At 65.9% G+C, this 57,671-nt stretch carries 56 protein-coding genes and 1 tRNA gene (2 of these 57 running past the window's edge); 45 read left to right on the top strand and 12 right to left on the bottom strand.

Translation table 11 applies throughout. From position 1 onward, the window contains the following. On the top strand, positions 1-806 hold the final stretch of the coding sequence (locus QF050_RS18280; RefSeq protein ID WP_308931689.1) for an FAD-dependent oxidoreductase. 928 nt of this gene lie to the left of the window's left edge; 806 of the gene's 1,734 nt are visible here — the last part of the coding sequence; its start codon lies off the left edge, out of view; the stop codon is at positions 804-806. 15 nt (positions 807-821) lie between these two features. Here the strand turns inward: QF050_RS18280 and QF050_RS18275 are convergent, their stop codons facing one another. Both QF050_RS18275 and purU read right to left on the bottom strand, forming a co-directional pair. Continuing rightward, positions 822-1,340, bottom strand: a complete 519-nt coding sequence (locus QF050_RS18275; RefSeq protein WP_308931688.1) for a gamma carbonic anhydrase family protein — start codon at positions 1,338-1,340, stop codon at positions 822-824. A gap of 82 nt (positions 1,341-1,422) precedes the next feature. Beyond that, positions 1,423-2,283 (bottom strand): formyltetrahydrofolate deformylase, encoded by an 861-nt coding sequence (purU, locus tag QF050_RS18270; protein WP_308931687.1) that lies wholly within the window; start codon positions 2,281-2,283, stop codon positions 1,423-1,425. Positions 2,284-2,560: 277 nt separating this feature from the next. Here purU and glyA point away from each other — a divergent pair, with 277 nt between their 5' ends. The 10 genes from glyA (at position 2,561) to QF050_RS18220 (ending at position 11,492) form a co-directional block, all read left to right on the top strand. Next, positions 2,561-3,859: a serine hydroxymethyltransferase gene (gene glyA, locus QF050_RS18265; protein WP_308931686.1), complete on the top strand. Its 1,299-nt coding sequence runs from the start codon at positions 2,561-2,563 to the stop codon at positions 3,857-3,859. Between the two features lie 3 nt (positions 3,860-3,862). Then, positions 3,863-4,765 (top strand): bifunctional methylenetetrahydrofolate dehydrogenase/methenyltetrahydrofolate cyclohydrolase, encoded by a 903-nt coding sequence (locus tag QF050_RS18260; RefSeq protein WP_308931685.1) that lies wholly within the window; start codon positions 3,863-3,865, stop codon positions 4,763-4,765. Positions 4,766-4,943: 178 nt separating this feature from the next. Further along, complete coding sequence (locus QF050_RS18255; protein ID WP_308931684.1) at positions 4,944-6,080, top strand: histidine kinase; 1,137 nt, start codon at positions 4,944-4,946, stop codon at positions 6,078-6,080. Then, the gene (locus QF050_RS18250) at positions 6,077-6,742 is read left to right on the top strand and encodes a response regulator transcription factor (protein WP_308931683.1); all 666 of its coding nucleotides are present in this window, start codon (positions 6,077-6,079) and stop codon (positions 6,740-6,742) included. The genes QF050_RS18255 and QF050_RS18250 overlap by 4 nt, the downstream gene beginning before the upstream one ends. Before the next feature lie 150 nt (positions 6,743-6,892). Then, a complete protein-coding gene (locus tag QF050_RS18245) occupies positions 6,893-7,210 on the top strand; it encodes a hypothetical protein (RefSeq protein ID WP_308931682.1) in 318 nt (105 codons plus the stop codon). A gap of 75 nt (positions 7,211-7,285) precedes the next feature. Then, positions 7,286-7,849, top strand: a complete 564-nt coding sequence (locus tag QF050_RS18240) for a hypothetical protein (protein WP_308931681.1) — start codon at positions 7,286-7,288, stop codon at positions 7,847-7,849. Between the two features lie 10 nt (positions 7,850-7,859). After that, entirely contained in the window at positions 7,860-8,693 is an 834-nt protein-coding gene (locus QF050_RS18235; RefSeq protein ID WP_308931680.1) for an exodeoxyribonuclease III, read from the top strand. Positions 8,694-8,709: 16 nt separating this feature from the next. After that, positions 8,710-9,753: a tryptophan--tRNA ligase gene (gene trpS / locus QF050_RS18230; protein ID WP_308931679.1), complete on the top strand. Its 1,044-nt coding sequence runs from the start codon at positions 8,710-8,712 to the stop codon at positions 9,751-9,753. Between the two features lie 4 nt (positions 9,754-9,757). Further along, positions 9,758-10,462, top strand: coding sequence for a 2'-5' RNA ligase family protein (locus tag QF050_RS18225; RefSeq protein ID WP_308931678.1), 705 nt, complete (start codon positions 9,758-9,760; stop codon positions 10,460-10,462). Between the two features lie 121 nt (positions 10,463-10,583). Next, on the top strand, positions 10,584-11,492 hold the full coding sequence (locus QF050_RS18220; protein ID WP_374121581.1) for a YihY/virulence factor BrkB family protein: 909 nt from the start codon (positions 10,584-10,586) through the stop codon (positions 11,490-11,492). A gap of 18 nt (positions 11,493-11,510) precedes the next feature. On the opposite strand, the gene QF050_RS18215 is transcribed toward QF050_RS18220, so the two are convergent. Beyond that, positions 11,511-13,772, bottom strand: a complete 2,262-nt coding sequence (locus QF050_RS18215; RefSeq protein ID WP_374121547.1) for a hypothetical protein — start codon at positions 13,770-13,772, stop codon at positions 11,511-11,513. Positions 13,773-14,069: 297 nt separating this feature from the next. On the opposite strand from QF050_RS18215, the gene QF050_RS18210 reads away from it, so the two are divergent. Beyond that, positions 14,070-15,371: an extracellular solute-binding protein gene (locus QF050_RS18210; RefSeq protein WP_308931677.1), complete on the top strand. Its 1,302-nt coding sequence runs from the start codon at positions 14,070-14,072 to the stop codon at positions 15,369-15,371. Positions 15,372-15,412: 41 nt separating this feature from the next. Here QF050_RS18210 and QF050_RS18205 read toward each other — a convergent pair whose 3' ends face one another. The 5 genes from QF050_RS18205 to sdhC all read right to left on the bottom strand — a co-directional run bounded on the left by QF050_RS18205 (position 15,413) and on the right by sdhC (position 19,831). Next, positions 15,413-16,177, bottom strand: a complete 765-nt coding sequence (locus tag QF050_RS18205) for an alpha/beta hydrolase (RefSeq protein ID WP_308931676.1) — start codon at positions 16,175-16,177, stop codon at positions 15,413-15,415. A 116-nt stretch (positions 16,178-16,293) separates the two neighbouring features. After that, entirely contained in the window at positions 16,294-17,076 is a 783-nt protein-coding gene (locus tag QF050_RS18200) for a succinate dehydrogenase iron-sulfur subunit (RefSeq protein ID WP_308931675.1), read from the bottom strand. A 1-nt stretch (position 17,077) separates the two neighbouring features. Continuing rightward, on the bottom strand, positions 17,078-18,877 hold the full coding sequence (gene sdhA / locus QF050_RS18195) for a succinate dehydrogenase flavoprotein subunit (RefSeq protein WP_308931674.1): 1,800 nt from the start codon (positions 18,875-18,877) through the stop codon (positions 17,078-17,080). A gap of 108 nt (positions 18,878-18,985) precedes the next feature. Continuing rightward, positions 18,986-19,447, bottom strand: coding sequence for a succinate dehydrogenase hydrophobic membrane anchor subunit (locus QF050_RS18190; protein ID WP_018761927.1), 462 nt, complete (start codon positions 19,445-19,447; stop codon positions 18,986-18,988). Between the two features lie 3 nt (positions 19,448-19,450). Next, positions 19,451-19,831 carry a succinate dehydrogenase, cytochrome b556 subunit gene (gene sdhC, locus QF050_RS18185; RefSeq protein ID WP_081624141.1) on the bottom strand — a complete coding sequence of 127 codons (381 nt, stop codon included), beginning with the start codon at positions 19,829-19,831 and terminating at the stop codon, positions 19,451-19,453. Between the two features lie 281 nt (positions 19,832-20,112). Between sdhC and QF050_RS18180 the strand changes: the two genes are divergently transcribed. The 28 genes from QF050_RS18180 (at position 20,113) to QF050_RS18045 (ending at position 49,361) form a co-directional block, all read left to right on the top strand. Beyond that, a complete protein-coding gene (locus tag QF050_RS18180; protein ID WP_308931673.1) occupies positions 20,113-21,246 on the top strand; it encodes a mannose-1-phosphate guanylyltransferase in 1,134 nt (377 codons plus the stop codon). Between the two features lie 99 nt (positions 21,247-21,345). Then, on the top strand, positions 21,346-22,563 hold the full coding sequence (locus QF050_RS18175) for an amidohydrolase (RefSeq protein WP_308931672.1): 1,218 nt from the start codon (positions 21,346-21,348) through the stop codon (positions 22,561-22,563). Between the two features lie 154 nt (positions 22,564-22,717). Next, positions 22,718-23,152: a MarR family transcriptional regulator gene (locus QF050_RS18170; RefSeq protein WP_308931671.1), complete on the top strand. Its 435-nt coding sequence runs from the start codon at positions 22,718-22,720 to the stop codon at positions 23,150-23,152. A gap of 46 nt (positions 23,153-23,198) precedes the next feature. Next, complete coding sequence (locus tag QF050_RS18165; RefSeq protein WP_308931670.1) at positions 23,199-23,630, top strand: organic hydroperoxide resistance protein; 432 nt, start codon at positions 23,199-23,201, stop codon at positions 23,628-23,630. Further along, positions 23,627-24,640 (top strand): NADP-dependent oxidoreductase, encoded by a 1,014-nt coding sequence (locus tag QF050_RS18160; RefSeq protein ID WP_308931669.1) that lies wholly within the window; start codon positions 23,627-23,629, stop codon positions 24,638-24,640. The genes QF050_RS18165 and QF050_RS18160 overlap by 4 nt, the downstream gene beginning before the upstream one ends. 266 nt (positions 24,641-24,906) lie before the next feature. Beyond that, positions 24,907-26,019: a BMP family ABC transporter substrate-binding protein gene (locus QF050_RS18155; protein ID WP_308931668.1), complete on the top strand. Its 1,113-nt coding sequence runs from the start codon at positions 24,907-24,909 to the stop codon at positions 26,017-26,019. Between the two features lie 228 nt (positions 26,020-26,247). Then, positions 26,248-27,843 (top strand): ABC transporter ATP-binding protein, encoded by a 1,596-nt coding sequence (locus QF050_RS18150; protein ID WP_308931667.1) that lies wholly within the window; start codon positions 26,248-26,250, stop codon positions 27,841-27,843. Continuing rightward, complete coding sequence (locus QF050_RS18145) at positions 27,836-29,233, top strand: ABC transporter permease (protein ID WP_308931666.1); 1,398 nt, start codon at positions 27,836-27,838, stop codon at positions 29,231-29,233. The genes QF050_RS18150 and QF050_RS18145 overlap by 8 nt, the downstream gene beginning before the upstream one ends. Continuing rightward, on the top strand, positions 29,230-30,750 hold the full coding sequence (locus QF050_RS18140; protein ID WP_308931665.1) for an ABC transporter permease: 1,521 nt from the start codon (positions 29,230-29,232) through the stop codon (positions 30,748-30,750). Before QF050_RS18145 ends, QF050_RS18140 begins: the two co-directional genes overlap by 4 nt. Positions 30,751-30,755: 5 nt before the next feature. Beyond that, positions 30,756-31,163, top strand: a complete 408-nt coding sequence (locus QF050_RS18135; protein ID WP_308931664.1) for a cytidine deaminase — start codon at positions 30,756-30,758, stop codon at positions 31,161-31,163. Next, positions 31,160-32,482 carry a thymidine phosphorylase gene (locus tag QF050_RS18130; protein WP_308931663.1) on the top strand — a complete coding sequence of 441 codons (1,323 nt, stop codon included), beginning with the start codon at positions 31,160-31,162 and terminating at the stop codon, positions 32,480-32,482. The genes QF050_RS18135 and QF050_RS18130 overlap by 4 nt, the downstream gene beginning before the upstream one ends. A 6-nt stretch (positions 32,483-32,488) precedes the next feature. After that, positions 32,489-33,118, top strand: coding sequence for a VTT domain-containing protein (locus QF050_RS18125; protein WP_308931662.1), 630 nt, complete (start codon positions 32,489-32,491; stop codon positions 33,116-33,118). Positions 33,119-33,251: 133 nt separating this feature from the next. Beyond that, positions 33,252-33,983, top strand: a complete 732-nt coding sequence (locus QF050_RS18120; RefSeq protein WP_308931661.1) for a DedA family protein — start codon at positions 33,252-33,254, stop codon at positions 33,981-33,983. Between the two features lie 39 nt (positions 33,984-34,022). Then, positions 34,023-35,159 (top strand): adenosine deaminase, encoded by a 1,137-nt coding sequence (locus QF050_RS18115; RefSeq protein WP_285244809.1) that lies wholly within the window; start codon positions 34,023-34,025, stop codon positions 35,157-35,159. Positions 35,160-35,238: 79 nt separating this feature from the next. Further along, a complete protein-coding gene (locus QF050_RS18110) occupies positions 35,239-35,811 on the top strand; it encodes a MazG nucleotide pyrophosphohydrolase domain-containing protein (RefSeq protein ID WP_374121580.1) in 573 nt (190 codons plus the stop codon). Positions 35,812-35,929: 118 nt separating this feature from the next. After that, positions 35,930-37,210, top strand: a complete 1,281-nt coding sequence (gene eno / locus QF050_RS18105; protein ID WP_308931659.1) for a phosphopyruvate hydratase — start codon at positions 35,930-35,932, stop codon at positions 37,208-37,210. Between the two features lie 137 nt (positions 37,211-37,347). Then, entirely contained in the window at positions 37,348-38,028 is a 681-nt protein-coding gene (locus QF050_RS18100; RefSeq protein ID WP_308931658.1) for a septum formation initiator family protein, read from the top strand. 27 nt (positions 38,029-38,055) lie between these two features. Beyond that, positions 38,056-38,727 (top strand): DUF501 domain-containing protein, encoded by a 672-nt coding sequence (locus QF050_RS18095; RefSeq protein WP_308931657.1) that lies wholly within the window; start codon positions 38,056-38,058, stop codon positions 38,725-38,727. Beyond that, positions 38,724-39,671: a Ppx/GppA phosphatase family protein gene (locus QF050_RS18090; RefSeq protein WP_308931656.1), complete on the top strand. Its 948-nt coding sequence runs from the start codon at positions 38,724-38,726 to the stop codon at positions 39,669-39,671. The genes QF050_RS18095 and QF050_RS18090 overlap by 4 nt, the downstream gene beginning before the upstream one ends. 4 nt (positions 39,672-39,675) lie before the next feature. Continuing rightward, positions 39,676-41,085, top strand: a complete 1,410-nt coding sequence (locus tag QF050_RS18085; RefSeq protein ID WP_308931655.1) for a S8 family serine peptidase — start codon at positions 39,676-39,678, stop codon at positions 41,083-41,085. A gap of 34 nt (positions 41,086-41,119) precedes the next feature. Beyond that, positions 41,120-42,586, top strand: coding sequence for an FAD-dependent oxidoreductase (locus QF050_RS18080; protein WP_308931654.1), 1,467 nt, complete (start codon positions 41,120-41,122; stop codon positions 42,584-42,586). A gap of 107 nt (positions 42,587-42,693) precedes the next feature. Further along, positions 42,694-42,767: transfer RNA gene (locus tag QF050_RS18075), tRNA-Leu, on the top strand. A 246-nt stretch (positions 42,768-43,013) separates the two neighbouring features. Next, positions 43,014-44,246, top strand: coding sequence for a branched-chain amino acid ABC transporter substrate-binding protein (locus QF050_RS18070; protein ID WP_308931653.1), 1,233 nt, complete (start codon positions 43,014-43,016; stop codon positions 44,244-44,246). A 153-nt stretch (positions 44,247-44,399) separates the two neighbouring features. Then, complete coding sequence (locus tag QF050_RS18065) at positions 44,400-45,407, top strand: branched-chain amino acid ABC transporter permease (RefSeq protein WP_018761904.1); 1,008 nt, start codon at positions 44,400-44,402, stop codon at positions 45,405-45,407. After that, positions 45,404-46,651 carry a branched-chain amino acid ABC transporter permease gene (locus tag QF050_RS18060; protein WP_308931652.1) on the top strand — a complete coding sequence of 416 codons (1,248 nt, stop codon included), beginning with the start codon at positions 45,404-45,406 and terminating at the stop codon, positions 46,649-46,651. Before QF050_RS18065 ends, QF050_RS18060 begins: the two co-directional genes overlap by 4 nt. After that, positions 46,648-47,595: an ATP-binding cassette domain-containing protein gene (locus tag QF050_RS18055; protein WP_308931651.1), complete on the top strand. Its 948-nt coding sequence runs from the start codon at positions 46,648-46,650 to the stop codon at positions 47,593-47,595. The genes QF050_RS18060 and QF050_RS18055 overlap by 4 nt, the downstream gene beginning before the upstream one ends. Next, positions 47,588-48,295, top strand: a complete 708-nt coding sequence (locus QF050_RS18050) for an ABC transporter ATP-binding protein (RefSeq protein WP_374121579.1) — start codon at positions 47,588-47,590, stop codon at positions 48,293-48,295. The genes QF050_RS18055 and QF050_RS18050 overlap by 8 nt, the downstream gene beginning before the upstream one ends. 148 nt (positions 48,296-48,443) lie before the next feature. Continuing rightward, positions 48,444-49,361 (top strand): Bax inhibitor-1/YccA family protein, encoded by a 918-nt coding sequence (locus QF050_RS18045; RefSeq protein WP_308931649.1) that lies wholly within the window; start codon positions 48,444-48,446, stop codon positions 49,359-49,361. Between the two features lie 112 nt (positions 49,362-49,473). Here the strand turns inward: QF050_RS18045 and galK are convergent, their stop codons facing one another. Both galK and galT read right to left on the bottom strand, forming a co-directional pair. After that, complete coding sequence (gene galK / locus QF050_RS18040) at positions 49,474-50,655, bottom strand: galactokinase (RefSeq protein ID WP_308931648.1); 1,182 nt, start codon at positions 50,653-50,655, stop codon at positions 49,474-49,476. After that, the gene (gene galT / locus QF050_RS18035) at positions 50,652-51,806 is read right to left on the bottom strand and encodes a galactose-1-phosphate uridylyltransferase (protein WP_308931647.1); all 1,155 of its coding nucleotides are present in this window, start codon (positions 51,804-51,806) and stop codon (positions 50,652-50,654) included. Before galT ends, galK begins: the two co-directional genes overlap by 4 nt. Before the next feature lie 100 nt (positions 51,807-51,906). Here galT and QF050_RS18030 point away from each other — a divergent pair, with 100 nt between their 5' ends. From QF050_RS18030 to QF050_RS18015, 4 genes are read left to right on the top strand one after another with little or no spacing between them, the layout of a single operon-like run. Further along, positions 51,907-52,881 (top strand): aldose 1-epimerase family protein, encoded by a 975-nt coding sequence (locus QF050_RS18030; RefSeq protein WP_308931646.1) that lies wholly within the window; start codon positions 51,907-51,909, stop codon positions 52,879-52,881. 25 nt (positions 52,882-52,906) lie between these two features. Next, the gene (locus QF050_RS18025; RefSeq protein WP_308931645.1) at positions 52,907-54,223 is read left to right on the top strand and encodes an AI-2E family transporter; all 1,317 of its coding nucleotides are present in this window, start codon (positions 52,907-52,909) and stop codon (positions 54,221-54,223) included. A gap of 3 nt (positions 54,224-54,226) precedes the next feature. Next, positions 54,227-55,465, top strand: coding sequence for a threonine ammonia-lyase (gene ilvA / locus QF050_RS18020; RefSeq protein ID WP_308931644.1), 1,239 nt, complete (start codon positions 54,227-54,229; stop codon positions 55,463-55,465). A gap of 8 nt (positions 55,466-55,473) precedes the next feature. Then, on the top strand, positions 55,474-56,088 hold the full coding sequence (locus QF050_RS18015; protein WP_308931643.1) for a rhomboid family intramembrane serine protease: 615 nt from the start codon (positions 55,474-55,476) through the stop codon (positions 56,086-56,088). A 108-nt stretch (positions 56,089-56,196) separates the two neighbouring features. Here QF050_RS18015 and greA read toward each other — a convergent pair whose 3' ends face one another. Continuing rightward, positions 56,197-56,691, bottom strand: a complete 495-nt coding sequence (gene greA / locus QF050_RS18010) for a transcription elongation factor GreA (protein ID WP_308931642.1) — start codon at positions 56,689-56,691, stop codon at positions 56,197-56,199. A gap of 151 nt (positions 56,692-56,842) precedes the next feature. Continuing rightward, positions 56,843-57,301, bottom strand: a complete 459-nt coding sequence (locus tag QF050_RS18005; RefSeq protein WP_308931641.1) for a DUF4307 domain-containing protein — start codon at positions 57,299-57,301, stop codon at positions 56,843-56,845. Between the two features lie 130 nt (positions 57,302-57,431). On the opposite strand from QF050_RS18005, the gene mca reads away from it, so the two are divergent. Further along, a protein-coding gene (gene mca / locus QF050_RS18000) for a mycothiol conjugate amidase Mca (protein ID WP_308931640.1) crosses the window boundary here: on the top strand, positions 57,432-57,671 show its 5' portion. The gene runs 666 nt beyond the window's last position; 240 of the gene's 906 nt are visible here — the first part of the coding sequence; it begins with the start codon at positions 57,432-57,434; the stop codon falls past the right edge of the window.

The following is a 57,671-nucleotide window of genomic DNA, read 5'->3' as shown; positions in this document are numbered from 1 at the left end:
TCCACTCCGGCTCGCCCCGCGGCGCCGTGGGGAAGATCAGCCGGGACCCGGACGGGAACCTGCGGATCCGTGAACGCTGGGGCCGCGAGGCCAGCTACCCGGCAGTGGTGAGCACGTGCCAGTCGTGGCTGCTGTCCACCCGCATCCACACCGAGGAAGCGTTGTTCCCCGCCGAACTGTGGACCGCGATGGAGCGCTCGCACTATATGCAGTCGTCCAAGACGTTCGTCATGGTGGACCGGCCGTTCTGGAAGGACACCGACCCGGAAACCGGCCACGAGGTCCTGTCCATGACCCTGACGGACCGGCTGAACCGCGCCACCTACCTGCTGGACAACGGCCCGGACCAGCCCGCCGTCATCCTGTTGTCCTATACGTGGAACGACGACGCCCTGAAGTGGCTTGCGCTGGACGCGGACGAACGCGTGGAACTGATGCTGCACTCGCTGGAGCAGATCTACCCGGGCGTGGACATTGCCGGCCACATCGTGGGGCAGCCCATCACCGTGTCCTGGGAGGCGGACCCCAACTTCATGGGTGCCTTCAAAGCCAACCTGCCCGGGCACTACCGCTACCAGCAGCGGCTGTTCACGCACTTCAAGCAGGACGCGCTGCCGGAATCCCAGCGCGGGATCTTCCTGGCCGGCGATGACGTCTCCTTCACTGCCGGCTGGGCCGAAGGCGCCGTCACCACAGGCTTGAACGCGGTATGGGGCGTGGTGAACCACCTGGGCGGCTCGTCAGCTCCGGGCAACCCCGGCCCGGGCGACCTGCTCGACGAAATGGGGCCAATCAGCCTGGACTGACCCAGGCAGACTGGGTCAGGGGTGGAGCTCGCGGTGTTTCGCCGCGAGCTCCACGTACCGGGCAGCGTTGGCGCGCACGCCGTCGAACTCCTCCTCTGTCAGTTCCCGGCGCACCTTGGCGGGGACCCCCGCAACCAAGGAGCGTGGCGGAACCACTGTCCCCTCCAGGACGACGGCGCCGGCCGCCACCAGCGAGCCGGTACCGATCACGGCACCGTTGAGGACCGTTGCGCCCATCCCGATGAGGCAGTCGTCCTCCACGGTGCAGCCATGCACGACGGCGGCGTGCCCCACGCTGACCCGGTCGCCCACGGTGCAGGGGAAGCCGGGGTCGGCGTGCAGCACCACGTTGTCCTGCAGGTTGCTGCCGGCACCCACGGTGATGGCGGCGGTGTCGGCGCGGACGGATACCCCGTAGAACGCGCTGGAGTCTGCGGCCAGGGTTGCATTGCCGATGATCGACGCCGACGGGGCGATGAACGCTGATTCATGGACGGCGGGGGAGTTGCCGCCGAAAGGGTAGAGAGGAGCCATGGCTTCACCCTAAGCCACCCCTGCACCCAACTGAGCGGCAGTCGATGCCGTTTTGAGGCCCCAAAACGGCATCTGCTGCGAGTTAGTTGAAGACCACCGTCCGGTTGCCGTCCAGCAGCACCCGGTGCTCGGCATGCCACTGCACGGCCTGGACCAGGGTGCGCCCCTCCACGTCGCGGCCCATCTGGACGAATTGCTCCGCCGTGCGGGCGTGGTCCACCCGGATGACTTCCTGCTCGATGATCGGTCCCTCGTCCAGGGCGGCCGTGACGTAGTGGGCCGTGGCGCCGATCAGCTTCACACCGCGCGCATGGGCCTGGTGGTACGGCTTGGCGCCCTTGAAGGACGGCAGGAACGAGTGGTGGATGTTGATGGCCTTGCCCGTCAGCTCGGTGCAGAGCTCGTCGGAGAGGATCTGCATGTAACGGGCCAGGACCGTCAGTTCGATGTCGTGTTCGGCGATGATGCCGCGCAGCTTGTCTTCCGCCTGGGCCTTGGTGTCCTTGGTCACCGGAATGTAGTGGAACGGGATGCCGTAGAACTCGGCGAGCCCGGCGAGGTCCTGGTGGTTGGACACAATGGCGGGGATCTCGACAGGCAGGGTCCCGGAACGCTGCTGGAAAAGAAGGTCGTTGAGGCAGTGCGCGGAGGTACTGGCAAGCACCAGGGTGCGCACCTTGTCGCCGACAGTATTGAGGCTCCACTGCATGGCGAACGCTTCCGCCACCGGCTCCAGCGCGGCGCGCAGCTCCGACTTGGAAGCTGCGGTGGTGACCTCCACGCGCATGAAGAAGTTGCCCGTTGTGGGGCTGCCGTACTGCTGCGAATCGGTAATGTTGCACCCTGCCACCAGCAGTGCTCCGGCCACGGCGTGGACAATTCCGGGACGGTCCGGGCAGGACAGGGTTACTACGTACGCTTGGTTCAGCAGCTGTTCATTCACGCGTAATAGCCTACCCGCGCCGCGGGCGCCGGTTTTGATAGGCTGGAACGGTCGCAACTGGCGTTGGGTGGCTTAACCACCAGGGAGCGGCAATCACGAAGACCACGGATCGTACGCCTGGGCCGAGGGTCATGTTTTGCCGGAATTGGGGCTGCACCCCGCGTCAGCGCAGCAGTACCATGCCGTGCTTCCACGCCCTGTCATCAACGCGGTGGGATAGCGCGCCAGCCGGTAGCCTGACCTAAGCAGTGCCCGTATCCCTAGCCAGGAGTTCTTCGTGACTACTACAGCCACCTCAACCACAGCCGTCAGCAACCAGCCGCTGGCTGAACTCGACCCCGAAATCGCCAAAGTCCTCGAGCAGGAGCTTGGCCGCCAGCGCGGCACCCTGGAAATGATTGCTTCCGAGAACTTCGCGCCGCGCGCCGTGATGGAAGCCCAGGGCTCCGTCCTCACCAACAAGTACGCCGAGGGCTACCCCGGCCGCCGCTACTACGGCGGCTGCGAGTACGTTGACGTCGCAGAACAACTGGCCATCGACAGGGTCAAGGCCCTGTTCGGCGCCGAGTACGCAAACGTCCAGCCGCACTCCGGCGCGCAGGCCAACGCTGCCGCGCTCTCCGCCATGATCACCCCGGGCGACAAGATCCTGGGCCTGTCCCTGGCACACGGCGGCCACCTGACCCACGGCATGAAGCTGAACTTCTCCGGCAAGCTGTACCAGGTTGCCGCATACCAGGTCGAGGAAGACAACTTCCGCATCGACATGGACAAACTGCGCGAGCAGGCCATCGCCGAAAAGCCGCAGGTCATCATCGCCGGCTGGTCCGCCTACCCGCGCCACCTTGACTTCGCCGCCTTCCGCTCCATCGCCGATGAAGTGGGTGCGCTGCTCTGGACCGACATGGCACACTTCGCCGGCCTGGTTGCCGCCGGACTGCACCCCAGCCCCGTGCCGTACTCCGACGTCGTCACCTCCACCGTGCACAAGACCCTAGCCGGTCCCCGCTCGGGTGTGATCCTGGCGAAGGAACAGTGGGCCAAGAAGCTGAACTCCAACGTCTTCCCCGGCCAGCAGGGCGGCCCGCTCATGCACGTCATCGCTGCCAAGGCCGTGGCCTTCAAGATCGCCGGCACCCAGGAATTCAAGGAGCGCCAGGAGCGCGTCCTCGAGGGCGCCAAGATCATCGCCGACCGCCTGAACCAGGCCGATGTCGCCGAGGCGGGCGTCTCGGTCCTCACCGGCGGCACCGACGTCCACCTGGTGCTCGTCGACCTGCGCAACTCCCAGCTGGACGGCCAGCAGGCCGAGGACCTCCTGCACTCCGTGGGCATCACCGTCAACCGCAACGCCGTGCCGTTCGACCCCCGCCCGCCGATGGTCACCTCCGGGCTGCGCATCGGCACCCCGGCACTGGCGACCCGCGGCTTCGGCGCCACCGAGTTCACCGAGGTTGCCGAGATCATCGCCACCGCCCTCAAGGCAGGCAACAGCGCCGACGTCGAGGCCCTGCAGGCCCGGGTGGACAAGCTGGCAGCAGACTTCCCGCTCTACCCGCAGCACGAGCAGTGGTAACCAATGACTGAAACCACCACCGCGCAGATCCTTGACGGCAAGGCTACCGCCGCTGCCATCAAGGCCGAGCTGACCGAACGCGTGGCCGCACTCAAGGCCAAGGGCGTCACTCCCGGCATCGCCACTGTGCTGGTGGGCGCCGACCCCGCCTCGCAGCTGTACGTCTCCATGAAGCACAAGCAGTCAGTGCAGATCGGTATGAACTCCATCCAGCGCGAGCTTCCAGCGGACGCCACCCAGGAGCAGGTGGAGGCCCTCATTGACGAACTCAATGCGGACCCGGCCTGCCACGGGTACATCGTGCAGTTGCCGTTGCCCAAGCACCTGGACACCGACGCCATCCTGGAGCGCATCGACCCCGCCAAGGACGCCGACGGACTGCACCCCACCAACCTTGGCCGGCTGGTGCTGAACGTCAACCACAAGATCACCACGCCGCTGCCGTGCACGCCCCGGGGCGTCATCGAGCTCCTCGAGCGCAACGGGTACAGCCTGGCCGGCAAGCATGTTGTGGTGGTGGGCCGCGGTGTCACGATCGGCCGGTCCATCGGCCTGCTGCTGACCCGCCGGGACGTCAACGCCACTGTGACCCTGACCCACACCGGCACCACCAACCTCTCGGAACTGCTCCGGCAGGCGGACGTCATTGTGGGTGCTGCCGGCGTCAAGCACATCGTCAAAGCAGCGGACGTCAAGCCTGGCGCGGCGCTGCTGGACGTCGGGGTTACCCGTGAGACCGATCCGGAGACTGGCAAGAGCCGCGTCTACGGTGACATCGATCCAGCCGCCGCTGAGGTGGCGGGCTGGATCTCGCCGAACCCCGGCGGCGTCGGCCCCATGACCGTGGCGCTGCTGATGACCAACGTGGTGGAGGCGGCGGAACGCGCAGCGGGCATCCCGCAGTAGTCCCGCGAGGAAGCGCACGACGGCGGCAGGGCACCTTTCGCACGGAAGGTGCCGTGCCGCCGTCGGGCTTTAACATCGCGGCGATGCCGCAAAACGCAGCCCGCCTACTCCCTGGGCAGTACGGGGCCTACGCCGCCCATCTGACGACTTTCACCGCCCGCGGGCATAGGCTCGGTCCATGCAGCGCCGTTTCCGGGGACCGCCCACCGCCGTCATCGTGGTGGTGGTCGCCGTGATCCAGGTGGCCGGGTCGGCATTCGCTTCCTTGCGGCAACCCGGCCACGCGCCACTGGATCCCCTGGCGCTGGCGTTGCTGCTGCTTGGCCCCGCCGCCCTCGCTTTTCGCCGGCGCGCGCCGCTGGTGATGCTGCCCGTTGCCGCCGGGGCCACCGCAGCCTACCTTGCCCTGGGGTACGCGTGGGGTCCGGTGGTCCTGTCTTTCGGCCTGGCGCTGGTCCTGACGGCGGCGGCCGGAAAGCGCATGATGGCCTGGTCGGGGGCGGCGGCCGGAATCCTGGTGTTGTTTCTTGCCGCCGCGCGCAGCGGCGATGAGGCGGCGTTCGTCCGGGCACTTGCCGGGTCCTCATGGCTGGCCATCCTGGTCCTGATCGGAGAAGGGGTGCGGTTCCGCGGCGAACGCGTGGCCGAACGGCACCGCCAGCAGGCCGCCGCCGAGCAGGCTGCCCGCGACGAATACAGGCTTGCCTTGGCGAGGGACATCCATGACGTGGTGGCCCACTCGCTGTCCCTGATCAACGTGCGGGCCTCGGTGGCGTTGCACTTGGGCGAGAAGGACCCGGCGCAGTTCCGCCCTGCCTTGGAGACCATCAAAGCAGCGAGTAAGGAATCACTGGCTGAAGTGCGCCAGCTGCTGGGCGTGCTCCGGGACGATGTTCCGCTGAGCCCCACCACCCGGCCCAGCCTCGGCCGGATTGCGGAAGTCGTGGACAATGCGCGGCGGGCGGGGCTGGACGTCAGCCTGCAGGCCGACCCCGGTATGGAAAACGTCCCGGCAACCGTGCAGGAAGCGGCGTACCGGATTGTGCAGGAAGCACTGACCAATATAGTCAGGCATTCCGGCGCCGGGACGGCCCAGGTCTCAATCCACGCGTCAGGAGGGGAATTGCTGGTGAGTATTGACGACGACGGCGCCGGTGCCGGCGCAGCGCCGGAAGGTAACGGCATCACCGGCATGCGGGAGCGGGTGGCGGCTTTGGGCGGCGGGCTTGAGCTGGGGCCGGCGCCGTCCGGTACAGGGTGGCGGGTCCGCGCGGTCCTCCCGCTGGTCGCCAGTGCAGGGCCGACTCCAAGATGATCAGCATCCTGCTGGCTGATGACCAGAACCTGATCCGTGCGGGCTTCCGGGCGCTGCTGGACGCCGAGGCAGACATGAAGGTCGTGGCCGAATGCGGTACGGGGCGCGAAGCGGTGCGGCTTGCCCGCCAGTATCATCCGGACGTCGTCCTGATGGATATCCGAATGCCGGACGGCGATGGCCTGGAGGCAACGCGGCAGATCCTCACCGATTCTGCGCTGCCAGGTACCCGGGTGGTCATGCTCACCACCTTCGAGCTGGACGAATACATCGCCGAGGCCGTCCGGGCCGGTGCCGCCGGTTTTCTGGTCAAGGACACTGAACCGGCCGAGCTCCTGCGCGCAGTCCGCATCGTGCACGACGGGGACGCGCTGCTTTCGCCCTCGGTGACCCGGCGCATCATGGCCCAGTTGGCACGGCACTCCCGGGCCGCCGAACGGCCGGTGGCACTGGACCGCATCACCGACCGGGAGCGGGAGGTTCTCCAGCTTGTGGGGGAAGGGTTGAACAACGCGGAAATTGCCGAGCGGCTGTTCATCACTCCACTCACGGCAAAGACGCACGTTTCGCGGATCATGGCGAAGCTCATGGTCAGGGACAGGGCGCAGTTGGTGGTGTTGGCCTACGAATCCGGCCTCGTCCGGCCGGGCTGGACGGGCTGAGGCCGGTACCGGTTGCAGCTGCCGGACTACCGGAGGAGTACGCGGCCCGGCACAGGTGACTCCCGCCGCCGGACGCGCCGCCCGACGGCCCGAACGAGACTCGATACAAGGCCGAAACCACGGCCGGTTAAAAGAGTCGGGAGATTGAACATGTTGCCTTCGCTTATCACCGCAATGTCCGCCGCAGCCTCGTTCGCGGCCGCGCGGGTGCCGGCCGATACGGTCGTCTATGGACCGTGGCACGGCGCCTTTTCCCCATGGTTCCTTTTGTTCCCGCTGTTCTGGCTCCTGGTCATCGCGCTGTTCATCTTCCTGGCCCGCAGGAGCTGGCGCAGGAACCAGCACTGGGCAGCCGGCCAGGGCGCCGAAGGAGTGCTGCGCGAGCGTTATGCCCGCGGCGAGGTGGACGAAACGGAGTTCCGGCAGCGCCTGGAGGTCCTGCGCAGCGGAGACCGACGGCAGAAGTGACCTGGCCGCGCCGGGGCTGTTCGCCGGGGGTGGAAGGGCGCCGGCGGAGGCCGCATCGTTTGAGACAATGGTCGCATGCGATCTCTGGGTAACCCTTCCACTCCGTCCGCCCGCACCAAGGGCGGCTTTTCGATGTTCCGCATCAGCGGGCCGGGCCTGATGGTCCTGGTGACGGCGTTCGTCGTGGCCGTCCTCTTTGCGGCAAACCAGAACGACGTCGTGGGCTGGGTTGTTGCGGTCATCGCCGGCTTCTGGCTGGCGCTGGCTGCATTCGTGGTCTTCAGCATCCAAAGGGCCGCCAAGAAGGCCGGGGCGAAGTTTTCGGAGGCACAGAGCGCCTTCAACACGGCCACCGGCCGCGCCCCGGCGCCGGCGTCCGCCGATCACGGCGGAACCCGCGTGATCCACGAACGCTCCGAGGCGGATGAAGTGCGCGACCTCAAGCTTGACCATTCCTTCAAGATTGTCCAGGTGCAGGTCCGGGTGGTGGAGGAGGAGCGCGCCAAGGGTGCCGCCGCCAACCAGGACACCATCAACCGCGCCCTGGAGACCATCGAGATCACAGCCACCAATGCCCGGGACATGATCAAGTCCTCTGGCGGCAGCGGAGAGCCGGTCGCCGGGACCATCATCGACTAGAGTGGAGCGGGTGAGCTCGGCATTGAAGAAGGACCACCTTCGCATCGCATCCGTCAACGTGAACGGCCTCCGGGCTGCCTACAAAAACGGCATGGCCGCGTGGCTTGAGCCGCGGGAAGTGGACATTCTCTGCCTGCAGGAGGTGCGCGCCCCTGACGCGATCGTCCGGCAGCTGCTCGGGGATGACTGGCATATCCTGCACGCCGAGGCGGAAGCAAAGGGCCGTGCCGGCGTCGCCATTGCGTCCCGCCAGGAGCCCCTGGCCACCAGGAACGGCATTGGCGACGACTACTTTGCCACGGCCGGCCGCTGGGTTGAGGCCGACTTCCGTTTCCCGGACGCCGCCGGCAACCCTGTCCAACTCACGGTAGCCAGTGCGTATGTGCACTCGGGCGAGGTGGGGACGCCAAAGCAGGACGACAAGTTCCGTTTCCTCGATGCCATGAGCACCCGGCTCCCGGAGCTGACCAAGCACAGCGATCATGCCCTGGTGGTGGGAGACCTGAACGTCGCCCACACTCCGTTCGATATCCGCAACGCCAAGGGCAACGTGAAGAAGGCCGGTTTCCTGCCGGCGGAACGCGAATACTTCGATCGCTTCCTGGGTGAGGAGATCGGCTGGCACGACGTCCACCGCAACGTGGCCGGCGAGATGCACGGGCCCTACACCTGGTGGTCCCAGCGCGGAAAAGCCTTCGACAACGACACCGGCTGGCGCATCGACTACCACTTGGCCACCCCCGGGCTGGCGGCCGGCGCCCTGTCCGCCGTCGTTGACCGCGCAGCCTCCTGGGACACCCGCTTCTCCGATCACGCACCGCTGGTAGTGGACTACCAGCTCTAAGCCCGAAAGTTTTTCCATGACCAGCCAGACTTCCCAGACCGCCAAGAAGCGCATTCTCTCCGGAGCCAAGCCAACCGCCGATTCCCTGCACCTGGGCAACTACATCGGGGCCGTGCGCAACTGGGTGGACATGCAGGCAGAGTACGACGCCGTATTCTTTGTCCCGGACCTGCACGCCATCACGGTGGACTTCGAGCCCGGGGAACTTGCCAAGCGGACCCGCATCGTCGCGGCGCAGTACATCGCGGCCGGCATCGACCCGGACAAGAGCATCTTCTTTGTCCAGTCCCACGTCCCCGAGCACGCCCAGCTTGCCTGGGCACTGAACTGCATCACCGGCTTTGGCGAGGCATCGCGGATGACCCAGTTCAAGGACAAGACCCAGAAGTCCGGAGCAGATTCCGCCACGCTGGGCCTGTTCGCCTACCCCACGCTGATGGCCGCGGACATCCTGCTCTACCAGAGCGACCTCGTACCCGTGGGGGAGGACCAGCGTCAGCACCTTGAGTTGACCCGGAACCTGGCCCAGCGTTTCAACACGCGGTTTGGCCAGACCTTCACGGTGCCCGAGGCAACGATCGTCAAGGAGAGCGCCAAGATCTACGACCTCCAGAACCCCAGCGCCAAGATGTCCAAGACGGGGGAGTCGCCCAACGGTGCCATCCAGCTGCTGGAAGATCCCAAGATTGCGGCCAAGCGCATCAAGTCTGCGGTCACCGACGCCGGCACGGATATCCGTTTTGACGCCGAGGAAAAGCCCGGCGTGTCCAACCTGCTGACCATCTATTCCGCCCTCACCGGCAAGTCGGTCGCCGAGCTGGAAGCCGAGTACCAGGGGAAGATGTACGGCCATCTCAAGGTGGACCTCGCCGAGGTGGTGGTGGACTTCATCACCCCGATCCGCAACCGTACCAACGAGCTCATGGCTGATCCCGCCGAGCTCGACCGGTTGCTGGCCCTGGGCGCCGACCGGGCCCGCGAGATCGCGTCGGTCACCCTGGCACGGGTGTACGAGCGCATGGGCTTCCTGCCCTCCCTCAGCCTCGCTGGAGTCCGCTAGCGCCATGTCTTCGAGAAACGCTACCGCCAGGGGAGGCGCGTGCTCCGCCGGCGAGGCGGAGCGGACCCTGGGTAACCGTTACGAAGACCAGTCGGGCCAGGATGCAGTGGCGGAGGACGACGCCGTCCGCACCGAAGACGTCAGCGTGGGCGTCATCCTGGGTTTCCCGGCCGAGATTGCCTCGGAGCTGCAGCAGTGGCGGGCGTCGTTCGGGGACCCGATGGCGGGAGTGATACCGGCACACATCACGCTGATCACCACCACGCCCACCCAGGACTGGGAGGCAACCCGCCGGCACGTCCGCGAGGTTGCCCGGTGCCAGAGGCCATTCATGGTCACTATCGCCGGGACGGGCACCTTCCGCCCGGTCTCTCCTGTTGTCTTCATCAAGGTCGAGGACGGGTTCGAGCACTGCGTGGATCTGCACCGCAAACTGCAGCAGGGTCCCCTGCACCGTGAGCTGCCCTTCGCCTACCATCCCCACGTCACGATTGCCCACGACGTCGCCCCGGAAAGCCTGGACGAGGCCGAAACGGCACTGAAGAACTATAAGGCAACCTTCCCCGTGGTTAGCATGGGACTCTATGAGCATGATGCCGACGGCATCTGGCAGCTACGGGAAGAGCTGGATTTTGGGACCGAAACTAACAACGACGCCGGCACCCCCTTCACGGACGCCGCCGCGGACACCGCAACGGACGCCGGCTGACCAGCAGCCCCTGCCTACCGAATTCGCCCGGCTGAAGCTGGACGTGATCCAGAAGCGCACAGAGTGGCACAAGGCGCGCCGGTCCGGCGGCAAGGTCCCGGCCCTGCTGGCCTGGGTACAGTTGTTCACTGCCCGGCTGAACGTCCTGCGGCCCATGCGGGCGTTCAGGCACTACGGCCTCCATTACGGGCCGCTGATGAGCGCCGGCATCGGCTTCAACATGTTCTTCTCCATCACCGGCCTGCTGGCTACCGGCTTTTCCGTTGCGGGCCTGGTCCTCCGCGGCCAGCCGGCATTGCTGGACACCATCATCAGCAGCGTGGCCAGGAGCGCCCCGGGCCTGCTGAAGGTCAACGGCGGCGAAGGCCTGGTGGACCCCAAGGACCTGCTTGACCCCAGCGGACTCGGCTGGACGGCCGTGATCAGCGCCGTGGTCACGGTGGTTACCTCGCTCGGCTGGATCAACGGCCTCCGGAACGGACTCCGCGGCATCGTCGAGTTGCCTCCGCTGGTGGTCAATCCCATCCTGCTCAAGCTGCGGGACGCCGGGACCCTCCTGCTGCTGGGCGTAGCCTTGGTGATCAGTGCAGGCGCGTCGCTGGTGTTCGGCACCGCCGCCGGCTGGGTGGCGGATTTCCTGCATCTCAGCGATGCCCTCGCCGGCCCGCTGACCACGTCCGTCAAGATCGTGGTGCCATTGGTCCTCAACTGGGTCACAGCGATGATCATGTTCCGGTTGGCTGCCGGGTTGAAGCTTTCCCGCCAGGCCCTGCTCGAGGGCACCATCCTTGCTGCCGTGGGCACCACCGTCCTGCAGATCTTCAGCACGGAACTGCTGGGCGGTGCCAGCCGAAACCCCATCCTGGCACCGTTTGCCATCATCATCGGCCTGCTCATCTGGTTCAACTTGGTCAGCCAGGTCTATCTCGTTTCCGCGGGATGGTCAGCGGTGCGCCAGGCCGATCTCGCCTCCGATGGCAAACCCCGCAAGACGATCCTTGGTGCCCGCCGCGCGACACCCCAAACCTGACCCCGGGCGAACGGGCTGTTAGGGCGAAGCAAGCAGTCCCTCCCACCGCACCGTCCAGCCGGGCGGGAAGCCGGGGGAGCGCCCGTCCGGTCCGTTGTCCCATCCGGCGGCCATCAATGCGGTGGCGGCGAGGAGACCGCCGTTGCCGGGCAGGTACAGCGGCAGGGAGTCCGTCTGGCGGTTGTGCCCGTTGGGCAGCACCGTATTCTTGCCCGCGTCCTGCAACAGGGCGTCCACGGCGGCTTCCGGATCACCCAGGCGGGCAGCGGCCATGGCCATGACCGGGTAGTCCCAGCCCCAGGTGCTGTCCCAGTCCCAGCCGCCCAGGACATCGGCCAGCGTGGCCCGCATGGTGTCTGCATCAATGAGGTCTGTCCGGGGCAGGACCCCCAACGCACACAGCATTGATGGGTGGTCAGTCCTTATGGTGAACGGCTCCACGTCGATGGCGGCGTAGACGCCGTCCATCACCCGAGGCGGAACGAGTCCTCCGGCCACGTCCCGCCATGCCGCCACGGGTTCCAGGCCCAGCCGTTCCCGCCACGCGGCGGCAGTCCGGAGGCCCCACTGCCAGTACGCCAGCTCAAAGGTGGGATTCGCGACGGCGGCCCGCAGCGGGCCGTAGCTTTCCTGCGCCGGAATGAGGGGCGGCCCCAGTTCGAAGCCCCGCGCGGTGGGGTGGGCGAAGCTGGCCATGAACGCGGCCGACTCGAACACGATCTCCGCGAACTCCTCAAGGACGTCCTTACAAGGATTGGCGCGGTAGACGAGCTCTGCCAGGTAGATGGGGTGCGGCTGCTGCCAGATCAGGAAGGTGCCGATCGGACTGGGGCTCTCCCGCCCGTCCGGGCCCACCTGCTTGGGCCAGCGGACGCCGTCGAACCCTTGCGCCCTCGCAGTCCGCCGCGATGTCTCCAGGATGGTGGCGTACCACCGCAGGGACGGCAGGAGGAGTTCGGCACGGTTCCAGAGGGCGAAGTGCGCAGCGTGCCACCAGTGCATCTCCAAATGGAACCGTCCGCGCCACGAATTGCAGACAAGTCCTGTTTCCTGGGGCGGGAGGGAACCCGCACAGTTGACGGCGGTCAGGTACTGGGAGAGGACAATGCGGCGCTCAAGCTCCTTGGCCCGGGCGTCCGCGGTCGCGTCCAGTTCCATGACCCCGCCCGTGGTCCAAAACCCTTCCCAATGGGTTGCAGAGGCAGCGGCGATGTTGCTGCCGGGGCCGTTGGCTCCCGGGAAAGGCCCGACGACGGCACCGGCTTTTGCGTCTCCGTCCGGCAGTCCAGCCGCCGGGAAAGCGACGTCCCGCGGGATGCAGTCACTGTCATCTGCCGGGACGAAGGCCACCGCCGCGTCGAGCGCAGCGGGACCTCCGGGGAGCGCGCTGATCCGGATGCGGTGCCTGCCCGTTTGTTCCACGACGAGTCCGCGGCCGGTGACCACCATCCGGTACCGGGAGTGGTCGAGTTCGCGGTGGACGGTCCAACTCGTCGAGCCGGGATGGATCACTGACGGGACAGCCTCCCCGAGGACGGTGGTGTGGGCCTCCGGCCGGCTCCAGTCGGCGGCGTCGTGCCATGCCTCGGACCCGTAGGGAAAATCAACGCAGATCACCAGCCCGTCGTGGAGGGCTGGTGATTCCACATGGAAGCCCAGTTCATCGCGCCGCGGATGGCACGCGGTGAGGACGTTGATGGGCCGGCCGCCCAGGGTGAAGGCGCTGTGGACGGTGCCGGTCCACAAGTCGAGGGTCTGCCCGGTGCCGGCCACGTCTGCTCCGCTGATGGCCCGTTCGGTTGAGCCTGTTGCCAGCATGAAGCCGATGCGTCCCAGGTCCAGCCGGTGCGGGTTCGCCCGCAGCCATGTTTCGCCGGCCGAGGTGCCGGTCTCGCGGTCATTGACGATGTCTCCCACCATGTCCACATACGGCACCGGCCCGCGGGGGGAATCATAGGTAACGGTGGAGCCGGCGAGTCCGTAGGGTTCCTCTGTGGGGGTGGAATGCCAGCCCCATTGGGACTGGGTACCGAGGAGTGTCCCCGGGGGGAGGGCGTCGTCGCGCGCCCCCACCGGATACTCCGCCGGAAAAGTCTGCACGCCGGTCAGGTCCATCGTGAAGGCAAACTCGCCGTTGCCTACTGACACCGGGCTTCGCGGGTCCAGGGTTTGCTGGCTGACATTGTGCCGCCTGACCAGGGCCTTCCTGTCGATGGGCGCGCTGCTGCCTTGCGGGGCATTGGCCGGAACCGGGCGGGCGGTGCTGCCTTGGCTGTGCACGCTGAACGGCCTCCTGATGGTTGGTGGATTGAAGCACGGGTGCAGGAAAAACCGCCTGGCCGGGAAGTCGCCGGAGCGGGAATGGTGTCGTGCAAGAAAGCGTTTTCCCACCCATTATCCTCAGGGTGCGGCGGGCCGCTGTCAACCGCCCTTCTGCATTCCGCGCTGTCAAAACTATCGGAGCTGTAAGGAAACGCTGTGTTGAACACGCCCTGTAATGATGGGCTCTTGACGTCCGAAGCAGGCCTTTGATACGTTTCACGAAATCGCTTTCCCATGTCGGAAGAAGCTTGCCCAATGACGCACAAAGTTATCCAAAGTCTTCGTAAATCAACTGCCATCCTGGCGGCCGTGGCACTGCTGGGTTTCACCTCCGCTTGCTCCAGCACCCCATCGAACAAGGCGGAGGACGGGCCTGTTGAAATCCGGTTTTCCTGGTGGGGCAACGCGGGCCGTGCCGACCTGACCAACAAGGCCATTGCCGAATTCGAGAAGGCCAATCCGAACATCAAGGTCAAGCCGGAGTACGGGGACATCGGCGGATACTTCGACAAGCTCGCCACCCAGGTAGCCGCCAACGATGCTCCCGATGTCATCACCATGGGCGGCGCCTATCCGGCGGAGTACGCCAACCGGGGTGCTTTGCTGGATTTGTCCACGGTGAACGGCTCACTGGATCTGTCCAGGATGGACCAGGGCGCATTGGAAAACGGCCAGGTCAAAGGCAAGCAATACGGGGTGTCCACCGGCGCCAACGCCCTGGCCATCGTCGTCAATCCGGCGGTGTTCGCAGCTGCGGGAGTGCCGCTGCCGGACGACGGTACCTGGAGCTGGGACGACTTCGCGAAAATCGCGGCGGATGTCACGGCACACAGTCCGAAGGGAACCTACGGAACCGCAACAGTGCTCACCCACGACTCCCTGGACGCTTTCGCCCGACAGCGGGGTGAATCGCTGTACACCCAGGACGGCCAGCTCGGGCTCGGCAAGGAAACTGTCCAGGACTACTTTGACTACTCGCTGAAATTGAGCGGGACCGGGGCGGCTCCAAGCGCCTCCGAGACCGTCGAGAAGCTCAACGTCAGCACCGAGCAAACGCTCATGGGCATGGGTAAAGCCGCCATGATGCTCACCTGGAGCAACTCACTGTCCGCCCTCAGCAAGGCCTCCGGCGCCGACCTCAAGCTGCTCAAGCTCCCGGGCGAAACGCCCACGCCCGGGATCTGGCTCCAGTCCTCGCAGTTCTACACCATCTCGGCCCGCAGCAAGCACACTGACGCTGCGGCAAAGCTCGTCAGCTTCCTGGTCAACGACCAATCGGCGGCCAAAATCATCCAGAGCGACAGGGGCGTTCCCAGCAACGCCGACATGCGCAGCGCCATCAAGGACATGCTCACACCGCAGGGCAAGGTGGAGGCCGACTACATCAACCAGATCGGCAAGATGGACTTCGCCCCCACCTACATCGGACCCACAGGCTCAACCGCCGTCTCCGAGATCACTGCCCGGATCAATACCGATGTCCTGTTCAAGCGGCTGGCGCCGGACAAGGCGGCAGAGCAGTGGATCAGCGAGAGCAAGGCCGCCATCGGCAAGTAGAAGCGGGGCTGCCCGGGGTACGCCCTGGAACGGGGTGCGTTTCAGGCGTCGAGGTACTGATCGGCCCAGGCCGCGATGATCCGGGCGGCGCGGGCTGCCTGGCCCTTGCCGGTCAGCAGGTGGTCGCTTCCCTCGAGGGAGACAAAATTGCGGGGGTGCCGGGCGGTCTGGAAGATCGTGCTGGCGTTCTCAATCCCCACCGTGTTGTCGGTGGGGGAGTGCAGCACCATCAGCGGCTTGTGCAGCTGGCGGATGCAGTCAGTCAGGTCGGCGTTCTCCAGGTCCTCCACGAAGTGACGGCGGATCTCCACCCGCTTCCCGCCCAGGTCGACCTCCGCGCTGCCCTCGCTGAGGATCCTGTCGAGGGCGGCATCAAAAACGTGTGCCACGTGCTTGGGGGAGAAGGGCGCGCCTACTGTCGCCACGGCGTCGAGCTCGGGAATCTCACGCGCGGCTGCCAGCACGGCGGCACCGCCAAAGGAATGTCCCACCAACAGCGAGATCTCTCTTCCCTCCGCGCGCATGAACTCGGCGGCCTTCACGGTATCAGCCACTTTGTGGCTGAACGATCCTTCGGACCACTCGCCGGCGGAGCCGCCCAGGCCCAGGTTGTCGAACCGCAGCATACCGATGCCGCTGTCTGCCAGTGCCTTGCACATCCGGGAAGCGGAGGGGCTGTCCTTGCCCAGGGTGAATCCGTGCGAAAAGACTCCCCAGCCCTTGACGGGACCCTCCGGGACGTCGACAATTCCGGACAGCGTCTCGCCGGTTGAGCCTGCAAAGGATACTTTTTCGGAGCGGGACAAGAGGATCCCCTTTCGTGCGTGCGGGCCTGGTTGTTGCGGTGGTGATACGACGACGGCGCCCCCACCACGGATGGTGAGCGGCGCCGTCGGCTGTTACAACTGGTGCTGGACGTACCCTAGATCTTGCGGGCGAGGATGGCCTGCTTGACCTCTGCGATGGCCTGGGTGACCTGGATGCCGCGGGGGCACGCCTCCGTGCAGTTGAAGGTGGTGCGGCAGCGCCACACGCCTTCCTTGTCATTGAGGATCTCCAGGCGCATGTCGCCGGCGTCATCACGGGAATCAAAGATGAAACGGTGGGCATTGACGATCGCTGCGGGGCCGAAGTACTGCCCGTCCGTCCAGAACACCGGGCAGGAGGACGTGCACGCGGCACACAGGATGCACTTGGTGGTGTCGTCAAAGCGCTCACGGTCCTCCGCGGACTGCAGGCGCTCCCGGGTGGGCTCGTGGCCCTTGTTGATCAGGAAGGGCATGACCTCGCGGTAGGACTGGAAGAACGGCTCCATGTCCACGATCAGGTCCTTCTCCACCGGCAGGCCCTTGATGGGCTCCACCGTGATGGGCTTGGACGTGTCCAGGTCCTTCAGCAGCGTCTTGCACGCGAGGCGGTTGCGGCCGTTGATGCGCATGGCATCGGACCCGCACACGCCGTGGGCGCAGGAGCGACGGAAGGAGAGGGTTCCGTCCGTTTCCCACTTCACCTTGTGGAGGGCGTCCAGGACGCGGTCCGTGCCGTACATGGTGAGGTGGAAGTCATCCCAGGTGGCTTCCTCGGAAACCTCCGGGTTGTACCGGCGGACCCGCAGGTGGACATCGAACGTGGGGATTTCCCCGCCCCCGCCAACGCCGGCGGGCAGTTCAACCTTTGAGGCTGGCTCAGCGATTTCAGCGGTCATCTTAGTACTTCCTCACCATCGGCTCGTAGCGGGTAAAGACAACCGGCTTGGTGGCGAGGCGGATGCCGGCGATTGATTCCGCCGATCCGTCGGCCGGCGCATGGTCATCCTTGTACGCCATGGAGTGCTTCATGAATTTCTCGTCGTCACGCTCGGGGAAGTCCTCGCGGAAGTGCCCGCCCCGGGATTCCTCGCGGTGCAGGGCGGCCACGGTCATGACCTTGGCCAATTCCAGCAGGAAGCCGAGCTCAACGGCCTCGAGCAGGTCCAGATTAAAGCGCTTGCCCTTGTCCTGGACGTTGATGTGCTTGTACCGCTCCTCGAAGGAAGCGATGTCGCGCAACACCTGGTTCAGGGTATCCGCCGTGCGGAACACCTGCATGTTGGCGTCCATGGTGTCTTGCAGTTCCTTGCGGATCTGGGCCACCTTTTCCTCGCCGGTGCCGTTGCGGGCAATGTCCAGCAGTTCGGTGGTGTAGGCCAGCGGGTTCTCCGGCAGCTCCACGAAATCGGCGGTCTTGGCGTACTCTGCGGCGGCCACGCCGGCGCGCTTGCCGAACACGTTGATGTCCAGCAGGGAGTTGGTGCCCAGGCGGTTGGAGCCGTGGACGGACACGCAGGCCACTTCACCGGCAGCGTAGAGGCCCGGCACCACGGTGTCGTTGTCCTGCAGGACCTCCGTGGTGATGTTGGTGGGGATGCCGCCCATGGCGTAGTGGGCGGTGGGGAACACCGGTACGGGCTCGGTGTACGGTTCCACGCCGAGGTAGGTCCGGGCGAACTCCGTGATGTCCGGGAGCTTGGCATCGATGTGCGCCGGCTCCAGGTGGGTCAGGTCCAGGAGGACGTAATCCTTGTTCGGACCGCAGCCGCGGCCTTCACGGACCTCGTTGGCCATGGAGCGGGCCACGATGTCACGGGGTGCCAGGTCCTTGATGGTGGGGGCGTAACGCTCCATGAAGCGCTCACCCTCGGAGTTGCGCAGGATGGCACCTTCACCACGGGCGGCTTCAGAGAGCAGGATGCCCAGGCCGGCAAGGCCGGTGGGGTGGAACTGGAAGAATTCCATGTCCTCCAGCGGGATGCCGCGGCGGAAGGCGATGCCCATGCCGTCGCCCGTGAGGGTGTGTGCATTGGAGGTGGTCTTGAAGACCTTGCCGGCGCCGCCGGAGGCGAACACCACGGACTTTGCCTGGAAGACGTGCAGTTCACCGGAGGCGAGATCGTAGGACACGACGCCGGCCACGCGCTTCTGCTTGAAGGGCGTGCCGTCCTCGCGGACAGCGTCCTCTTCGACCGTCAGCAGGTCCAGGACATAGTACTCGTTGTAGAACTCAACGTTGTGCTTGACGCAGTTTTGGTACAGGGTCTGCAGGATCATGTGGCCGGTGCGGTCTGCGGCGTAGCAGGCACGGCGGACAGGAGCCTTGCCGTGGTCGCGGGTGTGGCCGCCGAAGCGCCGCTGGTCGATGCGTCCCTCGGGCGTGCGGTTGAAGGGCAGGCCCATCTTCTCGAGGTCCAGCACGGCGTCGATGGCTTCCTTGGCCATGACCTCGGCAGCGTCCTGGTCAACCAGGTAGTCGCCGCCCTTGACGGTGTCGAACGTGTGCCATTCCCAGTTGTCTTCCTCGACATTGGCAAGGGCTGCACACATGCCACCCTGTGCCGCACCCGTGTGCGAGCGGGTGGGGTAGAGCTTGGTCAGTACTGCTGTGCGCGCGCGCTGACCGGACTCGATCGCGGCGCGCATGCCAGCGCCACCGGCACCGACGATGACGACGTCGTACTTATGGACCTGCATACCAGACGCTCTTTCTCTCAAAATTCGCTATCAAACAACGGGGCGGCTTTGCCTGCTCCGCAAAACAGGGCCCGCGGGAAAGCCCGCGGGCCCGGGGTTGTGCCTGAACTAGGCAGGGCAGAATCCGCCCGGAAGCGCAACGCCGTCCACCACGGGGCACGGGTTGAAGGTGAAGATCACCAAGGTGCCCAGGAGGATGATGACGACGGCGGCCGCGTACAGGACGGTCTTCAGCCAGCGGCGGGTCCCCGTCTTTTCGGCGTAGTCGTTAATGATGGTCCGCACACCGTTGGTGCCGTGCAGCATTGCCAGCCACAGCATCGCCAGGTCCCAGAACTGCCAGAACGGATCCGCCCACTTGCCGGCCACGAAACCGAAGTCGATGGCGTGGATGCCTTCGCCGACCATGAGGTTAACGAACAGGTGCCCGAAGATGAGGACCACCAGCACCACGCCGGAAAGGCGCATGAACAGCCAGGCGATCATCTCGAAGTTGCCGCGCGAACCGCCGCTCCGGCGGTATTGGGGAGCTACCCGACCGCTGCGGGGGCTCTCGATCGTTGCAGTCATGTCTTAGTGACCTCCGAGGGCGAGGGACAGGTGGCGGATGGAGAACGCAAGCATGGTCACGATCCAGAGAGCCAGGACTGCCCACAGCATCTGCCGCTGGTACTTGGCGCCCTTCTTCCAGAAGTCGACCGCAATGATCCGCAGCCCGTTGAAGGCGTGGAACACGATCGCGGCGACAAGGCCGGTCTCGCCCAGCGCCATCAGCGGGTTCTTGTAGGCGCCGATCACTGCGGTGTAGGCCTCCGGCGACACACGCACCAAGGAGGTGTCCAGGACGTGGACCAACAAGAAGAAAAAGATCACTACACCGGTAATGCGGTGTCCTACCCAGGACCACATGCCTTCACGGCCGCGGTACAAGGTGCCAGCTGGTTTTGTCGGCACTGATAAACCTCCCTGCACACAGCGGCGCTGGCATGAGATCCATGCGGGGGGAACGCCTGCTGCGAGAGCACTCGTAGCTCAGGCCTAAATCTAGGCTTCGCCTACAGCTTATTCAATTTAGGAGATTCTTGGAGACCAGCACTGGAGCGGTTTTTTGGCGAGAATGAGACGAACGCCACACAGATGCAGTCTTTTGGGCTCTGCGATGACGGGCTGCAGCGGTGAACGGCTCATGACGGGGCGCAGCTGCCGGCCGCGGCCTGTCAGCTAAAGTAGCCGTGATGAGTACAGACAAAGTGACAAGCCCGGCCTCACCCCTTGACCGCTTCATTGCGGTGATTCCGGCAGGCGGAGTGGGGACCCGCCTCTGGCCCCTGTCACGAGCAGCAGCTCCCAAGTTCCTTCACGATCTCACCGGATCGGGCAGCACCTTGTTGCGCGCCACCTACGACCGGCTGCATCCGCTTGCGGGCCGCCGGGTGCTGGTGGTCACGGGCAAGGCGCACCGCGAAGCCGTGTGCCGCCAGCTTCCCGAGGTCCAGGACGCCGACCTCATCCTGGAATCGGAGCCCAAGGACTCGGCCGCGGCGATCGGCCTTGCCGCCGCCATCCTGCACGAGCGCGACCCCGACACCATCATGGGATCCTTCGCCGCCGACCAGGTCATCAGCCCCGACCACCTCTTCCAGGAAGCCGTCCGGGAGGCAATCCACACGGCGGCCGCCGGCAAGATCGTGACCATCGGCATCAAGCCCACGCACCCGTCAACCGGATTCGGCTACATCCGCTCCGGCAAGTCGCTGCACATCGACGGAGCGCCCAGCGCCCACGATGTTGTGGAGTTCGTCGAAAAGCCCGACGAAGTGGTGGCCCAGCAGTACGTGGACAGCGGTGACTACGTGTGGAACGCCGGCATGTTCGTGGCACCCGTGGCACTCATGCTCAAGCACCTTGAGGCCAACCAGCCGGAGCTGTTCAAGGGCCTGCAGGAAATCGCACGGGCCTGGGACACCCCCGAGCGTGACGAAGTCACTGCCCGGATCTGGCCCACCCTGCCCAAGATCGCCATCGATTACGCAGTGGCCGAGCCCGCCGCCGAAGCCGGGGACGTCGCCGTCGTGCCCGGGACCTTCCGGTGGGACGACGTTGGCGACTTCGCCTCCGTTGGCCGCCTCAACAGCGCCAAGGAAGTGGACGACGTCACCGTCCTGGGCGAAGGCGCGCGGGTATTCACCGAGAACTCGAGCGGTGTTGTGGTCACGGATACCAAGCGCGTTATCGCCCTGATCGGCATCCAGGATGTTGTCATCGTGGATACGCCCGACGCCCTGCTGGTCACCACCATGGCCAATTCCCAGCGGGTCAAGGCAGCGGTCGATGCCCTCAAAGCCAGCGGGGACACGGACGTCCTGTGAGCGCTGCATCTGCCGGCGCATCGCGCGCCGGCGGATGCACGTTGTAACGGGGCGTCAGTGAATGGCCCTTATCGGGGCCGCGATCGCTAGAGTAAAACAGTGCGCAATTACACTACCGAAGCCGAGCCCACCGCCCTGGTGGCTCCGTGGCTTGAACCGCTCCTGCCGGAACTCATCGAATTCCGGCGGGACCTGCATGCGCACCCGGAGCTGTCCTTCAAGGAGTTCCGCACCACCGACAAACTGGCTGAGCGGCTCGAAGCCGCCGGGCTGAGCCCCCGCCGCCTGGAAGGCACCGGCCTGACCGTGGACGTCGGCGAAGGCCCCATCGCCACGGCGCTGCGCGGCGACATAGATGCGCTGCCCATCATCGAGGAGACCGGTCTGGCGTTCGCGTCCAGGAACCACGGTGTCACCCACGCCTGCGGCCACGACGTGCACACCACCACCATGCTTGGCATTGCCCTGGTACTGCAGCGGATGCACCAGGAATCGCCGCTTGGCGCAACAGTGCGGATCATCTTCCAGCCCGCCGAGGAAACCATGCCCGGCGGCGCACATGCGTGCATCGAGCAGGGCGTGCTGGAGGGCGTCCCGAGGATACTTGCGCTGCATTGCGATCCCCGCATCGAGGTGGGCAAGGTCGGAACCCGGATCGGGGCCATCACGTCGGCCTCGGACACCATCAGGATTGAACTTTCGGGCCGCGGCGGCCACACGTCACGCCCGCACCTCACCGAGGACCTCGTCTTCGCCCTGGCGCAGATCGCCGTCAACGTGCCGGCTGTCCTGTCCCGCCGGGTTGATGTCCGCAGCGGGGTGTCCGTGGTGTGGGGCCAGATCACCGCGGGATCGGCACCCAACGCCATTCCCGGCTCGGGGTACATGGCCGGAACCATGCGCTGCCTGGACCGCGACGCCTGGCACGCCGCCGGCGAACTCCTCGACGAAGTAGTCCACCAGGTGGCGGCACCCTACGGAGTGGATGTCCACCTGGAGCACACCAGGGGAGTGCCGCCCGTGGTGAATTCCGAGCATGAAACGGCCATCATCGAGGCGGCCGCGCGGGCAGAGATCGGCGAAAGCGCCGTGGTGCTGACCCCCCAATCCATGGGCGGCGAGGACTTCGCCTGGTTCCTGGCGGAACTTCCCGGCGCCATGATGCGCCTGGGCACCAAGACGCCCGGTGGCGAGGACTATGACCTCCACCGCGGCGACTACATCCTGGACGAGCGCTCGCTCGGCCTGGGTATCCGCGTGCTCACTGCGGCAGCACTGAGGACCATCAGGGACCTCGAGCAGCCGCCCGCAGTGTAGCCGCCCGGCGGCCCATCCACGCCGGGGCGTGCAAGCCCTGCGGGCTGTCCATGCCCGGCGCCGGAAACGTCCGCGATCACGACGACGGCCAGTGTGCGGGTGCTTTGGCTCTAGGTAAGTTGTGCACAATTTAATTGTGGGCTATGGTTTTGTCATGACCGAAGCCCCCCGCCTGGACCGCCAAGTGTGCTTTGCCTTGTATTCGGCCTCCCGGGCCGCCACCGCCGTGTACCGGCCCGTGCTGGACGAGCTGGGGCTCACCTACCCGCAGTATTTGGTGATGCTGGTGCTGTGGGAAAGCGAGCCCCGCGGCGTCAAGGAACTCGGCGGGGAACTCGGACTCGACTCGGGGACCCTGTCGCCCCTGCTCAAACGTCTGGAAGCACTGGGCCTCGTGGAACGCCGACGGTCCGGCGAGGATGAACGCCGCGTGGCAATCCACCTCACACCGGCAGGGCGCGACCTCAGCGGCCCGGCAAGCGCCATCCCGCAGCGGCTGGCCGACGCCGCAGGGCTCTCGAACGGAGAGCTCGAACAACTGCGCGCCACCCTGGGCAAGCTCACGGCCGCACTGCACCAGTCGCTCTAAGTGGCGACACACTGCACCATCCCACCTACAGGACGGACATTCTTTCGTGAAAACTCTCTACACCGCTGAGGCGCTTGCCTCGGGCGAAGGCCGTGACGGCACAGCACGCAGCAACGACGGCAAGCTGGCAGTGGACCTGGCCAGCCCCGTGGAGCTGGGCGGCAGCGGCCGCGGCACCAACCCTGAACAGCTTTTCGCCGCCGGGTACGCCGCCTGCTTCCACTCCGCACTGCGCCTGGTAGGCCGCAAGGCAGGCGCCGACCTCACCGATTCGGCAGTGGCAGCGAAAGTCCACCTGGGACAGCTGGATGGCGGAACCGGCTTCGGGCTTGCCGCCGAACTGGAAATCGCCCTGCCGGCGCTGGACCTTTCCACCGCCGAAGAACTGGTGGCCAAAGCGCATGAAGTCTGCCCCTACTCGAACGCCACCCGGGGCAACATCAACGTTGACATCAAGATTTTGGAGTACGCATCATGAGCACAGCACTTGCCACCACCCGTGAAATCCGGCTGGCGTCGCGCCCCGTGGGACGTCCCTCCAGCGACAACTTCGAACTGGCAGGGTCCCCGCTTCCCGCCCTTGAGGACGGCCAGATCCTGGTCCGGAACCTCTTCATGTCGGTCGACCCCTACATGCGGGGCCGGATGAATGACGTGAAGTCCTACTCCGCGCCGTTCGCCGTTGGCAAAGCGCTCGACGGCGGTGCGGTGGGCGAGGTGATCGCGTCCCGTTCATCTACACACAAGGAGGGTGACGTCGTCGTGCATTCCCTCGGCTGGCGGGAGCACGCCGTCGTTGACGGTGCTGCCACCACCCCGGCCCGCACGGACCTGGCACCGGCCTCCGCCTTCCTTGGCGCCCTGGGCATGACCGGGCTGACGGCCTACTCCGGCCTCTTGAAGGTCGCCGAATTCAAGCCGGGGGACGCCGTCTTCGTCTCCGGTGCCGCCGGTGCCGTGGGCTCCCTGGTGGGGCAGATCGCCAAGGCCATGGGGGCCTCCCGCGTGATCGGCTCGGCCGGCTCGCCCGCCAAGGTGGCACGGCTCCTCGAACTTGGCTTTGACGCGGCCTTCGACTACCACGATGGACCGGTGGTCGAGCAACTGCAGAAGGCCGCAGGCCCCGCCGGCATCGACGTCTACTTCGACAACGTCGGCGGCGAACACCTAGAGGCCGCCCTGGCAGTCCTCAATGTGGGTGGCCGGGTGGCAATGTGCGGCGCCATCGCGCAGTACAACTCGACCGAGCCCACCCCGGCGCCCCACAACCTGATGCAGGCCATCGGCAAGCAACTGACGCTGCGCGGCTTCCTGGTGGGCGGACAGCGGCAGCATGCGGCGGAGTTTGCGGAGAAAATGGCCGGCTGGCTGGCGGACGGTACCGTGCGCTATGACGAGACGATCGTGGACGGACTGGAGAACGCGCCGCAGGCATTCATGGATCTCCTGGACGGCGCGAACACCGGAAAGATGCTGGTCCGGCTCTAGTCCGGCGGCAACCACAACCACAAAATCACAAGCAGTAGGGGCGCCTCCTTCGGGGCGCCCCTACTGCTTGGTAACAACTTGTAAACAATCTCCGGAGTCAGCTCCCGCCGTGCTATGGGGACGTGGCGCAGGCCACTAAAGTAAGTGCCATCAGTGCGCTCCTGCGCAGTGCTGCGTGCCCTCAGTGAAAACAGAATTTCAGCGCCGAAACGGACACTCATTGAATTCCAGCCCGTAGTGCCACTCGCATCATCCCTGGAGGAAAATTGAAGAAATCACTGCGTGCCGGCTTCAAGCGCGGTTCAATGGCCGGTGTGGCCACCCTCGGTGCGTCCGCCTTGCTGCTCACCGGTTGTGGTGCCGCCCCGTCCGCGTCCGGCCCCTCTGGTTCAGCCACCGCCTCGGACTACACCGCATGCATGGTGTCCGACTCCGGTGGATTCGACGACAAGTCGTTCAACCAGTCCGGCTACGAGGGCCTGCAGAGCGCGGTCAAGGACCTCGGCATCCAGGAGAAGCACGTCCAGTCCAAGGCTGACACCGACTACGACCCCAACCTCCGCTCGATGGTCCAGCAGGGCTGCAAGCTCACCGTGACGGTCGGCTTCCTGCTCGGCGACGCCACCAAGTCCATCGCGACGGCCAACCCCAACAGCCATTTCGCCATCATTGACTACAACGACCCCACGTTCCCCAAGAACGTCAAGCCGATCGTCTATGACACGGCCCAGGCTGCATTCCTGGCCGGCTACCTGGCAGCAGGCACCTCCAAGACCGGGAAGGTCGCAACCTTCGGCGGCATCAACATCCCCACCGTCACCATCTTCATGGACGGCTTTGCCGACGGCGTGAAGTACTACAACGAGAAGAAGGGCAAGAGCGTCCAGCTCATCGGCTGGGACAAGGACAAGCAGGACGGCACCTTCGTCGGCGACTTCAAGCAGGTGGATAAGGGCAAGGTCCTGACCCAGGGCTTCCTTGACCAGGGCGCAGACATTGTCCTTCCCGTCGCCGGACCCGTCGGAGGCGGCGCGGGCAGCGCCATCCTCGACGCCAAGTCCAAGGGCAAGGACGCCAAGCTCATCTGGGTTGACTCCGATGGCTACCTGACGGCCACGGACTACAAGTCAGTGATCCTCTCCTCAGTCCAGAAGACCATGTCCACCGCGGTGGAGACGGTCATCAAGGACGACAAGGACGGCAAGTTCGACGCCTCGCCGTACATCGGAACCCTCGCAAACGGCGGCGTGGCCCTGGCTCCGTTCCACGACCTCGACTCCGCCGTGCCGGCTGACCTGAAGAGTGAACTGGACCAGCTCAAGAAGGACATCATCTCCGGCACCGTCAAGGTCGAGTCGAAGTCCAGCCCCACCAAGTAGCACCGAACCGCGGGGCGCGCTGCCCTTCCGCCGTTACCCCGGCCGGAGGGCAGCGCGTTCTGTTTTGCTGGCAACGTACGGTCGCCGGCACCGTGCCGGCGGTCCATTTTTGCCGCCTGCCTGCCCTGCCCAGGAACAACCCGTGACACTAGGCTGGGACTACCCGCTGCCTCGCCGCCGACAGCGCGTGCCGGAGCAGATCCATACACACACAGATTGGTTAGGGTTTTGAAACTCGAACTGAAAGGGATCACGAAGCGATTCGGATCCCTGGTAGCCAATGACCACATCGATTTGGTCGTCGAACCGGGGCAGGTGCACTGCCTCCTGGGAGAGAACGGCGCGGGGAAATCCACCCTGATGAACGTGCTCTACGGCCTGTACGATCCGACCGAAGGCGAAATCCTGGTCGATGGCAGGCCCGTCGTTTTCAAGGACCCCGGCGAGGCGATGGCGGCCGGTATCGGGATGGTCCACCAGCACTTCATGCTCATCCCGGTCTTCACCGTGGCCGAGAATGTGGCGCTGGGCAATGAGGCGACCAAAGCCGCCGGCCTCCTCAACCTGGAAGCCACGCGCGAGAAGATCCGCCGCATCTCGGACCAGTACGGGTTCGACGTCGACCCCGACGCCATGGTGGAGGACCTGCCCGTCGGCGTCCAGCAGCGGGTCGAGATCATCAAGGCACTCGTTCGTGATGCCGAGGTGCTTATCCTCGATGAACCCACCGCCGTGTTGACGCCGCAGGAGACCGACGAACTCCTGGACATCATCCGGCAGCTGAAGCGGGACGGTAAGTCGATCGTCTTCATTTCCCACAAACTGCGTGAAGTCAAAGCCATCTCGGACACCATCACGGTGATCCGCCGCGGCAAGGTGGTGGGGCAGGCGGATCCCACAGCTTCCCCCACCGAGCTGGCGTCCGCCATGGTGGGCCGCACCGTGAGCCTGACACTCGACAAGGCACCGGCCAAGACCGGTGACGTGACCTTCAAGGTCCGCAACCTTACCGTGACGGACCACAACGGCCAGCACGTGGTCGATCACCTGTCGTTCGACATAGCCAAGGGCGAAGTCCTCGCCATCGCGGGAGTGCAAGGCAACGGCCAGACGGAACTGACCGAGGCGATCCTTGGCGTGCAGCCGCATGTGGCCGGGTCCATCACGCTCGACGGCGAGGAACTGCTGGGCAAGAGCGTCAAGCACGTCCTCGGTGCGGGCGTGGGCTTCGTCCCCGAGGACCGCACCCTCGACGGCCTGGTGGGCACGTTCACCATCTCCGAAAACATGATCCTGGACCTCTACGACAAGGCACCCTTCGCCCGTGGCATGGGGATGAAACCGGGCGTGATCGCGGAGAACGCTGCCAGGAAGGTCGAGGAATTCGACGTCCGCACACCCTCCGTGTCCGCCGCGGTGGGCACCCTCTCCGGCGGCAACCAGCAGAAGGTGGTCCTGGCCCGTGAGCTCTCCCGTCCGCTCCGCCTGTTCATCGCTTCGCAGCCCACACGCGGGCTTGACGTCGGCTCGATCGAGTTCGTCCACAAGCGCGTCATCGCCGAACGTGACCACGGAACGCCGGTCATGATCGTGTCCACGGAACTTGACGAAGTCCTGCAGCTGGCAGACAGGATCGCGGTGCTCTACCGCGGCCGACTGGTGGGGATCGTACCCGCCACCACGTCCCGCGACGTGCTGGGCCTGATGATGGCCGGTGTCCCGGCCGCAGAAGCCGAAGCCAGCGCCTCCGCCCATGCCTCCGGCGCCACGACCACAGCGACGGTATCGCAGCCTGCCGGCCACGAAGGAGAATCCCATGTCTGAAAAGACAACCCCGGAACCGCAGGCCACAAGCCACCCCAGCGCCCCTGAGCCCGCCGGGACCCAGGTGCCCGGCGGCACCACCTCCGAGGCTGTCGCCTCCGACGTCGTCCTGGACACCGCCGGCGGCCAGATGCCGCCGTCCGCCGTTCCGGCAGCCACCCAGCGGCGCGGCCGGGACCATGACCGGGACGGCAGCGGATCCGTTTTGCACCAGGTCTTCACCGGCAACGCCATGGTCTCCTTCCTCTCCGTGCTGCTGGCCATCGTGCTCGGCGGCATCCTGATGGCAGTGACCAACCCCAAGGTCGCCGTTACGGCCGGCTACTTCTTCGCACAGCCCGGAGACCTCCTGACCGAGGTCATCCGTCCCTACACTGCCCTGGTGCAGGGGTCCATCTTCAACTGGGCCGGTGCCGACCTTGCCGCCCAGCTGTACCCGATAACCGAGACCCTCACCGTCGCAACCCCGCTGATTTGCGCCGGGCTCGGCGTCGCGCTGGCGTTCCGCGCCGGCCTGTTCAACATCGGTGCCCAAGGGCAGATCATCTTCGGCGCGCTCTTCGGCGCCTACGTCGGCTTCGCCTGGCACCTGCCCATTGGCCTGCACCTGCTGGTCGTCATCCTGGCCGGCCTGGTCGGCGGCGCGGTGTGGGGCGGCGTTGTGGGCCTGCTGAAGGCACGGACCGGCGCGCACGAGGTGATCGTGACCATCATGCTCAACTACATCGCCAACTTCCTGCTGCTGTTCCTGCTCACCACCCCGGCCTTCCAGCGCAAGGGTTCCACCAACCCGATCTCCCCTTTCCTTGATTCCACCGCATTGTTCCCCGAACTGCTCGGACCACAATTCCGCCTGCACGCCGGCTTCCTGGTCGCGATCGCCGCCACCGCCTTCGTCTGGTGGCTGCTGAACCGCTCCACGATCGGTTTTGAGTTCCGCGCCGTTGGGGCGAACCCCAGCGCTGCGCGCACAGCCGGCATCGACGTCGCCCGCAGCACCATCCTGGTGATGGCGATCGCCGGTGCGCTGGCGGGCCTGGCCGGCGTAGCCCAGGTGTCCGGCACGGAAAAGTACCTCTCCGGCGGGGTGGCCGCCTCCATCGGCTTTGATGCCATCACGGTCGCACTGCTGGGACGCTCCACGCCATGGGGAACCTTCTTCGCGGGCCTGTTGTTCGGCGCCTTCCGCGCCGGCGGCGTGGCCATGCAGGCCCAGACACAGACGCCAATCGACATCGTGCTCGTCATCCAGTCCCTGATCGTGCTGTTCATCGCAGCACCGCCGCTGGTCCGTGCGATATTCGGACTCAACCCCCGTAAGAAGAAGACCACCACAAGTGGGACCGCAGGTTCGCGTACCGGCGGCGTCAAGAGCGGAGCGGCAGCATGAGCGCCACCACACAATCTCCGGCCGGCAAACAGCCCGGCGCCGGGAAGGGAACCGGCGAGACATCCGGAGCCAACCGCGCCGGAGGCCACGCAGGCACAACCGAACTGGTGAGCTGGAAGGCCGGCGTCGGCCTGGGCCTGCTCGCCATCCTGGGCACCGTGCTGTTCGGGTTCCTGGCCAACTCAAAATCTGCAGGTTTCCGGATCGCCGAAGCCCGCGATCCGAACGCTTCCTCCACCGCAGCATGGATCACCCTCGCCTTGGCGCTGGCTGCCGCCGCCTATGTCGGCTACCGCTGGATCAGCCAGCGGCGGGAGGGCGGGGGAGTGGACCGCTGGATACCCGCCACCACCATCGCCGCCGTCGCCGTCCTGGGCCTGGCCGCCCTGGGCGTCGCCAGGGTGGAAAAAATAACCGTGCCTTCGATGGCGCTCGGCTGGACCTGCGCGGTCCTGCTGCTCGCACTGGCCGGGTACGCCTGTTTCCTGACCATGCAGCGGCGGCGCACCCCCGGATGGCTGGGCGGCATCTTCGCGGTGGTCTTCCTGGTCGGATTCATGATCTGGATCGTCGCCGGCGGCCGTGACCCCGAACCCTCCATTTCCCTCGGCGGCCTCATGGCCGGCGCTGTGACCCTGGCAGTACCCCTGGTGTTCGGCTCACTGTCCGGCGTGCTGTGCGAACGGGCCGGGGTGGTCAACATCGCCATCGAAGGCCAGCTCCTGCTCGGTGCGTTCTCCGCCGCCGTCGTTGCCACCGTGACCGGGAATGTCTATGTGGGGCTCATCTCGGCGGCAGTCGCCGGTGCGCTCGTGTCCCTCGTCCTGGCCGTGGTGAGCATCAAGTACCTCGTCAACCAGATCATCGTCGGCGTGGTCCTCAACGTCCTGATCAGCGGCCTCACCAGCTTCCTGTTCTCCACCCTGCTCACGGCCGATCCCGAACACCTCAACAAGCCCGGCCGACTGCAGGCAGTGGATATTCCGTTCCTCGCCGACATCCCGATCATCGGCCCCATCCTGTTCCGCCAGTCCCTGGTGGGCTACCTCATGTACGTGGCCGTCATCGTCGTCTACGTCGGGCTGTTCCACACCAAGTGGGGCCTGCGCGTGCGTGCCGTCGGCGAACACCCGCAAGCGGCGGACACCGTGGGCATCAACGTCAACCGCACCCGCTTCATCAACGTCCTCATGGGCGGCGCGATCGCCGGAATCGGCGGTTCCTTCTTCACCCTCGTGTCGGTGGACGCCTTCAGCAAGGACATGTCCGGCGGCCGCGGCTACATCGCCCTTGCCGCCATGATCTTCGGCCGCTGGAATCCTATCGGGGCCTTCCTGGCAGCCTTGCTGTTCGGTTTCGCCGACAACCTGCAGAGCATCATCACCATCATCGGCTCGCCCGTGCCCAGCCAGTTCATGGCGATGCTGCCCTACGCCCTGACCGTCATCGCGGTGGCCGGCCTGGTGGGACGGTCCAGGCCGCCAGCGGCCGACGGCATACCGTACGTCAAAGGGTGACGGCCGTGGATGACGCGCGAACCGTTGACTGGGCGGCCCTCGAAGCTGCCGCCGTCGCCGCCATGAAAAACGCCTACGCGCCGTATTCCAAATTCGCGGTGGGGGCGGCCGCCCTCACCACGGACGGCCGGATCGTCAGCGGCTGCAACGTGGAGAACGCCAGCTACGGGCTCACCCTGTGCGCCGAATGCGCCCTGGTAGGCAACCTGCATATGACCGGCGGCGGCCTGCTGCGCGCCTTCTACTGCGTCGACGCCGACGGTACGGTCCTGATGCCGTGCGGCCGCTGCCGGCAGCTGCTCTACGAATTCCGCGCCCCGGACATGGAACTCATGACCACCCAAGGCATCAGGACGATGGACCAGGTGCTGCCCGACGCATTTGGCCCCCAACATCTGGAGGAGACCCGGTGACCCAAACCACCAGCAACACCGAGGCGTTCGATGCGGTGGACATCATCCGCATCAAGCGCGACAAAGGCATCCTGAGCCCCGAGCAGATCGACTGGACCATCGACGCCTATACGCGTGGAGCCATTGCCGACGAACAGATGGCGGCCCTGAACATGGCCATCCTGCTCAACGGCATGGACCGGGCGGAAATTGCCCGTTGGACCGCCGCGATGATCGCGTCCGGGGAGCGAATGGATTTCTCCAGCCTCAGGCGTCCCGACGGCGGCCTGAAATACACCACGGACAAGCACTCCACCGGCGGGGTGGGGGACAAGATCACGTTGCCGCTGGCCCCCCTCGTCGCCGTTTTCGGCGTCGCCGTCCCACAGCTTTCCGGCCGCGGCCTGGGCCACACGGGCGGCACCCTGGACAAGCTCGAGTCGATTCCCGGGTGGCGCGCAAGCCTGACCAATGACGAGATCCTGGCCCAGCTCCAGGACGTAGGGGCGGTGATCTGTGCCGCCGGTGCAGGCCTGGCACCCGCGGACAAGAAGCTCTACGCGCTCCGGGACGTTACCGGCACCGTGGAAGCCATCCCGCTCATCGCTTCGTCCATCATGAGCAAGAAGATCGCCGAGGGCACCGGCTCGCTGGTCCTTGACGTCAAGGTGGGCAGCGGAGCGTTCATGAAGGATGAGTCCCGGGCCCGGGAGCTGGCCGAGACGATGGTGGCCCTGGGCAAGGACGCCGGCGTCAACACGGTGGCCCTGCTGACCAACATGGACACGCCACTGGGACTCACCGCCGGCAACGCGATCGAAGTGGAGGAATCCGTGGAGGTACTTGCCGGAGGCGGCCCGGAAGACGTGGTGGAGTTGACCGTCCGGCTCGCCGAAGAGATGCTCGCCGCTGCGGGAGTGCACGGCGCCGATCCCGCCGCCGCGCTCAAGGACGGCCGCGCCATGGACATTTGGAACCGGATGATCTCCGCCCAGGGAGGCGATCCGCACGCCGCCCTGCCCGTGGCCAGGGAATCGGACGTGGTCTACGCGCCCGCGGACGGAGTGCTGGTGGAACTCGACGCCCTGGCTGTCGGTGTGGCCGCTTGGCGGCTGGGGGCCGGCCGTGCCCGCAAGGAAGATGCCGTGCAGGCCGGGGCCGGGGTGCGGATGCACGCCAAACCGGGCGCCACCGTACGGGCGGGGGAGCCCCTGATGACACTGCTCACGGACACGCCGGACCGCTTCACCCGGGCCCGGGAAGCACTCGAACACGCGGTGGTCATCGCTCCGGAGGGTTCGCGGCCTGCCCAGCAGCTGATTATCGACCGCATAGCATAGGGACCAATGCAGGCCATCAACGACTTCATCCTCGCCGCAGCCGGACAGCCCTGGGTGCTGGTCCTGGTGCTGGCGTGCTGCATCATTGACGGCTTCTTCCCGCCCGTCCCCAGCGAATCCGTGGTGGTGGGCCTCGCCGCCGTCGCCGCCACCGCGGATGTTCCCAACCCTCTGCTCCTTGCCGGGGTGGCTGCCGCGGGCGCCTTCGTTGGCGACAACATTGCCTACCTTTTGGGCCGCCGGGTGGGTACCACCCGTTGGGCCTGGATGCGCGGACCGCGGATGCAGGCCGCCTTCCGCTGGGCGGGCCGGGAACTGCGAAAGCGGCCGGCCTCGCTGATCCTGGTGGCCCGGTTCGTTCCGATCGGGCGGGTGGCGGTCAACCTGACGGCCGGTGTTACCCACTATCCGCACCTGCGGTTCGTTGGCCTGACCGTCCTCTCCGCAAGCCTGTGGGCCGGATACTCCGTGACGATCGGGTTGTTTTTCGGCCAATGGTTCGAGGACAACCACGTCCTGGGCGCCGTGATCGCCATCATTTGTGCCGTAGCCCTGGGCATCCTGGTGGACCTGGTGATCAACAAATTCCGGGGTAAACCCAACGTGGTGGAACGGATCCGGGAACCCGGGACCTGAGCCCCGCGTTTAACGGGAAAATTCCGGGCAGCAGGGCGTAGCGGACTGCGTCCCCGGCATGGGACACTTAGGAACGATTTCCGCTTTGGCTGCGGCGCTTTGGCTGTGCCATTTTTTACAGGAGCAACACCGCGTGGAGTTTATTAATGAGGCCGTGCTCCATGCAGCGGGCCAGTGGTGGATCTACCCCGTGCTGCTGGTGTTCTTCTTCGTGGACGGCTTCGCCATGGTGGTCCCCAGCGAGACCCTCATCGTGGCACTCGCGGCTTTCTCGCGGCACAGCGGCGAACCCAATCTCTGGATCCTTGGCCTGACGGCCCTGATCGGTGCCATTTGCGGCGACAACGTGGCCTATATGCTCGGCCGGAAAATCGGACTGGACCGGTGGGGCTGGATGCGCCGGCCCAAGGTTCGGAAAGTGTTCGCCTGGGCCCGCTACGAGCTGGAGAAGCGCGGGGCGGTGCTCATCTTCACCGCGCGCTACATCCCCTGGGGTCGGGTGGCCGTCAACTATGTGGCCGGCAGCACCGGTTTCTCGCACCGGAGGTTTTTCGTCTTCGATGCCTTCGCATGCGTCACATGGGTGGGGTACTCCCTTGGCATCGGGGTGCTTGCCAGCTCGTTCCCCTGGCTGCACCACAACCCGCTCCTGAGCGCCGGCATCGCGGTCGTGTTCGCGATTGTCCTGGGCGTCGTCATCGACCACGCCCTCCGCTGGTGGCACAAACGGCTGGGACGCCACGACGCCCCCGAAGCTGAAACCGAAGTGGACGGATGGGCCGGAAACGCCTCCGACCAGGATGAACGGCCCGGCACCCGGCCCCTCACGGTGCCGTCGGCGGATGCGGGTCCCGCCGCCAAGTAGCGGCTGGCTTTGAACCCCGCCCCACCCTAAGGTGGGAACGTGACTGAGCCCATTCTTGACGCCGCCCCTGCCATTGATTTCGACCTGAAGAGCCTGCCCAAGGTTTCCCTTCACGACCATCTGGACGGGGGACTCCGTCCGGCCACGATTATCGAACTGGCGGAAGCCGTTGGGCACACGCTTCCCTCGACGGACCCGGTTGCCCTGGGCGAGTGGTTCCGCGAATCCGCAGACTCCGGCTCCCTGGTCCGCTACCTGGAAACCTTCGACCACACCGTGGCCGTGATGCAGACTTACGATGGCCTGTTCCGGGTGGCCAAGGAATTCGTTGAAGACCTGGCAGATGACGGCGTGGTGTACGGCGAGGTCCGGTGGGCGCCGGAGCAGCACCTGCAGAAGGGGCTCAGCCTGGATGAGGCCGTGGAAGCGGTCCAGGATGGCCTGGAGGCAGGCGTCGAGGCCGTCTCGGAGACCGGCCGGGAGATCCAGGTGGGCCAGCTGATCACCGCCATGCGCCACGCCGACCGCGGCCAGGAGATTGCCGAACTCGCAGTGCGACACCGCAACCAGGGTGCAGTCGGGTTTGACATCGCGGGCGCGGAAGACGGCTTCCTGCCCAGCCGGTTCAAGGACGCGTTCACCTACCTGGCCCAGCACAACTTCCCCGCCACGGTACACGCCGGCGAGGCCGCCGGGCTGGAAAGCATCCAGTCCGCGCTGGTTGACGGCAGGGCCCTCCGCCTGGGACACGGCGTCCGGATCGCCGAGGACATCATGGTGGAATTCGACGATGACGATGAGGCCGGAGACACCGTCGGCCTGGTCACCCTGGGCGATCTCTCCAGCTGGGTCCGCGACCGCGGCATCGCCCTGGAAATCTGCCCGTCCTCCAACCTGCAGACCGGAGCGATCGCCGGATTTGGCGAGGGCATCGAAAGCCACCCGCTGGACATGCTGTACCAGCTGGGCTTCAACGTCACCATCAACACCGACAACCGCCTGATGAGCGGCGTCACCCTGACCGATGAGTTCAACCTGCTGGTGGAGACGTTTGACTACGACCTCGACGACCTCCTGGAGCTCACCCTCAACGCCGCCGAGGCATCCTTCCTGCCCCTGGAGGAAAAGGAAGCGCTGGTGGAGTACATCAACGACGCCTACGCCAACCTTGGCTGACCAGCAACCCGCGGCCGGCAGCTCTGCCACGGCGGAGCTGCTGGAAAAGATGGCGCAGCTGCGCGAGCACTGTCCCTGGATGGGTGCCCTGACGCACGCCTCGCTGGTGGAGTACCTCCTGGAGGAGGCCTATGAAGTGGCCGAGACCATCGAGGAGGGCCACCCCGACGCCGAACTCCAGGGCGAGCTGGGTGACGTCCTGCTCCAGGTGGTGCTGCACGCCCGGCTCGCCGAGGAGCGCGGCGCGTTCACGTTCGACGACGTTGCGCGCGGCCTGGGTGCCAAAATGGTCCGCCGCAACCCGCACGTCTTCCGGCCCGACGGTTCCCTGCAGGACAGCTTCCCTGCCACGGTGGCGGAGATCGAGCAGACGTGGGACGCCGTCAAACGGGCCGAACGCCCGGAACGGCGCCATGCCTTCGAGGGAATTCCCGCCGCCCTTCCGGCTCTGGCCAAGGCGCAAAAATCGCTGGACCGCGCCGCCCGTGCCGGCCTTGGCCTTCCCGGCGGGCTCCCCATCCCCGAAAGCGAGGACGAACTCGGAACGCTGCTGCTCGCCGTCGTGCGTTCCGCCCGGGACCGCGGCATGGACGCCGAGCGGGCCCTGCGTGCCGCCGTACGCCGCTACCAAGGCGACCAAGCTCCATCATGACGTCCGGGCTTCGACCGGTTTGAGTAACCCGGAGCACTCTCGACTACGCTAGTCCCTGACGAGTACGTCGAGTTTTCTGCCTGATTCCCCCCGTTAATCGCCCATAAGGAGCAAATTCATGGCGCTTATCGATGCCATCCACGCCCGCGAGATCCTTGATTCCCGCGGCAACCCCACCGTTGAAGTTGAAGTCCTGCTGTCGGACGGCCAGATCGGCCGCGCCGCAGTTCCCTCCGGTGCTTCCACCGGTGAGCACGAGGCCGTCGAACTGCGCGACGGCGACAAGGGCCGCTACCTCGGCAAGGGCGTGCAGAAGGCCGTCGACGCCGTGATTGACCAGATCGCCCCGGCCCTGACCGGCTTCGACGCCACCGACCAGCGCAGCATCGACCAGGCAATGCTGGACCTGGACGGCACGCCCAACAAGGGCAAGCTCGGCGCCAACGCCATCCTGGGCGTCTCCCTGGCGGTCGCCAACGCAGCCGCGGCCTCCGCCGACCTGCCCCTCTACAAGTACCTGGGCGGCCCGAACGCGCACGTCCTGCCCGTCCCGCTGATGAACATCCTCAACGGTGGATCGCACGCCGACTCCGACGTGGACATCCAGGAATTCATGATCGCCCCCATCGGCGCCGAGACCTTCTCCGAAGGCCTGCGCTGGGGCGTCGAGGTCTACCACAACCTCAAGTCCGTCCTGAAGGAAAAGGGCCTGTCCACCGGCCTGGGCGACGAGGGCGGCTTCGCCCCGAACCTGCCGTCCAACCGCGCTGCCCTGGACCTGATCCAGGAAGCCATCAAGAACGCCGGCTACACCCCGGGCAAGGACATCGCCCTGGCCCTGGACGTCGCATCCTCGGAGTTCTTCAAGGACGGCGCCTACCAGTTCGAAGGCAAGTCCCTGTCCGCCAGCGAGATGAGCGCCTACTACGCCGAACTCGTGGCCGACTACCCTCTGGTTTCCATCGAGGACCCGCTGGACGAGAACGACTGGGAAGGCTGGAAGACCCTCACCGACGCCATCGGCGACAAGGTCCAGCTGGTGGGCGACGACCTCTTCGTCACCAATCCCTCCATCCTGCAGCGCGGCATCGACACCAAGACGGCCAACTCCCTGCTGGTCAAGGTCAACCAGATCGGCTCCCTGACCGAGACCCTGGACGCCGTCAGCCTGGCCCAGCGCGCCGGTTACACCACCATCACCTCGCACCGCTCCGGCGAAACCGAGGACACCACCATCGCCGACATCGCGGTGGCCACGAACGCCGGCCAGATCAAGACCGGCGCACCTGCCCGCTCCGAGCGCGTTGCCAAGTACAACCAGCTGCTGCGCATCGAAGAGGAACTCGACGACGCCGCACGTTACGCCGGACGCAGCGCGTTCCCGCGTTTCAAGGGCTAGTAACCGGCTAAACCCATCGGCGGTGGCTATGGTTGGAAGACCATAGCCACCGCCGTTGTTTTCCGCAGCAATGGTCCAGGCAGTGTTTGTCCAGCACAGATAGTGGCGGCCCAGGGAGGCTGCGTTTCAGGAGTGTCATGGCTACCCGCCGCCCCAAAGTTCCCAAGGTTGCCCCCGCCCGTCCGGCAAAGGACACGGCCGACGACGGTACCTCCGGCGGGGCCGAGGTCATCCGGGCGGATTTCCGCCCGGGCAACGGCGCTGCCGCGGCTGAGGAGTCTTCCGGGCAGGACAACCGCGGCCGCGGAACTGCCGGCCGGCCGGGCGGAAAGGCGGGAGGGGCAACCGCACCCAAGCCGTCCGCCGGACGCAAGGGCAGCAGTTCCGTTGACGGCACCAACGGCCGGGCCAGTGACGAGGACCAGCACCCCGTCCCCGCCAAGGCCTTCTCCGGCCGCATGCTCGCGTTGGCCGTGGTGATGGTGGCCATCACCATCATGCTGGCACCAACCGTGAAGATCTTTTTCGACAAGAAGGCCGAAATCGACGCGCTGAATGCCGATATCGCCGCCCGTCAGGCCGAAGGGGACGCCCTCCGGCAGCAGGTTTCGCGATGGCAGGACCCCAACTACGTCAAGCAGCAGGCCCGCGACCGCATTAACATGGTTATGCCGGGCGAAACCGGCTACTGGGTTTTTGGCAGCGATGAGCCGGCCGGAGAAAGCAGTAGCCCCGCCGGCGCAACAGCACAAGACCCCGCCGATCTGCCGTGGGTGGATTCCCTGTGGGAGTCCATCAGGCGCGCGGCCACAGACTGAACCGCACAGGAAGGACGGCCCGCGACAATGGAACACAGCACGGCAGCCGCCCGGGACGAATCCCGCCAACCGACAGAACACGACCTTGACGTGCTGAGCAGGCAGCTGGGACGTCCCGTCCGCGACGTCGTGGAAATTCCGGCGCGGTGCGTTTGCGGCAACCCGCTCGTAGCAGCGACCGCCCCCCGCCTCAGCAACGGAACCCCGTTCCCCACCACCTTCTACCTGACGCACCCGGTGATCACCTCAGCGGTTTCCCGGCTGGAAGCCGCAGGCGTCATGAATGAGATGAACGACCAACTCGCCGGGGATCCCGGGCTCGCGGACGCCTACCGCTCGGCCCATGAAGAATACCTCGCCGCCCGGAACGCGATCGGAGAACGTTCCGGCATCGGCCCGGTGCCTGAAATCGACGGCGTCTCGGCCGGGGGAATGCCCGTACGCGTCAAGTGCCTGCACGTCCTGGTGGGCCACTCCCTGGCGTCCGGCCCCGGCGTCAACCCGCTCGGCGACCAGGCCCTTGGAATGATCAGCGAGTGGTGGACGACGGACAAGTGCTACTGCGACGGCGCCTGGGACACCACCGGCGAGGCACCGTCCCGGGACCTCAGCCGACATGGTCCCCAGGGCCTGCCGGACATCGTTGGCCGCCCCGCGCCCGTGCGGAAGACTGCCGGCGACGCCGGGGTGGCGGAGTGACGCGCGTCGCCGCCATCGACTGCGGCACCAACTCCATCCGGCTCCTGATCGCGGACATTGACCGCAGCAACGGCAGCACGGCCCTGACTGACGTCGTCCGGGAAATGCGCGTGGTCCGGCTGGGCCAGGGGGTGGATGCCACCGGCGAACTGGCTCCGGAGGCCCTTGAACGCACCTTCGCCGCAACGGCTGACTATGCCCGCCTGATCCGTGAGCACGGTGCGGAACGGACCCGGTTCGTCGCTACCTCGGCAAGCCGGGACGCACGCAACAGGGACGTCTTCGTGGACGGCATCCGGGACCTCCTGGGAGTCGAACCTGAGGTCATTTCCGGCGACGAGGAAGCGGCCTTGTCGTTCGCCGGCGCCAGCAGCGTGCTGCCCATCCTCGACGGCCATGAAGTACTGGTGGTGGACCTTGGCGGCGGAAGCACCGAATTTGTCCTCGGCACCGCCTCCGGGGTCACGGCAGCCAAATCCGTGGACATCGGCTGCGTTCGCCTCACTGAGCGGCACCTGCGTGACGATCCGCCCACGGCCGAACAGGTCGCGGCCGCCGAGGCCGACGTTGACGCCGCCATAGCCCGCGCCGGACGCGACGTGCCGCTGGAACGTGCCACCGCCGTCGTCGGCGTGGCCGGATCCGTCACCACCATCACCGCGCACGCCCTCCGCCTGCCCGAATACTCGCCGGACGCCATCCACGGCGCCCAGCTTCCCATTGAGGACGTCAAGGCCGCTGCCGGCGACCTGCTGGCGATGACCCGGGCCGGCCGCGCCGCCCTGCCGTACATGCACCCGGGGCGGGTGGATGTCATTGGCGCCGGGGGACTGGTGTGGCGCCGCATCCTGGAACGGATGGGCACGCTTACCGGCGGCAGGATCACCGCCGCCACCGCGAGCGAGCACGACATCCTTGACGGCATCGCCCTGAGCATCGGGTAGCCCCATGCAATCCACCCCAGCTCCGACCCCGCCTGCGCGCCGGGCCGCCGCGGCCCTCGCGGCTGTCCTGCTGGCCGCCTGCTGCCTGTGCGCCGGCCTTTTTACCGCGCCCGCCGCCAAAGCCGACGATTGGCGCGACAAAGAGTACTGGCTGGCAGATTCCGGCATCACCAAGGCCTGGGAGGTGTCCAAGGGCGCCGGCGTCAAGGTGGCCGTCATCGACAGCGGCATTGACGCCCAGCACCCGGACCTTAAAGGTGCTGTCACCGGCGGCTATGACGCCTCCGGCTCGGGCCAGCCGGACGGCCAGAAGAGCGTCGGCTCCAAGCCTGAACACGGCACGCTGGTGGCCACCATGCTGGCAGGCCGCGGCCACCAGCCGGCCAGTGCCTCGCCCAGCCCCAGCCCCGGGCCTGCGGGCACGCCGCCTGACGGCGTCATGGGCGTGGCGCCGGAAGCGCAGCTCCTTTCCGTTTCCACATGGCTGGGTTCACCGAACCCCTCAGGCAAAAGCGACCAGGACCAGATTCCCGAAGCCGTCCGCTGGGCAGTGGACAACGGCGCCAAGGTGATCAACATTTCGCTCGGCAGCACAACACCCCAGTGGCCACAAAGCTGGGACGCGGCGTTCCTTTACGCCGAACAAAAGGACGTGGTCATCGTGGCCGCAGCCGGCAACCGGGTGGGCGGCAACACCCAGGTGGGCGCCCCCGCAACTATCCCGGGCGTCCTCACGGTCGCTGGCCTGGACCGCAAGAACACCGCCAGCGTGGATGCTTCGTCCCAGGGGATCAGCATCGGTGTGGCCGCCCCTGCGGAGAACCTGGTCGGCGGACTCCCCGGCGGGAGCTACGCCGAATGGGCCGGGACGTCCGGCTCCACTCCGATCGTTGCCGGGGTGGCTGCACTGATTCGGTCCAAGTGGCCGGACATGAGTGCCGAGCAGGTCATCAACAGGATTGTCTCGACGGCGAAGGATGCCGGCGCGCCCGGCAAGGACCCGCTGTACGGCTACGGGATCCTCAACGCCGAGGCCGCGCTCAAGGCCGACGTCCCGGAAGCCACGGTGAACCCGCTGGGTACCATCGCCGAATGGATCCGGGTCCACCGGCGCGGTAACGCAGCCCCGGCAACCCAGGTTCCTTCCGCCGCCCCGGTGCCCAGCGCGGCACCCACCCTGCCGGAGGCGACCGTCCCCGCTGCCAAGGCGCCCTCCCCGCGCGACAGTGCCATCGGCGCCGCCGTCGTGATAGGTTTCGCCGTCCTTTTCGTGGCAATCATCGCTGCGGCCGCGTTCCAGCTCAGGAGGGCTTCCCGCAACCCGGCCCTGGCCCGGGAGGACCCGGATACCGGGGTGGTGGAACGGGTCAATTTGTCCCGGGAATCACAAGTTACGGACCATCGACCTAGTTAGTGAAGATTTTCACAAACTGCGCTATCCTTAAACTATGGCAACCACCCCACAGCTCCAGGACCGTCCCAGGGTACTCGTCGTCGGCGGCGGGTACGTCGGCCTGTACGTAGCACTGAAACTGCAGAAGAAGATCGCGAATGCCGGTGGCATCGTCACCGTCGTTGATCCCCTGCCCTACATGACTTACCAGCCCTTCCTCCCGGAAGTGGCCGGCGGCAACATCGAAGCCCGCCACGCGGTGGTATCCCACCGCCAGCACCTCAAGCAGACGGAACTGATCCAGGGCCGCGTCACCTCGATCGACCACGTCAACCGCACTGCTGTGGTGGCACCCTCCGACGGCGGCGAGAACTTTGAGGTTCCCTACTTCGACGTCGTCCTCGCAGCCGGCGCCATCACCCGCACGTTCCCCATCAAGGGCCTGGCGGACAAGGGCATCGGCCTGAAGACCATTGAAGAAGCCGTTGCCCTGCGCAACAAGCTGCTGGAGCGCATCGAGGTTGCCTCCACCATGACGGACCCCGCTGCCCGCGCCAAGGCCCTCACATTCGTGGTGGTCGGCGGCGGCTTCGCCGGGATCGAATGCATCACCGAGATGGAAGACCTCGCCCGCGCCGCCGTGCGCAACAACCCGCGCGTCAAGCAGGAGGAAGTCCGCTTCGTCCTGGTTGAAGCCATGGGCCGTATCATGCCCGAGGTCACTGCCAAGCAGGCCGACTGGGTCGTCGAGCACCTCCGCAGCCGCGGCATCGAGGTCCTGCTGAACACGTCGCTGGACAGCGCCGAGGGCACCCTGAAGCTCATCAACCTGCCGGACAAGACCCCCGCGCAGGAATTCGAAGCCGACACCCTGGTGTGGACTGCAGGCGTGCAGGCCAACCCCATGGTCCGTTCCACCGACTTCCCGCTCGAGCCGCGCGGCCGCGTCCGCGTCCTGCCGGACCTGCGCATCGCCGGCGACGAAGGCATCGTGGAGAACGCCTGGGCGGCCGGCGACATCGCCGCTGTTCCGGACCTCACCGGCAAGGGCCTCCCGGACGGCACCTGCGTCCCGAATGCCCAGCACGCCCTCCGCCAGGCCAAGCGCCTCGCGAAGAACCTCTGGGCATCACGCTGGGAAAAGCCGTTGGGGGACTACAAGCACAAGAACCTTGGTGCTGTGGCCGGCTTCGGCGAATGGAAGGGTGTTGCCAACATCAACCTCCTGGGCCGGATCGGCCTCAAGGGCGGGCTCGCCTGGCTGGCACACCGCGGCTACCACGGTATGGCCATGCCCACTGTCGAGCGCAAGTTCCGCGTCATCCTGAACTGGATCATCAGCTTCTTCGCCGGCCGCGACACCACGCAGCTGCTGGACCTGGACAACCCCCGCGGCGCCTTCGTCGCGGCGGCCACCCCGGCGCCCAAGCCTGCGGCTGCGCCCGCAGCCGTCCCGGCCGCCGGCTCCGGTTCATCAGCCACGCCCGCTCCCAAGGAAACGGTAGCCGCCAACGCCAAGTAGCGCGCCCATCCGCTTCACCGCGTCCGACGGCGGCCGTCCCCTTCCCGGGGCCGGCCGCCGTCGGCGTTTCCCGGCAACGGGCCGTTGGCAGGTACCATTGACCCGGCGCCCCAGTAGCCCAATTGGCAGAGGCAGCGGACTTAAAATCCGCGTGTTGTGGGTTCGAGTCCCACCTGGGGTACAACTGCCATGGACGGGGAACTGATGCCCCCGCGCCTGAAAGCCGCCTGCGATGCAGGCGGCTTTCGCCATTTAATTCCGCATAGGCAACGACTGTTATAAGGCTGTGACCTCAGTCACTTAGATTCGTTGCCCTCCATGCACTAGCTTGAACCTAAATCAGGAATACCTGGTCCCATTTTCGGGCGCCGCAGCGTCCCATTGATCCGCACGCGCATCGCATGGCCCTGTTTCGGAAGGCAGACAAATGTACCGAAAGAAAGTCCTCACCTCGTTGGCAGCAGCAGCCACATTCAGCATGCTGCTGTCGGCCTGCGCCAACCAGGCGGGCCCCGGCACCACCGAAAGCTCCGGCTCCTCCAATAAAGTGAACATCCCCGCGATTTCGAAGGTGGATGTTCCCTCCGGTGCGGTCAAGCCTGCCGGCGACGGCAAGGCAACCTGCCCGGCAACCACTACGCTGGCCTACGCCGGCGCACAGACCGGTCCCAATGCCCAGCTGGGCGTTAACATCTTCAACGGCATCCAGCTCGCCATCGACCAGCACAACAAGGCCAACCCGGGCTGCCAGGTCCAGTTCAAGAAGTTCGATACCGAAGGCGACCCCAACAAGGCCACCGGCCCGGTGACCCAGCTGGTGAGCGAGTCCGACATTCTCGGCGTCATCGGCCTGCCGTTCTCCGGTGAGTCCAAGGCAACGGGCAACATCTTCGAGCAGAAGGGCCTGGTCCACATCACCCCGTCGGCCACCAACCCCACCCTGACCGAAAACGGCTGGACCACCTTCTTCCGCGGCCTCGGCAACGACGCCGTCCAGGGCCCGGCCGCCGCGAAGTTCCTTACCGGCAAGCTCGGCGCCAAGAAGGTGTACCTGGTCCAGGATGACTCCGACTACGGCATCGGCCTGGGAACCTCCACCTCTGCGGGCCTGGGGAGCGCCTTGGCCGGAACGGAGAAGGTAACCACCGGGCAGAAGGACTTCTCGGCAGTCATTTCCAAGATCATGAACGCCAAGGCCGACGCCGTGTTCTACGCCGGCTACTATGCCGAGGGCGCGCCGTTCGACCAGCAGCTGGTCGGTAAGGGCTTCACCGGAACGTTCGTGGCTCCTGACGGTGTCAAGGACGATCAGTTCATCAAGCAGGCCGGCGACGCGTCCAACAACGCCTACTTCACCTGCCCCTGCCTCCCGGGTGAACTGATCCCGGACTTCGCCTCGGCTTACAAGGACGTCTCCAAGGGCGCCGAGCCCGGAACATACTCCATCGAAGGCTACGACGCCGCAACGGTCCTCCTGTCCGGCATCGACGCAGGCAAGCAAAGCCGCGCAGACCTGCTGTCCTGGGTCAAGGCCTATGACAAGGACGGCTTCAGCAAGCACTACAAGTGGGACGCCAAGGGCGAACTCCAGGCCCCGACCGTCTACGGCTACAAGGTGGAAAACGGGAAGATCGTTCCGATCGGCCCCATCGGGGAGTAATAACCCGGCGGGAATCGGCTGTGGGGGCCAGCACTGCAGGCCCCCACAGCCTTTTCTTCGCTTGGCAACAACCCAGAACCAAGCCACGTCACTAGACACAAGTCCCACGGCCGGGCCCACAAGGCCGCGTGCAACTGGATCAGGATGTTCCCCATGCTTCCCTCTCTCGTCCCACTGCTCCCGACTGAAAATGACTGGATCACTTTCGACATACCGTCCCTCGCCCAGAACTTCTGGAGCGCCACCTTTGACGGCCTGACATTCGGAGCCATCTACGCACTCGTAGCGCTCGGCTACACCCTCGTTTACGGCGTGCTGAACCTTATCAACTTCGCCCACTCTGAAGTGTTCATCGTTGGCTGCTACGCCGTCTTCTTCACCCTGAGCAGCCTCGGCTTCGGTCCTTCGGTTCCCCGCCTGGATATCTGGGCCATCATCCTGAACCTGCTGCTGGCATTGGTCCTTGCCATGCTCGCCTCTGCAGTCACGGCCTTCCTGCTTGAGCGGATCGCCTATAAACCCCTCCGGCAACGAAACGCCCCGCGTCTGGTCTTCCTGATCACCGCCATCGGTGCTTCCTTCACCATCCAGTACCTCATCTACCTGTGGCGTGGTCCCAGCCCCGAACTTGCACTGACTATGTTCCGGCCCACTCCCATCTTTGATGTCTTCGGCACCATCGTCGATTCCCAGCAATTGGTGATCATCATCGCGGCGGTCATCATGATGGTCGGCATCGACCGGTTCATCAGTAAGTCCCGCACCGGCCGCGGCATCAGGGCAGTAGCCCAGGACCCGGACACTGCGACATTGATGGGCGTCAACAAAGAGCGCATCATTATTACCACCTTCATCATCGGGGGCCTGCTCGCAGGAGCCGCCGCATTGTTCTACGTCATGAAAATCCCTTCCGGTGTCCAGTACAGCGGCGGATTCGTCCTCGGAATCAAGGCCTTCGCGGCAGCCGTGCTCGGCGGCATCGGCAACGTCCGCGGCGCCCTGCTGGGTGGACTGCTGCTCGGCCTGATCGGCAACTACGGCCAGATCCTGCTCGGGAACTCGCAGTGGACCGACGTCGTGGCATTCGTGGTGCTGGTGCTGGTGCTGCTGCTGCGGCCCGAAGGCATCCTGGGAACCTCCCTTGGAAGGAGCAAAGCATGAGCATGACGGACGGACCCACGCCGCTGCAGACGGCGGCCGCCGCGCAGGCGGCAGAGGACCGCGAAGCCTCGTCGAAGGCCGCAGGCAAAAGCGATCTCCGCCAGCGCGGGAGACGCAAGTCCGGGTACTTCTCCGACCGGTGGCATGCACTGTCCCGCCAACAGCAGTGGGCCTTCCTGGTCATCGTCGTCGCGCTGGCCTACATGCTCCCGCTGCTCAACCCGCCCATCATCACCACGGAGCCGGGCAACAATTTCGCCCTGGCGTGCTTCGACATGGCACGCTTCGCCCTCATCGCGGTAGGCCTCAACGTCGTGGTGGGATACGCGGGCCTGCTGGACCTTGGGTATGTTGCCTTCTTCGCCGTCGGCTCCTACTGCGCGGCGATGCTGACCAGCCCGGACTCGCCCTTCCTGCACATCCCGTACCTGTGGACCATTCCGATCGCCATGGCGGTCACCATGTTCTTCGGCGTGGTGCTGGGTGTCCCCACCCTCCGCCTGCGGGGCGACTACCTGGCCATCGTGACGCTCGGGTTCGGTGAAATCGTCCGCATCCTGGCCACGATCATTCCCGCGATGAAGGGCCAGGTCGGTTTCCAGAACGTCGGCCATCCGCCGGGCACCGAAGCTGACGGAACGCCTATCTTCTCCAACTCGAACGGTGTGCCCTGGTACTGGCTGACGCTGACCATCATCATCATCGTCACCCTCCTGGTGGGCAACCTGGAGCGCAGCCGGGTTGGCCGCGCCTGGATCGCCATCCGCGAGGATGAGGACGCAGCTGAAATCATGGGCGTTCCCACCTTCAAGTACAAGGTGTGGGCGTTCGCCATCGGCGCCGCGATCGGCGGCCTTTCAGGCGCGCTGTTCGCCGGGCAGGTGGGGTTCGTCAACAACCAGAAGTTCGACGTCACCACCTCCATCCTGTTCCTGGCCGCGGTAGTGCTCGGCGGCGCAGGCAACAAGGTTGGTGCCATCCTGGGCGGGGCTCTGGTCAGTTACATCCCGTTGAGGTTCACGGCCATCGCCGAATACAAGTACCTGATTTTCGGGATCGCCCTGGTCCTGATCATGATCTTCCGCTCGCAGGGGCTGCTCCCGGCACGGCAGCGCCTGCTCGCCTACGGCCGGACAGCCATCAATAAAGTCACGGCCCGGGACAGCACGGAACCCAAAGACACCGACAACCCAACAGCGGGCCCCGGGACCCGCACGGCCGGAGAGAGGGGAGCAGAGGCATGAGTTCCGAGGAACGGCAGGCCGGCTCCAGCAGCGTCGAGGAGCAACCGGACAACGGCGGCCCGGCCGCTGTTGCGCCCGAAATCGACATCGAAGCCCTGGCCGAAGCAGGGGTGGACCAGGAACTGGCCGAAAAAGTTGCACCGGACCGCGATATCGCGGTGGCGGTAGGCGACAACATCGTGGAGGTCCAGAACCTCACCATCAAGTTCGGCGGCCTCGTGGCGTTGGACAACATCAGCTTCAACATCAAGCGCGGCGAGATCCTGGGACTCATCGGTCCCAATGGGGCCGGGAAAACCACGTGCTTCAATGCCATGACCGGCGTCTACAAGCCCACCAGCGGAAAAGTGGTGTTGGAGGGACAGGTCCTGAACGGCATCAAGCAGCACAAGATCACCCGCCTGGGGTTGTCCCGCACGTTCCAGAACATCCGGCTCTTCGGCGAGATGACTGCGCTGGAGAATGTCGTGGTGGGCCTCGATGCGCGGCATCGCACCAGCGTCGGCGGGGCCCTGTTGCGCCTGCCCACCCACATCAAGGAGGAAAAGTCCGCCATCGAGCGCGGCATGGCCCTGCTGGACTTCGTGGGCATCAGCAGCCACGCCCACGTCCTGTCCCGGCAGCTGCCCTACGGCTTCCAGCGCCGGCTGGAGATCGCCCGGGCATTGGCCACCGATCCGAAGGTGCTGTGCCTCGACGAGCCGGCGGCAGGCTTCAACCCGGCCGAGAAAGAGGACCTGATGGCGCTCATCCGCACCATCAGGGATGAGGGCTACACCGTACTGCTGATCGAGCACGACATGAAGCTCGTGATGGGTGTGACAGACCGCATCGTGGTGCTGGAATTCGGGAAGAAGATCGCGGACGGACTGCCGCGCGAGATCCGCGAAGACCCGAGGGTCGTTGCCGCCTACCTAGGAGAGCCCGAAGATGACGTTGCTTGAACTTCAGGACGTTTCCGTCCACTACGGCCGCATCCAGGCGCTGCGGAACATCTCCTTCACGGTGGACGAAGGCGAAGTGGTGGCCTTGATTGGCGCCAACGGTGCCGGCAAGACCACCACCATGCGCACCATCTCAGGCCTCTTGAACTGCTCCGAAGGGAAAATCACCTTTGCAGGCCAGGACATCACCAAGATGAAGGCGCACATCCGGGTGGTGCACGGGATTTCCCAAGCGCCCGAGGGTCGCGGAATCTTCCCGGGCATGACGGTCATGGAAAACCTCGATATGGGCACCTTCGGACGCAAGGACAGAAGCGGCGTATCAAAGGACCTGGACCGCGTCTTCGACCTGTTCCCGCGGCTGAAGGAGCGCGAGAAGCAGTTCGGCGGAACGATGTCAGGGGGCGAGCAACAGATGCTGGCCATTGGACGGGCGTTAATGTCCAACCCGAAGCTGCTGTTGCTGGACGAACCGTCCATGGGCCTCGCACCGCAGTTCATCCGGCAGATCTTCAAGATCATCAAGGAAATCAACAACCAGGGCACCACCGTCCTGATGGTGGAGCAGAACGCCAACCAGGCCCTGGCCGGAGCGCACCGGGCCTTCGTCCTGGAGACCGGTGAGATCACGCACAGCGGTACCGGCAAGCAGTTACTGGAGGATCCCTCCATCAAGGAGGCATACCTGGGCGTGGGATAGCGGCCTGGCGGGGCCCGGTCTTCCGGGAGGCAACGGTCACGGTTCGGTTGCAACCGGGCCCCGCGGGAACTTTCACCACTGCCGCCACGTGGGAATTGATAGCGTAACGAACAGCTCATCACACACACCCACATGGAGGAATTCCGCAATGGCACTTGGCGGCAACCCGATCTTCAACGGAAAGAGTTTCCGTGGCGCCACCCAGGCGCAGCCTGTTCCGCAGGCTCCCTACGGTGCTCCTTACGGCCAGGCACCGTATGGGCAGCAGGCGTATGGCCAGCAGCCTTACGGCCAGCAGGGGTGGAGCACCCAGTCCCAGGGCATGACGGACGAACAACTGCGGCAGATGTACAACCAGCCATCGGCCGGCCCCGCGGACACCGGCCGGATGACGTTCGACGACGTCATCATGAAGACCGCCGCCTGCCTCGGCGCAGTGCTGGTGGGCGCAGCCATCACCCTCACCGTTGGGCCGTCGCTCGCGTCCATGCTGATGATCGTCGGCGCCCTCGGCGGCTTCGTGTTGGCCCTGGTCAACACCTTCAAGAAGCAGCCCTCACCGGCCCTGATCCTCGCCTACGCGGCCCTGGAAGGACTCTTCCTCGGCGGCCTGACCCGGATCCTTGACGGGATGTTCCCCGGTGTCGGCCTGCAGGCAGTGATCGGCACGCTCTCGGTATTCGCCGTGACCCTGGTCCTGTTCAAGAGCGGCAAGGTCCGCGCCACCCCCAAGGCGATGCGCTTCTTTATGATCGCCCTGATCGGCTACGCGGTGTTCGCGCTCATCAACATGGTCATGATGTGGACCGGAGCGGTGGACTCCCCGTTCGGCCTGCGCACCAGCTTCGAGATCTTCGGGATCCCGCTGGGCGTTTTCATCGGCCTGCTCGCCATCGGCCTGGCCGCGTTCTCGCTGATCATGGACTTCACCAGCATTGAGGCCGGTGTCCGCAGCGGGGCTCCGCAGCGCTTCTCCTGGACGGCCGCCTTCGGCCTGACGGTCACGCTCGTCTGGCTCTACGTGGAGATCATCCGCCTGCTTGCCATCCTGCGCGGCGACGACTAGGCACCCCGCCGGCTTCCGCCGTCGTAAACCAAAAGGCCGTGGGCCCCACCAACTGGTGGGGCCCACGGCCTTTTTAGCGGGCTGCAGCCTGCTCAGGCAGCCGGGGACGCTCCTAGGAAATACGCATGGCTCCGGCGGCAGGGGAGACGGTGAAGATCTCCGGTGCCGTGAAGCCGGCGTCGGAAAAAGCCTTGGCGACGGCGGCCCGCACCTTCTGCTCCGCATCTACGGGGGTCAGTGCGATCGCTGCACCGCCGAACCCGCCTCCGGTCATTCTGGCGCCGATTGCTCCGTTCGCCCGGGACGTGTCTACGGCCAGGTCCAGCTCGGGACATGAAATTTCGAAATCATCGCGCATGGAGGCGTGGCTGGCGTCCAGCAGGCGGCCGATGGCAACGGGTCCGGGGCCGTCCAGGAGTTCGACGGTCTGGAGCACCCTGTCGTTCTCGGTCACCACGTGCCGCACCCGCCTGAACGTCACCTCGTCCAGCAGCCCCCCGGCCTCTTCAAGGTCGCCCACCTGGACGTCCCGCAGCGCCTTGACCCCAAGGACCTCCGCCCCCAGCTCACAGGACGCGCGGCGTGAGGCGTAGCCGCCGTCGGCATGGGAATGGGACACCTTGGTGTCGATGACCAGCAGCACCAGGCCGGCGGGTTCTGTCTCGAACGGAACCAGGGTTGCCTTCTGGTCCCGGCAGTCCAGGAAGACCGCATGGCCTTTGGCGCCCCGCAGCGACGCGGACTGGTCCATGATCCCGGTGGGCGCCCCAACGAAGTCGTTCTCCGCCCGCTGCGTTGCCAGCACCATCTCCTCGGCCCCCAGTCCGGCGGCGGTGAGGTCGTTGAGGGCAGAGATCACGGCACATTCGATGGCGTGCGACGACGACAGGCCGGCCCCCAGCGGCACGGTGGAGTCCAGGAGCAGGTCCAGGCCGGGGACATCGATGCCCCGCTCCCGCAGGGCCCACATGACGCCCAGGGGGTACTTGGTCCAGCCCTTGGCCGTTCCAGGCTCCAGGGAGTCGAGCGAGGTGGTGACGACGCCCTGGTCACCGTACGTGGACAGCAGCCGTACGGTCCGGTCCTGGCGGACCGCAATGGCCACGCGGGCGGTGCGGTCGATGGCGAAGGGAAGGACGAACCCTTCGTTGTAGTCGGTATGTTCGCCGATGAGGTTTACCCGCCCCGGCGCCTGCCATACGCCGTCGGGAGCACTGCCGAAGGCCTGCGTGAAGCGGGCGGCGAGATCTTCGGCGGAAACCGGGGCTGGGCCGGCCTGGTCCTGGCTGCTCACGCGGAAGCTCCTTCTGCTGCGGCCGCCATGGCAGACGGCTCCGACGACGACGGAACGGAAACACTGCGCAGGCGCTCCGCCACGCTCTCCGGCGTGGTGTCGTTGATGAACGCGCCCATCGCTGCCTCCGAGCCGGCGAGGTACTTCAGCTTATCCGCTGCCCTGCGCGGGGAGGTCAGCTGCAGGTGGAGATAACCGGCCGGGCGGAGGACATCATCCAGGGGAGCCTGGTGCCAGGCGGAGATGTAGGGCGTAGGCGTGGGGTAGAGGGCGTCCACCCGCTTGAGCAGGTCGAGGTACACCTGCGCCAACTCGTCCTTCTCCTCCCCGTTCAAGGCAGCGAGGTCGGGTACGTGGCGATGCGGGACCAGGTGGATCTCCAGGGGCCACCGCGCGGCGAAGGGTACATAGGCGCTGAAATGCGTGCCTTCCATTACCATCCGGCTGCCGTCCTCCCGCTCGGCGCGCAGCAGCGAGCCCGTCAGGGTTTCGTTCCCGTCTTTGGCGTCGTAATACTTCCGGGCCGCAGCACCCAGGACGCCGGCGCGCGGCGTGACGTAGGGGTAGGCGTAGATCTGCCCATGCGGGTGATGCAGTGTCACGCCGATATCGGCACCCCGGTTCTCAAAGGGGAACACCTGCTTGATGCCGGCCATGGCACTGAGCGCAGCGGTGCGCTGCGACCAGGCTTCGATCACCGTGCGGGACCGCTCCCGGCTCAGTCCGCTGAACGAACCGGTGTGTTCCGGGGTGAAGGACACCACTTCGCAGCGGCCGTAGGCAGGACCTTTCGTTCCCCAGCCCGGATCCGCCGGAACAGGTCCCAGCGCCGGGCCGAGGGAAGGGAAGCGGTTTTCGAACACCACAACGTCATAGTCGGCGGCCGGGATCTCGGACGCGTTGGAGTCTGTGGTGGGGCAGATGGGGCATTGGTCCGCAGGAGGCAAGTGCGTTCGTGTCTGCCGGTGTGCGGCAACCGCCACCCATTCCCGGGTCAGTGCATCGAAGCGGATCTCGCCCGGCTCGCCCCTGGGCGGCAGTCCGCGATGGTCCGTGGTGAGTTCCGCGGTACGGGCAGTGGTGGTGCCCGCGTCGTCGAAGTACATCAGTTCCCGACCGTCGGAGAGCGTGGTGGTGGTCATCCCTGTCATGGCAAAAGTTTCTCATAAACGCTCAACAAAGAATAGTTAACAACAAAAAGTAACAGTGACGCTCATGCAAGCGCGGCTGCGCCCGTTGTACGGTAGGCCCATGACTGCCACTTCCGAACCCGAAAACCACGGTTCCGCGTCCCTCCGGTCCTGCGCTACCGGCCGCCAATACGAGCTGCGCCGCGGCGACGCCGTGGCCGTGGTCACCGAGCTCGCCGCCGGCCTGCGCTCGTACCACCGGGGCGGTGTCCTGCTCACGGAAACCTACGGCGACGACCAGATCGCGCCTGGTGCCACCGGCATTACGCTGGCGCCCTGGGCCAACCGGGTGGAGGACGGGAGCTGGTTCCTGGACGGGAAGAAGCAGCAGCTGGACATCACCGAAGTGTCCCGCAACAATGCCAGCCACGGACTCCTCCGGAACACCGGCTACTCCCTGGTGGGGGAGTCGGAATACTCGGTGGAACTGGAAGCCACCATTTTTCCCCAGCATGGCTATCCCTTCCTGGCCCGTCACCGGGTGGTGTACCGGCTGACCGAGGACCTGGGACTCCACGTCCGGCAGACGCTCATCAACGCTTCCGCGGCACCAGCCCCGTTCGTCCTGGGCGCGCACCCCTACCTGCGGGTCGGCGACACCCCGGTTGAGAACCTTGTGCTGACAGTCGCCGCAGACACCCGGCTGGTAGCCGACGACCGCCTGATCCCGCGAAGCACGGCACCGGTGGAGGGGGATGCCGATTTCCGTTCCGGCAGCGCCATTGCCAATCTCGCGGTGGATGTTGCCCTGACCGGCCTGCACTATGACGGGGGCAGGGCGCGGCACACCCTGGCCGCCGCAGACGGCGCCCAGGTGTCGCTTTGGCAGGATGAAGCCTGCCGCTACGTTCACGTCTTTATCAGCACCGAATACCCCGGACGGACCCGCGCCGTGGCCGTGGAACCGATGACCGGACCGGCAAACGCTTTCAATTCCGGAGACGGGCTGCGCTGGCTGCCACCGGGCCAATCCTTCAGCATCGAATGGGGGATCGACTACGTCCCGGCCCAGGCCGCGGCGCCGGTTTCCCATTAGCGCAAGGCTGCGGAAGTATTGGGTTATGACGCCACATGAGGACGCCGTGAGCCAGGCAAGCCGACCTTCTGCCACCGCCGCCCCGCTGAGGGTGCTGACGGACCGTGAACTCGACAAGGACATTCCCTACGGCGTCCGCATTGCGGCGTCCTGGTCGTGGCGGCTGGGCCTGATCCTGCTGATGGCAGGAACCCTCGTCTGGCTGCTCAGCAAAATCACGCTCCTGATCATTCCGATCATGGTGGCCGCGCTCCTCGCCGGACTCCTGAGCCCCGTCACCCACTGGCTGAAGCGGCGCCGGCTGCCCGCCGGCCTGGCCGTCGCCATGACCGTCCTGGGCTTCATCGGGGTCATTGCCGGCGCCCTGGCCCTGGTGGGCCGCCAGCTCGCCGTCGGATTCGGTGAGCTCTGGTCCCAGGCCCTCGAGGGTGTACGGCAGGTCCAGGACTGGCTGTCCACGGGCCCCCTACACCTCACCGCCGCCCAGGTGGACCAGTACGTCAAGGACGCCAGTGACGCGCTGCAGAACAACAGCAGCAGCATCCTCAGCGGTGCGCTCTCCTTCGGCAGCACCGCCGGACACTTTGCCGCCGGGATGCTCCTGTCACTGTTCATCCTGATCTTCTTCCTCCTGGAAGGAGACCGGATTTGGGCATTCCTGGTCAGGCTGCTGCCGCGGAAAGCGCGGGCCGCGACCTTCGGTGCCGGCCGCAAGGGCTGGGAGTCAATGGTCAGCTATGCGCGCATCCAGATGTTCGTCGCTGCCGTCGACGCGATCGGAATCGGCGTCGGCGCGGCCATCCTCGGCGTCCCGCTGGCGCTGCCGCTCGGCGTGCTCGTCTTCCTCGGCTCGTTCATTCCTGTGGTGGGCGCCCTGGTGACGGGCGCCGTCGCCGTCCTGCTCGCCCTGGTGGCCAACGGCCCGGTCAATGCCCTGGTCATGCTGGCAATCGTCCTGCTGGTCCAGCAGCTTGAGGGCCACATCCTGCAGCCCCTGGTCATGGGCAAGGCAGTCTCGCTGCACCCGGTGGCCGTGATCCTCAGCGTTGCGGCAGGGTCCTACCTCGCCGGAATCCCCGGTGCGCTGTTCTCGGTACCCATCCTGGCCGTAGCAAACTCGGCCGTTCGCTACATTGCCGCCAGAACGTGGGAACATGAACAGGTGCCGGTCATCGCCGGGAAGCCCATCACAGCCGGAGCGGGCGGGGACAACACCATCGAAAACGTTGAACCGCCGGCTGCATCCGCTGCGGGGCTTGAGGCGGCCGGCGCAACAGCCGAACACCGCGATGCCCGCACCGCCTCCCGAGAGGGCACCGGAGCCGAATCCAGAGGAGAATAGTCCGTGAAGATCCTTGAAACCCTTCCCGTCACACTGGACGATGTCCTTGAGGCGCAGAAGCTGCTTGACGGGATTATTGCGCGCACCCCCGTGGAATCGTCCCGTGCTCTGGGAAGCATGGTGGGCGGTGACGTCTACTTCAAATGCGAAAACCTGCAGCGTGCCGGGTCATTCAAGGTGCGCGGGGCCTACGTCCGCATGGCGCGGCTCTCCGCGGAGGAGAAGAAGCGCGGCGTGGTGGCAGCGTCCGCCGGCAACCACGCCCAGGGCGTCGCCGTTGCCGCCAAGAGCCTTGGTATCAAAGCCCGTATCTACATGCCCCTGGGCGTCGCTCTGCCCAAGCTCGCAGCCACGCGCAGCCACGGCGCCGAAGTGATCCTGCACGGCCACAACGTCGACGAAGCGCTCGCCGAAGCCCAGCGCTACAGCAATGAGACCGGCATGGTCTTTGTGCACCCGTTCGACAACGTGGACGTCGTCGCAGGGCAGGGGACCGTTGGCCTGGAAATCCTGGAGCAGGTGCCCAACGTTGACACCGTACTCATGGGAGTGGGTGGCGGTGGACTCCTCGCGGGGGTCGCCGTCGCCATCAAGGCCCGTGCCAGGGAACTCGGCCGCGAGATCCGCATCATCGGCGTCCAGGCGGAGAACGCCGCCGCCTACCCGCCCTCGCTTGCCGCCGATGCACTGGTGCCCCTGAAGAAGGTTTCCACCATTGCGGACGGCATCGCCGTGGGCCGCCCGGGACAGCTGCCCTTCAGCATCATCCGCGAACTGGTGGATGACGTGGTCACCGTCAGCGAAGATTCCCTGGCCCGCGCCCTGATCTTCCTGCTGGAACGGGCCAAGATGGTGGTGGAACCCGCCGGGGCGGTGGGTGTGGCGGCCCTCATGGACGGCAAGATCGAGAATCCGGGAACCACCGTGGCCGTCCTCTCCGGCGGCAACATCGACCCCATGTTGATGCTCAAGGTCATCCAGCGCGGCCTCTCCGCCGCCGGCCGCTACATGACCGTGCGAATGATGCTTGACGACCGTCCGGGTTCATTGGCAACCATTGCGCGCATCATCGCCGAAAACGATGCGAACGTCACCGGCCTGGACCACACCAGGGTGGGTGGTTCCATCAGCATGGGCGACGTCTCCATCACGGTGAACCTTGAAACCAAGGGTCACCAGCACGGTGAGCAGGTCCTCAGCGCACTCCGCGCTGAAGGTTTCCAGCCGATCGTCGTGCATTAGGACCGCCCATGGCCGGACCTGCTGGTAACGGATCCTTCCCCGGGCGCCAGACCCTGGCGTCGCGCGCCAAGGGCGGCCTGGCGGTGCTGGGTGGTTTCCTGGCCCTGCTGTTCGTGATCGAGGTGGCCAACACGCTGATGACGGGCGCGCTGGTCAGGACGTTCGGCCTGCGGCCCAGGAGCGCCGACGGGCTGCTGGACATCTTGACCTTCCCGCTGCTGCACGCCAACCTGAACCACCTGCTCTCCAACAGCCTGCCACTGGTCATCTTTGGGTTCCTGGTGTTCCTGTCCGGGCTGCGCGTCTTCCTCACCGCTTTGGCCTTCAGCTGGCTTGGCAGCGGCCTGACGGTCTGGCTGATCGGCGACGGCGTCACAGTGGGGGCATCAGGCCTGGTCTTTGGGCTCTTCTCGTTCCTCCTGGTGCGCGGTTTCTTCAACCGGAGCTGGCGGCAGATCCTGCTTGCAGTAGTCCTCTTCATGGGCTACGGGAGCATCCTGTTGGGCGCCCTGCCGTTCGTGGCCGGCTACGTGAGCTGGCAGGCCCACCTGGGTGGTGCAGCCGGTGGCGTCGTGGCGGCGCTCCTGCTGCGTCCACGTATTCCAGCAGCCGTGGAGTCCTGAGCGCAGGACCGGGTTGCCGCCATGGGAACGGCAGTTAAAGTACAGCGGCGGCCGTCTCCCGAGGGGCGGCCGCCGCTGTACGCCGGGTTCATGCCCGGCAGACCAACGCTAGGCAGCGTAGGGCTTGGCGGAGAGGATCTCCACCTTGATGTCCTTGCCGTTCGGCGCGACGTAGCTGAGGGTGTCGCCTTCCTTGTGACCCACGATGGCGGCCCCAAGCGGCGATTTTTCGCTGAAGACATCCAAATCGGAGTCTCCGGCGATTTCACGGGAGCCCAGCAGGAACGTCTCTTCGTCTCCCGCGATCTTGGCCACCACGATCATGCCGGGCTCCACGATGCCGTCATCGGCAGGCGCTTCACCCACGTGGGCGTCCCGAAGCAGCGCCGTCAGCTGGCGGATGCGGGCTTCAATCTTGCCCTGCTCCTCCTTGGCTGCGTGGTAGCCGCCGTTTTCCTTGAGGTCGCCCTCTTGCCGCGCTGCTTCAATCTTCTGGACGATCTCCGCCCGGCCTGCGCCGGAAAGGTGGTCCAGCTCTGCCTTCAGGCGGTCAAAAGCTTCCTGGGTGAGCCAGGCTGCAGAAGCGCTGTTGGTGGTAGACACGGACTTCTCCTCTAGTGGTCCTACATGCAAAAGACCCCGCCATGGTGGCCACTTGTGGAGCAGCAACCAGCTCAGCGGGGTAAAGGTATCTATCCAGTGTAGTCAATCCCTTGGAGATAACCCAACCTGGACGAGTCGCCGGTCACATCCCTTATTGCGTCTGGCTGGGAATCCAGCAGCCGTCCACCAGGCCCGATACGGACTCCGAGTCGGTCAGGACGGTGACGCGCTGGGCGACTGTCCTGCCGCCGTCGGCCGTTCCATCCGCCGCTGACGGCGGGATGTCAACCACCTTCCAGCCCACTACTGCGAACTTCGAATCCAGCGCCTTGACGGCGCATTTCACGGCGTTCCCAGGTTCCCGGGTGATCTGGAAGTCTACCTCGGCGACGGTGGCATCGGTGGTGCTGTAGCCAATGTCCTTGTAGGTCACCCCGGACAGGGAATTCGATGTTGAAACCCACGCAAGGAATCCAATTCCGGCCGCCAGGGCGATCCCGACGGCGGTGCGGGTGGCGGCAGGAGTGAACCGGCGCTTTTTAGCACCATACCGATTGGCTAGGCTAGTGTTTGCGGGCGCGGGTTGGGCCGGCTGGTCCGGGGAAGTCACCAGACCAGTTTAGTGCCCTTTCCGCCGGCGTTCTGCGGTGGCTGCGGCCGCCGGTGAGGGAACACCACCCCGCCACATCGTCCTCAGGCTGCGACAAGCCGCGAAACAAGAATAAGGAGCCGTCCTTTCCATGACAGCGTCCAGCAATTCCCAGGTGCCGCTCCGGCTGCTCGCAGTCCATGCCCACCCGGACGACGAGTCCAGCAAGGGCGCTGCGACCATGGCCATGTACGCAGCCGCCGGCGTGGACGTCATGGTGGCAACCTGTACGGACGGGTCGCGCGGCGACATCCAGAACCCGGCAGTGGAAGGCGAACCACACCCCAAGCGGGACATGGCCGGTGCCCGCAGGCTGGAAATGGCCAACGCT

Origin of the sequence: Arthrobacter sp. SLBN-112 (assembly GCF_030944625.1) — a bacterium.
In the GTDB taxonomy this organism is placed as follows: domain Bacteria; phylum Actinomycetota; class Actinomycetes; order Actinomycetales; family Micrococcaceae; genus Arthrobacter.
This window is presented reverse-complemented; position numbering and strand designations above follow the sequence as displayed.

Excerpts from the sequence above, each read along its gene's own strand:
- QF050_RS18070 (WP_308931653.1), top strand. The coding sequence starts at position 43,014 with ATGTACCGAAAGAAAGTCCTCACCTCGTTGGCAGCAGCAGCCACATTC.
- QF050_RS18180 (WP_308931673.1), top strand. The coding sequence starts at position 20,113 with ATGAGTACAGACAAAGTGACAAGCCCGGCCTCACCCCTTGACCGCTTC.
- QF050_RS18260 (WP_308931685.1), top strand. The coding sequence starts at position 3,863 with ATGACTGAAACCACCACCGCGCAGATCCTTGACGGCAAGGCTACCGCC.
- QF050_RS18245 (WP_308931682.1), top strand. The coding sequence starts at position 6,893 with ATGTTGCCTTCGCTTATCACCGCAATGTCCGCCGCAGCCTCGTTCGCG.
- QF050_RS18250 (WP_308931683.1), top strand. The coding sequence starts at position 6,077 with ATGATCAGCATCCTGCTGGCTGATGACCAGAACCTGATCCGTGCGGGC.
- QF050_RS18015 (WP_308931643.1), top strand. The coding sequence starts at position 55,474 with ATGGCCGGACCTGCTGGTAACGGATCCTTCCCCGGGCGCCAGACCCTG.
- QF050_RS18110 (WP_374121580.1), top strand. The coding sequence starts at position 35,239 with ATGGGTGCCCTGACGCACGCCTCGCTGGTGGAGTACCTCCTGGAGGAG.
- QF050_RS18160 (WP_308931669.1), top strand. The coding sequence starts at position 23,627 with ATGAGCACAGCACTTGCCACCACCCGTGAAATCCGGCTGGCGTCGCGC.
- eno (WP_308931659.1), top strand. The coding sequence starts at position 35,930 with ATGGCGCTTATCGATGCCATCCACGCCCGCGAGATCCTTGATTCCCGC.
- QF050_RS18065 (WP_018761904.1), top strand. The coding sequence starts at position 44,400 with ATGCTTCCCTCTCTCGTCCCACTGCTCCCGACTGAAAATGACTGGATC.
- QF050_RS18085 (WP_308931655.1), top strand. The coding sequence starts at position 39,676 with ATGCAATCCACCCCAGCTCCGACCCCGCCTGCGCGCCGGGCCGCCGCG.
- galT (WP_308931647.1), bottom strand. The coding sequence starts at position 51,806 with ATGACAGGGATGACCACCACCACGCTCTCCGACGGTCGGGAACTGATG.
- trpS (WP_308931679.1), top strand. The coding sequence starts at position 8,710 with ATGACCAGCCAGACTTCCCAGACCGCCAAGAAGCGCATTCTCTCCGGA.
- sdhA (WP_308931674.1), bottom strand. The coding sequence starts at position 18,877 with ATGCAGGTCCATAAGTACGACGTCGTCATCGTCGGTGCCGGTGGCGCT.
- QF050_RS18210 (WP_308931677.1), top strand. The coding sequence starts at position 14,070 with ATGACGCACAAAGTTATCCAAAGTCTTCGTAAATCAACTGCCATCCTG.
- QF050_RS18240 (WP_308931681.1), top strand. The coding sequence starts at position 7,286 with ATGCGATCTCTGGGTAACCCTTCCACTCCGTCCGCCCGCACCAAGGGC.
- QF050_RS18170 (WP_308931671.1), top strand. The coding sequence starts at position 22,718 with ATGACCGAAGCCCCCCGCCTGGACCGCCAAGTGTGCTTTGCCTTGTAT.
- QF050_RS18060 (WP_308931652.1), top strand. The coding sequence starts at position 45,404 with ATGAGCATGACGGACGGACCCACGCCGCTGCAGACGGCGGCCGCCGCG.
- QF050_RS18055 (WP_308931651.1), top strand. The coding sequence starts at position 46,648 with ATGAGTTCCGAGGAACGGCAGGCCGGCTCCAGCAGCGTCGAGGAGCAA.
- QF050_RS18045 (WP_308931649.1), top strand. The coding sequence starts at position 48,444 with ATGGCACTTGGCGGCAACCCGATCTTCAACGGAAAGAGTTTCCGTGGC.
- QF050_RS18225 (WP_308931678.1), top strand. The coding sequence starts at position 9,758 with ATGTCTTCGAGAAACGCTACCGCCAGGGGAGGCGCGTGCTCCGCCGGC.
- QF050_RS18140 (WP_308931665.1), top strand. The coding sequence starts at position 29,230 with ATGAGCGCCACCACACAATCTCCGGCCGGCAAACAGCCCGGCGCCGGG.
- QF050_RS18125 (WP_308931662.1), top strand. The coding sequence starts at position 32,489 with ATGCAGGCCATCAACGACTTCATCCTCGCCGCAGCCGGACAGCCCTGG.
- QF050_RS18080 (WP_308931654.1), top strand. The coding sequence starts at position 41,120 with ATGGCAACCACCCCACAGCTCCAGGACCGTCCCAGGGTACTCGTCGTC.
- QF050_RS18200 (WP_308931675.1), bottom strand. The coding sequence starts at position 17,076 with ATGACCGCTGAAATCGCTGAGCCAGCCTCAAAGGTTGAACTGCCCGCC.
- QF050_RS18255 (WP_308931684.1), top strand. The coding sequence starts at position 4,944 with ATGCAGCGCCGTTTCCGGGGACCGCCCACCGCCGTCATCGTGGTGGTG.
- QF050_RS18025 (WP_308931645.1), top strand. The coding sequence starts at position 52,907 with ATGACGCCACATGAGGACGCCGTGAGCCAGGCAAGCCGACCTTCTGCC.
- QF050_RS18030 (WP_308931646.1), top strand. The coding sequence starts at position 51,907 with ATGACTGCCACTTCCGAACCCGAAAACCACGGTTCCGCGTCCCTCCGG.
- QF050_RS18095 (WP_308931657.1), top strand. The coding sequence starts at position 38,056 with ATGGAACACAGCACGGCAGCCGCCCGGGACGAATCCCGCCAACCGACA.
- QF050_RS18100 (WP_308931658.1), top strand. The coding sequence starts at position 37,348 with ATGGCTACCCGCCGCCCCAAAGTTCCCAAGGTTGCCCCCGCCCGTCCG.
- QF050_RS18190 (WP_018761927.1), bottom strand. The coding sequence starts at position 19,447 with ATGACTGCAACGATCGAGAGCCCCCGCAGCGGTCGGGTAGCTCCCCAA.
- QF050_RS18145 (WP_308931666.1), top strand. The coding sequence starts at position 27,836 with ATGTCTGAAAAGACAACCCCGGAACCGCAGGCCACAAGCCACCCCAGC.
- QF050_RS18275 (WP_308931688.1), bottom strand. The coding sequence starts at position 1,340 with ATGGCTCCTCTCTACCCTTTCGGCGGCAACTCCCCCGCCGTCCATGAA.